The 57,671-nt window shown below is 45.1% G+C and carries 47 protein-coding genes (2 of these 47 cut by a window edge); 20 read left to right on the top strand and 27 right to left on the bottom strand.

The annotated features are described in order from the left end of the window. The 4 genes from EJ419_RS03775 to EJ419_RS03790 form a co-directional block, all read right to left on the bottom strand. On the bottom strand, positions 1-1,589 hold the 5' portion of the coding sequence (locus tag EJ419_RS03775) for an ABC transporter family substrate-binding protein (RefSeq protein ID WP_131283760.1). The gene continues 133 nt to the left of window position 1, outside the view; 1,589 of the gene's 1,722 nt are visible here — the first part of the coding sequence; the start codon lies at positions 1,587-1,589; its stop codon lies off the left edge, out of view. Between the two features lie 96 nt (positions 1,590-1,685). Beyond that, a complete protein-coding gene (locus tag EJ419_RS03780) occupies positions 1,686-3,776 on the bottom strand; it encodes a dipeptide ABC transporter ATP-binding protein (RefSeq protein ID WP_131283762.1) in 2,091 nt (696 codons plus the stop codon). A gap of 31 nt (positions 3,777-3,807) precedes the next feature. Then, a complete protein-coding gene (locus tag EJ419_RS03785; protein WP_131284197.1) occupies positions 3,808-4,719 on the bottom strand; it encodes an ABC transporter permease in 912 nt (303 codons plus the stop codon). A gap of 118 nt (positions 4,720-4,837) precedes the next feature. Beyond that, positions 4,838-5,821 carry an ABC transporter permease gene (locus EJ419_RS03790; RefSeq protein WP_131284199.1) on the bottom strand — a complete coding sequence of 328 codons (984 nt, stop codon included), beginning with the start codon at positions 5,819-5,821 and terminating at the stop codon, positions 4,838-4,840. Between the two features lie 307 nt (positions 5,822-6,128). Between EJ419_RS03790 and EJ419_RS03795 the strand changes: the two genes are divergently transcribed. Both EJ419_RS03795 and EJ419_RS03800 read left to right on the top strand, forming a co-directional pair. Next, positions 6,129-7,901: a hypothetical protein gene (locus tag EJ419_RS03795; RefSeq protein WP_131283764.1), complete on the top strand. Its 1,773-nt coding sequence runs from the start codon at positions 6,129-6,131 to the stop codon at positions 7,899-7,901. A 373-nt stretch (positions 7,902-8,274) separates the two neighbouring features. Next, positions 8,275-9,771, top strand: a complete 1,497-nt coding sequence (locus tag EJ419_RS03800) for an amino acid permease (RefSeq protein ID WP_131283766.1) — start codon at positions 8,275-8,277, stop codon at positions 9,769-9,771. A 412-nt stretch (positions 9,772-10,183) separates the two neighbouring features. Here EJ419_RS03800 and EJ419_RS03805 read toward each other — a convergent pair whose 3' ends face one another. From EJ419_RS03805 to EJ419_RS03835, 7 genes are all read right to left on the bottom strand, one after another. Then, positions 10,184-10,729 carry an FMN-binding protein gene (locus EJ419_RS03805; protein ID WP_131283768.1) on the bottom strand — a complete coding sequence of 182 codons (546 nt, stop codon included), beginning with the start codon at positions 10,727-10,729 and terminating at the stop codon, positions 10,184-10,186. Positions 10,730-10,823: 94 nt separating this feature from the next. Further along, positions 10,824-11,630: an ABC transporter ATP-binding protein gene (locus EJ419_RS03810; protein ID WP_165496226.1), complete on the bottom strand. Its 807-nt coding sequence runs from the start codon at positions 11,628-11,630 to the stop codon at positions 10,824-10,826. 259 nt (positions 11,631-11,889) lie between these two features. Further along, a complete protein-coding gene (locus EJ419_RS03815) occupies positions 11,890-13,041 on the bottom strand; it encodes an ABC transporter permease (RefSeq protein ID WP_131284204.1) in 1,152 nt (383 codons plus the stop codon). A gap of 175 nt (positions 13,042-13,216) precedes the next feature. Next, a complete protein-coding gene (locus EJ419_RS03820) occupies positions 13,217-14,530 on the bottom strand; it encodes an ABC transporter permease (protein ID WP_131283770.1) in 1,314 nt (437 codons plus the stop codon). After that, a complete protein-coding gene (locus tag EJ419_RS03825) occupies positions 14,531-15,829 on the bottom strand; it encodes a DUF2318 domain-containing protein (protein WP_131283772.1) in 1,299 nt (432 codons plus the stop codon). It abuts the gene before it with no gap. A 6-nt stretch (positions 15,830-15,835) separates the two neighbouring features. Beyond that, positions 15,836-16,471, bottom strand: coding sequence for an iron transporter (locus tag EJ419_RS03830; protein ID WP_131283774.1), 636 nt, complete (start codon positions 16,469-16,471; stop codon positions 15,836-15,838). A gap of 59 nt (positions 16,472-16,530) precedes the next feature. Continuing rightward, a complete protein-coding gene (locus EJ419_RS03835; protein ID WP_131283775.1) occupies positions 16,531-18,372 on the bottom strand; it encodes an FTR1 family iron permease in 1,842 nt (613 codons plus the stop codon). 281 nt (positions 18,373-18,653) lie between these two features. Between EJ419_RS03835 and EJ419_RS03840 the strand changes: the two genes are divergently transcribed. Continuing rightward, positions 18,654-19,817: an FAD:protein FMN transferase gene (locus EJ419_RS03840; RefSeq protein ID WP_131283777.1), complete on the top strand. Its 1,164-nt coding sequence runs from the start codon at positions 18,654-18,656 to the stop codon at positions 19,815-19,817. Positions 19,818-19,853: 36 nt separating this feature from the next. Here the strand turns inward: EJ419_RS03840 and EJ419_RS03845 are convergent, their stop codons facing one another. Continuing rightward, the gene (locus EJ419_RS03845) at positions 19,854-21,386 is read right to left on the bottom strand and encodes an amino acid permease (RefSeq protein WP_131283779.1); all 1,533 of its coding nucleotides are present in this window, start codon (positions 21,384-21,386) and stop codon (positions 19,854-19,856) included. Positions 21,387-21,564: 178 nt separating this feature from the next. Continuing rightward, a complete protein-coding gene (locus EJ419_RS03850) occupies positions 21,565-22,047 on the bottom strand; it encodes an HIT family protein (RefSeq protein ID WP_131283781.1) in 483 nt (160 codons plus the stop codon). A gap of 238 nt (positions 22,048-22,285) precedes the next feature. Here EJ419_RS03850 and EJ419_RS03855 point away from each other — a divergent pair, with 238 nt between their 5' ends. Then, entirely contained in the window at positions 22,286-22,774 is a 489-nt protein-coding gene (locus tag EJ419_RS03855; RefSeq protein ID WP_131283784.1) for a GNAT family N-acetyltransferase, read from the top strand. A 313-nt stretch (positions 22,775-23,087) separates the two neighbouring features. Here EJ419_RS03855 and ilvC read toward each other — a convergent pair whose 3' ends face one another. Then, positions 23,088-24,173 carry a ketol-acid reductoisomerase gene (ilvC, locus tag EJ419_RS03860; protein WP_338068221.1) on the bottom strand — a complete coding sequence of 362 codons (1,086 nt, stop codon included), beginning with the start codon at positions 24,171-24,173 and terminating at the stop codon, positions 23,088-23,090. 484 nt (positions 24,174-24,657) lie between these two features. On the opposite strand from ilvC, the gene EJ419_RS03865 reads away from it, so the two are divergent. Further along, a complete protein-coding gene (locus EJ419_RS03865; RefSeq protein WP_131283788.1) occupies positions 24,658-24,885 on the top strand; it encodes a hypothetical protein in 228 nt (75 codons plus the stop codon). 79 nt (positions 24,886-24,964) lie between these two features. Here EJ419_RS03865 and EJ419_RS03870 read toward each other — a convergent pair whose 3' ends face one another. From EJ419_RS03870 to EJ419_RS03910, 9 genes are all read right to left on the bottom strand, one after another. Continuing rightward, positions 24,965-26,497: an MFS transporter gene (locus tag EJ419_RS03870; RefSeq protein WP_131283790.1), complete on the bottom strand. Its 1,533-nt coding sequence runs from the start codon at positions 26,495-26,497 to the stop codon at positions 24,965-24,967. A gap of 531 nt (positions 26,498-27,028) precedes the next feature. Continuing rightward, the gene (locus EJ419_RS03875) at positions 27,029-27,916 is read right to left on the bottom strand and encodes a carbohydrate ABC transporter permease (RefSeq protein ID WP_131283792.1); all 888 of its coding nucleotides are present in this window, start codon (positions 27,914-27,916) and stop codon (positions 27,029-27,031) included. Next, positions 27,916-28,794, bottom strand: coding sequence for a carbohydrate ABC transporter permease (locus EJ419_RS03880; RefSeq protein WP_205668819.1), 879 nt, complete (start codon positions 28,792-28,794; stop codon positions 27,916-27,918). The genes EJ419_RS03875 and EJ419_RS03880 overlap by 1 nt, the downstream gene beginning before the upstream one ends. 252 nt (positions 28,795-29,046) lie before the next feature. Beyond that, positions 29,047-30,330 carry an ABC transporter substrate-binding protein gene (locus tag EJ419_RS03885; RefSeq protein WP_131283796.1) on the bottom strand — a complete coding sequence of 428 codons (1,284 nt, stop codon included), beginning with the start codon at positions 30,328-30,330 and terminating at the stop codon, positions 29,047-29,049. Positions 30,331-30,543: 213 nt separating this feature from the next. Further along, on the bottom strand, positions 30,544-31,206 hold the full coding sequence (locus tag EJ419_RS03890; protein ID WP_131283798.1) for a YesL family protein: 663 nt from the start codon (positions 31,204-31,206) through the stop codon (positions 30,544-30,546). A gap of 247 nt (positions 31,207-31,453) precedes the next feature. After that, complete coding sequence (gene gtfA / locus EJ419_RS03895; RefSeq protein WP_131283801.1) at positions 31,454-32,956, bottom strand: sucrose phosphorylase; 1,503 nt, start codon at positions 32,954-32,956, stop codon at positions 31,454-31,456. 157 nt (positions 32,957-33,113) lie between these two features. Beyond that, the gene (locus EJ419_RS03900; RefSeq protein WP_131283803.1) at positions 33,114-34,277 is read right to left on the bottom strand and encodes a LacI family DNA-binding transcriptional regulator; all 1,164 of its coding nucleotides are present in this window, start codon (positions 34,275-34,277) and stop codon (positions 33,114-33,116) included. 138 nt (positions 34,278-34,415) lie between these two features. Then, on the bottom strand, positions 34,416-36,800 hold the full coding sequence (locus EJ419_RS03905; RefSeq protein ID WP_131283805.1) for an alpha-galactosidase: 2,385 nt from the start codon (positions 36,798-36,800) through the stop codon (positions 34,416-34,418). A 284-nt stretch (positions 36,801-37,084) separates the two neighbouring features. Continuing rightward, positions 37,085-37,540, bottom strand: a complete 456-nt coding sequence (locus EJ419_RS03910) for a nucleoside deaminase (protein ID WP_131283807.1) — start codon at positions 37,538-37,540, stop codon at positions 37,085-37,087. A 29-nt stretch (positions 37,541-37,569) separates the two neighbouring features. Between EJ419_RS03910 and upp the strand changes: the two genes are divergently transcribed. Beyond that, positions 37,570-38,208 carry a uracil phosphoribosyltransferase gene (upp, locus tag EJ419_RS03915; protein ID WP_131284206.1) on the top strand — a complete coding sequence of 213 codons (639 nt, stop codon included), beginning with the start codon at positions 37,570-37,572 and terminating at the stop codon, positions 38,206-38,208. Positions 38,209-38,345: 137 nt separating this feature from the next. Next, positions 38,346-39,770 carry an L-serine ammonia-lyase gene (locus tag EJ419_RS03920; protein ID WP_131283809.1) on the top strand — a complete coding sequence of 475 codons (1,425 nt, stop codon included), beginning with the start codon at positions 38,346-38,348 and terminating at the stop codon, positions 39,768-39,770. 149 nt (positions 39,771-39,919) lie between these two features. Here EJ419_RS03920 and EJ419_RS03925 read toward each other — a convergent pair whose 3' ends face one another. Together EJ419_RS03925 and EJ419_RS03930 are read right to left on the bottom strand one after the other, a co-directional pair. After that, positions 39,920-41,083 (bottom strand): MFS transporter, encoded by a 1,164-nt coding sequence (locus EJ419_RS03925; RefSeq protein ID WP_131283811.1) that lies wholly within the window; start codon positions 41,081-41,083, stop codon positions 39,920-39,922. Positions 41,084-41,246: 163 nt separating this feature from the next. Beyond that, on the bottom strand, positions 41,247-42,005 hold the full coding sequence (locus EJ419_RS03930) for an HD domain-containing protein (RefSeq protein ID WP_131283813.1): 759 nt from the start codon (positions 42,003-42,005) through the stop codon (positions 41,247-41,249). Between the two features lie 183 nt (positions 42,006-42,188). On the opposite strand from EJ419_RS03930, the gene EJ419_RS03935 reads away from it, so the two are divergent. The 10 genes from EJ419_RS03935 (at position 42,189) to EJ419_RS03980 (ending at position 53,497) form a co-directional block, all read left to right on the top strand. Then, on the top strand, positions 42,189-42,935 hold the full coding sequence (locus tag EJ419_RS03935; RefSeq protein WP_131283815.1) for a metal-dependent transcriptional regulator: 747 nt from the start codon (positions 42,189-42,191) through the stop codon (positions 42,933-42,935). A gap of 71 nt (positions 42,936-43,006) precedes the next feature. Further along, positions 43,007-44,569 carry a glucose-6-phosphate dehydrogenase gene (gene zwf / locus EJ419_RS03940; RefSeq protein ID WP_131283817.1) on the top strand — a complete coding sequence of 521 codons (1,563 nt, stop codon included), beginning with the start codon at positions 43,007-43,009 and terminating at the stop codon, positions 44,567-44,569. A gap of 52 nt (positions 44,570-44,621) precedes the next feature. Continuing rightward, on the top strand, positions 44,622-45,599 hold the full coding sequence (locus tag EJ419_RS03945; protein ID WP_131283819.1) for a glucose-6-phosphate dehydrogenase assembly protein OpcA: 978 nt from the start codon (positions 44,622-44,624) through the stop codon (positions 45,597-45,599). Positions 45,600-45,611: 12 nt separating this feature from the next. Continuing rightward, positions 45,612-46,436: a 6-phosphogluconolactonase gene (gene pgl, locus EJ419_RS03950; protein ID WP_131283821.1), complete on the top strand. Its 825-nt coding sequence runs from the start codon at positions 45,612-45,614 to the stop codon at positions 46,434-46,436. A 343-nt stretch (positions 46,437-46,779) separates the two neighbouring features. After that, positions 46,780-48,018: an extracellular solute-binding protein gene (locus tag EJ419_RS03955; protein WP_131283823.1), complete on the top strand. Its 1,239-nt coding sequence runs from the start codon at positions 46,780-46,782 to the stop codon at positions 48,016-48,018. A 21-nt stretch (positions 48,019-48,039) separates the two neighbouring features. Beyond that, positions 48,040-49,431 (top strand): carbohydrate ABC transporter permease, encoded by a 1,392-nt coding sequence (locus tag EJ419_RS03960; RefSeq protein WP_131283825.1) that lies wholly within the window; start codon positions 48,040-48,042, stop codon positions 49,429-49,431. A 29-nt stretch (positions 49,432-49,460) separates the two neighbouring features. Next, complete coding sequence (locus EJ419_RS03965; protein WP_240680340.1) at positions 49,461-50,357, top strand: sugar ABC transporter permease; 897 nt, start codon at positions 49,461-49,463, stop codon at positions 50,355-50,357. 159 nt (positions 50,358-50,516) lie between these two features. Further along, positions 50,517-51,266, top strand: a complete 750-nt coding sequence (locus tag EJ419_RS03970; RefSeq protein ID WP_131283829.1) for a TraX family protein — start codon at positions 50,517-50,519, stop codon at positions 51,264-51,266. 102 nt (positions 51,267-51,368) lie between these two features. Next, positions 51,369-51,848, top strand: a complete 480-nt coding sequence (locus tag EJ419_RS03975) for a hypothetical protein (protein WP_131283831.1) — start codon at positions 51,369-51,371, stop codon at positions 51,846-51,848. A gap of 38 nt (positions 51,849-51,886) precedes the next feature. After that, on the top strand, positions 51,887-53,497 hold the full coding sequence (locus EJ419_RS03980; RefSeq protein ID WP_131283833.1) for an ATP-binding cassette domain-containing protein: 1,611 nt from the start codon (positions 51,887-51,889) through the stop codon (positions 53,495-53,497). A 23-nt stretch (positions 53,498-53,520) separates the two neighbouring features. Here EJ419_RS03980 and EJ419_RS03985 read toward each other — a convergent pair whose 3' ends face one another. Further along, the gene (locus EJ419_RS03985) at positions 53,521-54,240 is read right to left on the bottom strand and encodes a Pr6Pr family membrane protein (RefSeq protein WP_131283835.1); all 720 of its coding nucleotides are present in this window, start codon (positions 54,238-54,240) and stop codon (positions 53,521-53,523) included. A 627-nt stretch (positions 54,241-54,867) separates the two neighbouring features. Between EJ419_RS03985 and EJ419_RS03990 the strand changes: the two genes are divergently transcribed. The 3 genes from EJ419_RS03990 to EJ419_RS04000 all read left to right on the top strand — a co-directional run bounded on the left by EJ419_RS03990 (position 54,868) and on the right by EJ419_RS04000 (position 57,388). Then, complete coding sequence (locus EJ419_RS03990; protein ID WP_131283837.1) at positions 54,868-55,716, top strand: MetQ/NlpA family ABC transporter substrate-binding protein; 849 nt, start codon at positions 54,868-54,870, stop codon at positions 55,714-55,716. A gap of 156 nt (positions 55,717-55,872) precedes the next feature. Next, on the top strand, positions 55,873-56,706 hold the full coding sequence (locus EJ419_RS03995; protein WP_131283839.1) for a methionine ABC transporter ATP-binding protein: 834 nt from the start codon (positions 55,873-55,875) through the stop codon (positions 56,704-56,706). 1 nt (position 56,707) lies between these two features. Next, on the top strand, positions 56,708-57,388 hold the full coding sequence (locus tag EJ419_RS04000; protein WP_131283841.1) for a methionine ABC transporter permease: 681 nt from the start codon (positions 56,708-56,710) through the stop codon (positions 57,386-57,388). 20 nt (positions 57,389-57,408) lie between these two features. On the opposite strand, the gene EJ419_RS04005 is transcribed toward EJ419_RS04000, so the two are convergent. Further along, positions 57,409-57,671, bottom strand: partial view of a lipase family protein gene (locus EJ419_RS04005; protein WP_131283843.1) — the final stretch only. It continues 1,084 nt past the right edge of the window; the window shows 263 of its 1,347 coding nt (coding positions 1,085-1,347); its start codon lies beyond the right edge, outside the window; its stop codon occupies positions 57,409-57,411.

The raw sequence follows: 57,671 nt of genomic DNA on the forward strand, positions 1-57,671 counted from the left end.
GCCTTTTCAGCCTTATTAGCTGCCTTCACAGCTTCAAGCTGATCTTCGATAGTTCCTGGTACGTGAGTTAGCTCATCAATCTCAGAATTTCCAACGAAGGTGTAGTTAGACTCTGAATCGGAACCATAAAGCTGATACATATTGTTCTGACCATATGGCGAGGTTTGAGACCAAGCCATTGGCAGAATCTCATAATCGTGACTATTTACAGTGTCAGCGAACTTGGAGGAGTCGCGGTTATCGAGGTTGATCTTGATACCAGCATCCTTCCACATCTGTGCAAGAGCCTTTGCCATATTGGTGCTGATAGAAGCATCACCGAAGTATGTGTAGCGAACTTCGAGAGTCTTTCCATCCTTTGCATAGTAGCCATCAGAGCCCATCTTGTAGCCAGCATCTTCAAGGGTCTTCTTTGCTCCATCAACATCAAGCTTGTTGCCCTCTTCTGGAAGATTGTTCTCATAACCTTCCTGGTATACAGGGAATACTTCGGAGCCTGGTGTTTCTGGCTTCCAATTGAGACCCTGGAAGTGAACCTTCATGAAGGTATCGCGATCGAATGCCTGTACGAGAGCCTTACGTACAGCTTCATCCTTCAATGCATCGCTCTGGCCGTTGAAGGTAAGAACGTTGGTCTGAGAGCCATAGCCAAGACGAATTTGGATATCCTTACGGGACTTGATTGTCTGCAAAGAATTATTGGAAGCAAACTTCACCTGATCAAGTTCACCGTTCTTAAAAGCATTGAGCTCAGCTGTTGGCTCCATGTACTTGTATACAATCTTGTCGAGCTTCGCTGTGTCGCCCCACCAGTTTTCGTTGCGTACGAAGGTTACAGAATCCTTATCTGCCGACTGTACCTTGAATGGACCTGCACCCCACTCAGAGTGAGGATTATCAGTCCAGCCGGAGGTATAAACGTCGTGATCAAGAGCCTGAGGAGGATAGAAACCAGTGAAGACGCTCTGCCATGGATAGAATGGCTTAGAATATGTCACCACTGCTTGCTTAGCATTGGCACCCTGAGTTACAGATGCTACAGAATCATAACCTTCAGTGCTTGCAGGAGTATATGCGGAGTCCTGTCCGTTCATAACCTTCCATGTAGACTCGAAAGCGGTCCAGTCGATATCAGTACCGTCGTTCCACTTTGCCTTGTCATTAATGGTGTAGGTAACAGTCAGTGGGTCTTGGTTGGTTACTTCAGCATTTGTGATGTAATCCTTGTTCCACGTCAAGTTGCCCTTGAGGTCGAAGGATACGAGGCTTGGCATATACCAGCCCCACAATTCGCCCATGTAACCGGTGTTACCATCTACAGACATGTAGTTCCAGTTTGGGGTGTACGTGGTAGCGAGTGTGAAGGTACCGCCATCCTTGATATTGTCACGGGACTGCTCATTGTCATATGCCTTTGCCTTGCTTGGCATTGGATAAGCACCCTGGTAATCAGATTCGAAACCTGATGCTGGTTCTTCGCTACCTACAGCTTGATTAGCGCTATTAGCGCCGCAACCTGCGAGAGCGAGAGCCAAAGCAGCAACTGCAGCGGTTGCAGAAGCGAGCTTCTTCATTCCCTGAATTTTCATTTCTCTCCTTATGAATTGAGATAAATCCATAATAACCAACGGACGCAACAGTTTCGCTATTGCGTCCATCATTGGATAAAAGTAAAGATTACTCTATTAAGCCATAGTAGCCCAATGGCATGCCACAGTGTGGTCAGTGTTCCGCTTTTCGGACACTGGGCGAACAGTTTCACATTTCTTTTGCTGTTCTGGACTCAATTGCTTATACAGAGGACACCTTGACACGAATGCGCATCCCTTAATCTCTTCAGTTGGGCTAGGCAAGTCGCCATCAAGGATAATGCGTTCGCGTCCACGCTCATACTGTGGATCCGGTACAGGAACAGCACTGAGAAGCGCCTTCGTATACGGGTGCATTGGGTTGTCGAAAACCTCGCTAATTTCACCAGATTCGACGATATGACCCAAATACATAACTGCTACACGTGATGCCAAATGACGTACAACCGACAGATTGTGAGCGACAAAGAGGTACGCGACGCCCAAATTGTTCTGCAAGTCCTCAAGCAGATTCAAAACACCCGCCTGAATAGACACGTCGAGAGCAGACACTGGCTCATCTAGCAAAATCAAACGTGGGTTCACTGCAAGCGCACGCGCAATAGCAATACGCTGACGCTGTCCACCAGAGAACTGGTTAGGGAATCGGTCCACTTGGTCAGGCTTGAGACCAACGAGTTCCATCAGTTCAGCAATACGCTTGTTAATTTGCTCGCGATTCATGCCGATAACCTTCAACGGTTCAGCAAGAATGTCGTAAATAGGTAAACGCGGATCAAGCGAGCTCATAGGATCTTGGAATACGTACTGTACCTTCTCATGAAGGAGTTGACGCTCCTTGCGACTGAGTTTTCCAGCTACATCCTCTCCAAAAAGCTCAATCTTTCCAGTTTCTGGAGCTTGCAAATTCATAATCTGCAGCAAAGTCGTGGACTTTCCAGAACCGGACTCACCTACCAAAGCAATGGTCTCTCCTTCGCGAATGTGAATCGTCACATCGTTAACTGCATAAACCTTACCGATATTTCGACGGAAGAATCCACCACCATTTACTGTGAAGGTCTTAGTAATATTTTCAGCAGACAAGACCATTTGACGATCTTCACGTGCAATACCTTCAAAGATGGATGGGACTGACTCTTCAACACCATAGACTTCACGGAAAGTCAGGTTCTGAGCAATGATTTCATCGCTTCTATGGCATGCTACTCGCTGATCCGTACGACCTGCCAGATCAAGCAAGTCTGGTTCAGTTTCACGACAAATATCAGTAGCAATCGGGCATCTTTCAGCAAACGAACATCCCTTTGGTAGATTCACCAAATTTGTTGGAGAACCTGGAATCGGTACCAAGCGTGATGACTTTGCCTGATCTGGTCGAGGCACTGCGCCAAGAAGACCCATAGTATATGGCATCACTGGACGATAGAAGATATCATCAACATGTGCCTGCTCTACAGGACGTCCAGCATACATAACGATGATGTCATCAGCGATGGAAGCTACTACACCCAAATCGTGGGTAATAAAGATAAGTGCAGCACCAGTTTCTTTCTGAGCTTTACGCAATACATCCAAAATTTGCGCCTGAATTGTTACATCAAGTGCTGTTGTAGGCTCATCAGCAATGATGACGTCTGGATCATTAGCAATTGCCATAGCAATGACCACTCGCTGACGCATACCACCTGAGAAGTGATGAGGGAATGACTGCAAACGCTGCTCAGCATTAGGGATGCCAACCATTTCAAGCAATTCGATCGAACGCTTGTGGACTTGCTCATTCGTCATATCTGGGTTATGAGTAACCAAAGCCTCGCGAATCTGATCACCAATGGTGTACACAGGAGTTAACGCCGATAATGGATCTTGGAAAATCATCGCAATGCGCTTACCACGTAACTTACTCATCTGCGCATCGCTCTTCTCGAGCAGATTCTCGCCATCAAATTCGATAGTACCTTCGACCGCAGCATTCTTATCAAGAAGCCCCATAATTGCCATTGAGGTTACTGATTTACCCGAACCAGACTCGCCTACAATGCCAAGAATTTTACCCTTCTTGAGATCGAAGTTAATGCCTCGTACTGCGTGTACAGTTCCAGCTTCCGATGCAAAGTTTACGGTTAAATCGCGAACCTTGAGCACGGTTTCATTGGTATCAACTGTTTTTCTAAAGCCGTCCATGTTTATATTTCCTTTATCAGATTCGCTCTAGTTAAGCGGCCTTACCGCCGGAACGTGAATATGGATCAATTGCATCACGCAAGCCATCGCCGATGAGCTGTACAGAGAATGCAAGAATAATTAAGACAAGAGCTGGGATTGCGAGAACCCAAGGCTGTGTCACGATAACGCTTTGGCCTTCGTTCAAAATAGTACCCAAGGAAACATCTGGTGCCTTAATACCAAGTCCGAGGAAGGACAACGTAGTCTCAGAAGACACAGTGGATACCACACCAAGAACGGTATTAATTACCAATACAGATCCTAAGTTCGGAATAAGGTGACGCACGATAACAGTTAAAGGCTTTACGCCCATGAACTTAGCAGCACGAACGTAGTCACGTTCGCGAATACTCATCGTTACTGTGCGCAATACACGGGCCAAACCAACCCATCCAAAAATGGTCAAGCCGAAGACAAGCCACGCCCATCCAGACGTACCGCCTGCAGAACGCACCAAAATTGCAATAAGCAATGTAGAAGGAACAACCAAAAGCATGTCAAGAAGCCACATACCTGCCTTCTCAACGAATCCTTCAAAGTAAGCAATTCCCACACCATAGATTGCGGCGATAATAGTACTCAGAATCGAGCTAATAAAAGCGATTGTCAAAGAACGACCCAGACCATGAACTACCATGGCGTAAACATCGCCACCGCCATCAGTTGTACCGAAATAATGTTCTGCATTAGGTGGTACGCCCAATGCTGCAAAGTCGAGATTAGAGTAATCGTATGGAGTCAAGAATCTTCCGAACATTGCCCACAAAATGAGCAATCCTAAAATGACCAAGCCGACAACCGCTGAAGGTCGACGCATAAAGCGTCGAATATACAACGTCATACGTCCAGTACGGTGAATTTCTGTCGACCCCGCACTCTTGCTCGTGTCATCGACGCTCATGTCATCTACATTTCCTAGGCGCTGCGCACGATTTTCATCGTCGGAAAGAGTCTTATCTGTAGCGAGTTCAAGCTCGTTTTCATTCAAAGTTTCTGCCATCGTAATACTTCTTCCGAGCTTAGTTCAAACGGATACGAGGATCGAGCCACGCTGCAAAGATATCAGCAAGAAGCGCGCCGACCAAAGTACATACACCGGAGAAAGCAGCAATTGCTACAGTTCCGTTAATGTCATTTTGACTTATGGTTGTCACAAAGTAACGACCCAAGCCATTAATTGCGAAGACGGATTCAGTAATCGTTGCGCCTGTGAAGACACCAGCTATAGAGAACGCAACTGACTGTGCCGTCGGGATAAGCGAATTACGAAGCGCATGACGGCGAATTGCTTTATTCAAAGTCAAGCCCTTAGCACGTGCTGTACGTACATAATCCGCATTCATTTCATCAAGCAAATACGTACGCTGAGTCAGATGATATCCAACTGTTCCACCCAAAGTCATAGAAATCGTAGGCAGGATGAGATGCTGCAAGAAGTCTACGAACCATTCTCCGAAATTATCGCCTTGGTACGCGTGTAATCCCGTTACGAAGAATAATCTCTCTCCAGCTACAGTGTTGATTTCAATCGCGAAGAATACGACACCCACTGCCAATACTGCAGCAGGAATAACGTACAGGAATGTCGCTATCGAATTAAGCACACGGTCTTGCCACTTGTACTGACGAATTGCTGTGTATACACCAATTGATACACCGATAACGATACTGAGAATCGTTGCCAAAGTAACCAGCTGTAACGATGCTCCCATTCGCGAAACGATTGCATCTGAAACAGAAGACTGATCTGGAGCCTTGCCCCAATCCCAGCGAGTTACGATACCTGTCAGCCAACGCCAGTACCGAATAAGTATAGGTGTCTGATCATTAATATTTGCATTGTCAAGGGCTCGATTAATCGATGCCATAGGTGGTCGCGGGTTGCGAGTCATATAGTTCGATCGTGGGTCCATAAACGCACTGGCAAGAAAATACGTTAAGGAGATAGCAACAAACAGCATAACGCAGTAGTTTGCTACTCGCTTCGCCAAGTACTTAACCATCACACCTCCCTTTGGCATGAGCTCTTTTCACACATATGTTTAATAAATATAGACCTATTCATGGAATTCAGGCGAAACATCGCTTGTTTTAAGCTCTCACCACGATTACTTTGTCTGTATTTATTATATCCTTTATGCGTTTCATGCAATTGCTCGTACATATATTAGTCGATTGTTGTAAATCCTGTGTTACATGCGATTTGGTAGACATGGCATACGTACGATACGCTAAACTATCTGACAGAATACATAATGAGAGTATCCGCGCATAAATACAGCGATACTAGAGGACAGGGAAGTTAGACTTATGACTGACGACAACTCAATTCCATCCTTAGGGAATTTTAACCCAAACTCGCATTCTGCAAGCCATGAAGATAGTGAGGACGTGCTTAATGAAAAGCGCTGGGATATTCCTAATCTCAATGGATTTGATTTCGAGCTCACCGATGAGCAAACCATCGCCAATACTCAATCTTTAACTCAATTATCAGAAAGTACGTCTACTGCTTTGCGTGCTATTAATGCTCGTGAACAGGAAGAGGCCGCTCGCGCGTTACAAGCGCGCAGAGAGTACAACGATAATCGCGATTCTCAAGATCCAGAGGCGACATCTTCTTTCGACCCACTTGCAGACGATGCAGATATGCTTCCTTCACACGAGGATTCACACAGTAACACTGATAACGCATCTGCGACAAACGACGATTCAGCTCAAACCATCATAATTTCTGGGAAACCAGTATTAAATCCTCAAACTAATACGCAAGATGCGAATGCACAGGTAGAAGCCCAATCAGCTGAATCTACACGCACAATCGATACCAGCGATGAAACATCGGTTGTTTTGCCAGACACTGCTGTCACACATTCAGAAGATGGTGAGGAAACATTAGTTTCTGGATTTGAAGGTCTTGATGATTTCACAGAAACGGATGATTCGGATAATAGCGCTGATACGCAATCACATGATTATTTAGGTGATCAACCAATTGCTCCATCAGCATCGCGAGCTGGCCACGGAACTCATGCGCACAAGGTTTCAGATGAGGAAGCCTCCGCACGTAACACCCGACGCATGCTCATCTGGGGAATCGCAGGCGTCCTCGTTATTGCACTCGTCGTGGGCCTCACTATTTTCTTCAGAAATATGGCAAACGCTCAAACTCATGAGCAACTTCTCGCAACATGCACTTCAAGTCGCGAATCTGCTCAGACGTCATCTGCGAATTTGCAAAAATTGGTCAATGATACAAATAGCGTGGCGTCTACTCAATCAGTCGATGTTGAAGATACATCCACACTGACACGTATAAAGAATGCTATTAATCAGGCAAATGCATCGATTAATAGTGAAAAAGATTTAGACGCATGCACCGCATCATTATCCGATATTCAGCTACGAAATATTGCTCAGCAAGCAGATACGATTGTTAATAATCAGACGGAATACACTACAGCAATTAATAAGGCAAAAACCGCTGTGGAAAATTCAAAGGCTACAAAGACCCAGTCGAACGCGAAAAATGATTTAACGTCGAAGCGTCAGGAAGCTCAAACTTTGTACGATCAATCAAATGGTAAAGTTACCGACGAGACAACTCGTACTAATTTAAAGAAGGCAATTGATGCCGCTGATCAGCTTATTGCGCAAAATATTAAAAATGTCACATCAAGCCAATATTCCTCGGCAATTGACACGCTCAATAACACGATGACTGCTGTGCAAAATTCCATGAAGGCTTATGATGATGCTCAAAAGGAAAAGGACGCGAATATCGCGGGGGTTTGCGCACCATTTGCTGGCACATATTCTAACGGCTCTACTCGTGTAACATTGCGCGGTGATTGCTCGGTGCGCTATAGCGATGATTCGGTAGGTAACCCATCAACATGTACCTTCCCTGATGGGTCTACCGGCTCATGTGCAACTGTCGATAATGCGGAAAATCCAAATGAAATTAATTGGTCGATGGAATGCTTACAAAATGGTTCATGCTCAAATGCGGACGTCAGCGTTTCTGGAAAGAACGGCCAGACGACACTGAATATCGGCGGGCAAACGTATAGAAAACAGTAGCGCTACTCACAGTGTTGAACTCGCTGTACTGAGTCACAGCACCTCTCACAAAGCTGCAACACGGCATGATTATGGCTCGATTTGGCATTTACGACCAAACCGAGCCATTTTTATGCAGCTATATATAACTCTACATTTGTGAACGCTCAAACTATTAGTTATAACCAAGATGAGCGCCACGCACACTGCGATAACACACCCAGCGTAATATATGAATACACATGTATCTGAGCAGAGTTTCTGTATCGCTCCGTATCCATACGAAATCGCGAATACCACGAGTACCGCGAAATACGGCAGTTACCGCGCACAATACATGTATACTAATCAAACACATTAACGAATCACGATATGAGAGATAAGTGAGACCTCTATGACTGAGAACTCTACAGAGCCAGCAGAAGTATCTGCCGCAGCGCAGTCTGCCGCGGATACCCAAGCTCCACAAGAGAAACTCACCAAAGGTCTGCAAAACCGACATATTCAGCTGATTGCTCTTGGTGGAGCAATTGGTACTGGACTTTTCTATGGTTCTGCTGAATCTATTAAGCTCGCGGGTCCGTCTATTTTATTGACGTATCTTTTGGGCGGCGCGATTATCTTTTTGATTGTCCGCGCACTTGGTGAGATGAGTACATATGATCCTAAGGCTGGCGCATTTAGCTATTATGCAAGCCATTATTGGAGCAAGCGTGCTGGCTTTGTAAGCGGATGGAATTACTGGGCAAATTACGTATTGGTATCCATGGTTGAGCTAGCCGTGGTAGGCCAGTTTGTACAGTATTGGTTCCCAACGATTCCTGCTTGGTTGAGCGCTATTGTATTTATGGTTCTTATTACTGCAGCGAATATGCTAGGTGTTAAAGCATTTGGTGAGTTTGAATTCTGGTTCGCAATTATCAAGATTGTGGCAGTGATAGCTATGATCGTGCTTGGTCTAGTTGTTATCGTTATGGCAATTCCTGGAGCTGATGGCATCGTCCCTGGAATTCATAATCTCGCTAATTTCGCACCTCACGGTTTCTTCTCATCAACCGCTCAATCGGATGCAACGGCTTCTGCAGGAGTCACCGGAGGCGTTACATACTCTGGGATCCTCATGGCTCTTGTCGTAGTTATGTTTAGCTTTGGCGGTACTGAACTCATCGGTATCACCGCTGGAGAAGCTGAAGACCCGAAGACGTCGATTCCAAAGGCAACGAATGAAGTAGTATGGCGTATCTTAATCTTCTACGTTGCTGCTCTGGCTGTAATCATGTGCGTTGTCCCATGGGATAAGATTGGTGTGCCAAATGCTCAAGGCGTAGTCGTTAGCCCATTCGTTCAGATATTCGATTCTGTAGGCATTCATTTTGCTGCAGGTCTTCTTAACTTCGTTTGCCTAACAGCAGTGATTAGCGTCTATAATTCAGCACTGTATTCAAATTCACGAATGCTGTATTCCTTGTCAATTCAAGGTAATGCTCCACGATATTTGAGCAAAACAAATAAACGTGGTGTTCCTGCTTGGGGTGTGCTCACATCAGCAGCCATTACGGTGATTGCTGTCGTCGTTGTCTTCCTCTGGCCAGAATTCGCATTCAATTATTTGATGTCTATTGCTACCTTCTCAGGAATCTTCAATTGGTCGATGATCGCTATTACTCAAATGAAATTCCGTAAAAATATCGGAGCTGAAGGCGAAAAGGAGTTAACTTTTAAGTTACCGTTCGCCAAGATTACTCCATGGATAATTTTGGCGGCAATGCTTCTCATCTATGCCCTCATGTGGCTATCGCCAAGCTATCGAATCGCTACATGGCTTGGACCTTTGTGGGTAGTTGTGCTTGTAGCCGCGTATGAGATTACTCAACGGGTAAAGAAGAAGTAGCCACCTATAATACAGTTAATCGGTGAGATTACTATTTTAGTGGTGCTAGCCTGAGATAATCATTAAGGTGTCTCACACCGCCAGATGGCTTATCTCAGGCATAATACTGTCCAGATTCCAAGTTAACGTATAAATAACAGTAGCCCCCTAAGCCTCTTAACAATGCTCAACCCTGGGGGTTCTTTCATATGCTGCATCGCTATTCACTCTGGCGCATATGGTTGATTGTATTGAAGGTAATAACCAGCACTCACAAAAAATAATCACATTTTTAACGTCTCATAACGAGTATGCACAGGGAATTATTAAGTCAGAGCATTGGATCTAACATGTTCAGGCAAGTAGAGTAAGAATTTTCGCGTTCGACGTCTCCAAGCTGACACTATGCCCCACTTTACAGTGCTCCTACTTTTTATTGCGCACTTTCACTCGCAACGGCCTGAGAAGCTTCACCTCGCACATTGGTCAACGCAGTATTGAAAGCTTCGGTCGTCCAGCTTGCTCCAGCAACGATGTCAACCTTCAGATCTTTCAAATCTTTACCTACGACCTGACCATCAATACTCTTGACAAAGGCACCGGCATATTTCTTGGAGATAGCATTTGATGTCGTTGGTTTTACAGAAATTGCAGCAATCTTTCCTTGCTGTACATCAACTGACAGAGACAACTTACTTGCCCCATGTTCCCCGTACGAGCCTTCAGTAGTATATGTTCCATCAGCATAATTACCCGTATCGGTTTGTGCTTGAGGAAAACTCATCTCGTTACGCAAATTATCTTGCTGATCAGAATCGGTTTTGGTATTCGTAGACTGGCTTTGTGTATCAGCATTATCTCCTGCTGCTGGAGCATTAGAACCACAACCAGCGAGCGCGACAGACGTGGCGAGTACACCAAGAGCTGCAACTACTACTGTTTTCTGCGTGACTTCTTTTGCAGTAAATTCCTGTGCCATGTTTTAAGAATACCTCTTACCTATAATTCATTTATTTATTGATGCTGCGTATATTTTATCTCTCGGATACGTAGGAAATTTAAGATTACCCGTCTTACGCTTGCTCAAAGTTACTCGAGTCAATTGTATCTTTTGCAGATTTTGTAGGGTCTGCAAATTCAGCTTCATGAACTGGAGCAATACTATCATCCGATTGAACTAACTCTTCAAAACGTTCTCGCGCTTCCTGGTCATTCCACTTTTCCCCCACGAGCTTGCCATGGTTGAGCATGATCTCGCGCTGAGCCTGTCCTGCCACAGTCGAATCGTGAGTCACCACGATGATGGTCGTTCCTTGCTCATGCAAATTCTTGAACAAATCAAGCACTATTTGCTCATTCGCTTCATCAAGGTTGCCGGTCGGCTCATCAGCCAATATGATTTCTGGGCAGTTAATAAGTGCGCGAGCAATGCATACGCGCTGCTGCTCTCCACCAGAGAGCTGACTTGGCAAGTGATGTGCTCTATCTTCAAGACCTACCTGACGCAGCGCTTCCATCGCCTGTTTCTCATCAACGACCGAATGGTAATACTGTGCGGCCATTACATTCTCTACAGCCGTCAAGTGCTGCACGAGATAAAACTTCTGGAACACCAGACCTACCACATTTTTACGCACATCAGCGAGTTCACGTTCACGCAAATGCTCTACGTTTCTACCTTGAAGTGCTACCTCACCTTGACTTGGCGAATCCAAGCACCCGATGATGTTCATCAAAGTGGTCTTACCCGAACCTGATGATCCCACAATAGAAAGCCACTGACCACGTGGCACGCTCAAACTCACATCGTCTAGTGCGTGCAAATCTCCATAAATTTTCGATACATGATCGAGATGCAAAAGAATTTCGTTCGTTGCCATCTCAGCTCACCTTACTTTCATTATTAAAATCATTCGTTCATGTATTGCTATTGCTGTCGTTGAAAGTGTTGCTGCAATATATGTCCTCGCAGTTATCACTCAGCCATCAGTCAGCACTCAACCATCGCTCAGCACCCATCACTCATATCCATCGCTCAACATCCCCAGTCGCTGTATAAGCTGTATAAACTAGCAACTTGATTTCTCGCAACGCCTGTTATCACTAAAATTTACTGAGTTCTCGAAGGACATCACGTTCCTACTCCTCTCTCAGTACCACAGCAGGATTAATCTGCGATGCTTTATGTACTGGGATAATGGAAGCCACTACCGCGATAAGCGAGGCAGCTGCGACGCATACAAGCATAATCCAAACGTTTAGTTCTACTGCCCTATCGAAGACTGTGGTAATCAGTATTTCCGATACCCCTACGCCTGCAAGAACACCTAGGATACCTCCAACGACACCATAAAGAGCCGATTCCACATAGAATTCAACCGCAATTGATCTATTAGACGCACCCAGGGCTTTGCGAAGACCAATTTCATTACGGCGCTGAGAGACAATGGATGTCATTGTGGTTGATACTCCTACAAGCGTCAAAGCAACGATAACGATTGAAATAATCCAGAAGAGTGTGGTAAGCATTGTGATAATGCTGGCGTTAGCGGTAGAAATCTTGCTGACTGCTTGAGCGGTCACGTTCATGGAACGCATATCGTTGATATTGTTAACCAGTTTTGTTAAGTCATCACCGGTTGCCTGCGACGAATACTCAATAGCATCCACGCCACGTTCTTTGCCTGTAAGTTTATTCAGCGTATCGGTGGTCACGTACAGCATCGAATCTTCATTTCCGCCCGTGCTGACGGTTCCAACGATTTGCATACGGGTACCATCTGTGTCGAGAATTGTCCCTGTAGAGTTATCGTCAACATAACCGACAGTTATACTCTGACCAATTTTTACGCTTAACCGCTCAGCAACATCTGTGCCAATAAGTACTTGGTTCGTCTTTGTAGGCCATTGACCCGTAACGTCCCAGAATTGATTCATGGATTTAACTTCTGAAGAATCAATTCCAGCCATCTGATATGAAGCAGAATTCACGCGAACTGTTTCATAACGATAGGTAGCATGAGTTTGACTAAAACCAGTCGCAGTCATCATTTCAGTCGTATGCTCAACCATATCCTTTTGGATACCATTTTCCGTTACACCTGTTTGATTACTAGTAACCACAAGATTTGCACCATAAGCGCGCATTTCTTCAGTCATTTGTGCTGGAACGACTAGGCATACCATAATCAAAACGAATAATGTTGCTGCACCTACCAGCGATGCAATAATTGCCATGGCTGCACGAGAACGCCTACGAATTACTGCACCACGAATCATTGTCCAGAACATTGCTCGATTAGCACGCTCTTGCTTTTTAATATCCTCAAGCGTAAACACTCGCTTCTCGCTATTAGTGTTTACGCCATCAGTATTTGTACTATGAGTATTCTCGCTATAGCCGTTTCCGCCTGCAGCGCTCACCGAAGATAGTGAATCATCTGGTACGTATTGAGTAGTTTCCTGTTTATCTGCCATGAAGTACCTCTGCTGGTTTCAAATTCAAAATTGCACGCAAAGCTGAGATAGATGCAACAAGAACTGTAAGAGCAAGTAACACTGCGACAAGAACGAAGACCATTGGTCGCATGACGATTCCTGCATTAAATACAATCTGCCCGATTCCTTGTGCAACCGCCGTACCAAGAGCAGCACCGATGATAGCTCCGACTGCACAAATAGAAGCTGTTTCAGCTAATACGAAGCGCATAACCTCACTATTCTTTGCACCGATAGCCTTGCGCAAAGCTATTTCACTAGAACGTTCTGCCGTAGCTGCAGCCATGAGATTAGCAACTGCAATAGCTGCCGCTATCAATGTAAGCACAGTCATCACAATCATTACAGCCTGAGTCTTACGCAGTACGTTCCCCTGCAAAGCCGCAACCTGTCGAACTTGCTTAGCTACAGCGCCCGGGATTACTTCCTCAATCTGATAAGCAATTGAGCTCACGTAGGCTGTACAGTACCATGTCTCCCATTCGGTTTGGGACACCGCTTCTGGGGATTTCTCAACTTTGCGAGCCAAGTCATTCTCAGGAGTTGTCAAAGCACGAACCTCTACATAATTTACAGAATCCGGAAGTTGTGTGACGTCTTGTACAGTCTGTGTCGATGTGAAAATAGCTTTATCATCATCGTCGCTGGAAGTAAAAATTGCCGAGACAGTAACGATATGATTTCTGCCGTCCCGACTAAGCGTTAGCGTATCGCCTACTGAGACATTATGTTCCGAAGCGAAAGTAGACCCGACCATAGCTTCGTTACCATCATCTTTTGCCCACTTACCATCAATTTTCCACCATGAACGCATCGTTTGAAGTCCCACGATGGTTTCTTCTCCTGTGCTTATCTTCAGCGTCTTGTTGAACCACGTACCAACTACTGGAACGTTATCAACCTTTTTGTCGCTCGCTGTAGCGACCTCAAGATGCTCGTTCAATTGTGGCGCAAAATTGAGGATGTTATATGCCCAGAAGATTGTTTTCATTTTTTGCAGATCCGACTCTTTAATAAACTGAGTTGGATCTGTACGCGATGAGCTCGGAGTGGATGTCGAGCTTGATGAATATAAATCTGAAATCACTGCATCAGACTTTGGACGCACGGTAATATTTGCACCGTATGCTGATAACTCATCGGTTAATTTATCACCTACATCGAAAACAACGCCTAGCATCGCTGTTGACACAGTAGCAGCAAGGAGCACCGTGAGCCCCATAAGCAAACGCTTACGGAACTCATGTGTTAGAGACCGCCTAATCATGCGAATAAAGAACATTTACACGCCTGCCGATCGTCTGAAATAATGTGCATTTGCATCAAGAACTGACGTTTGCACTGTGATAGTAGTACCGTCGTTATCGAATTCAATAGGTATAGGATTACAGCCGCCCTTGAAACCGATGGTTGCGATATTCATCGCTACATCGCATTTCTTGCAGATGACTTTGCCGTCTTTTTCATAATAGCCAGCGTCACCACAGTTTTCGCACGCATCGAGTACGACTACGACAGTGCCGCCGCCCTTCTTAATTGCGAGGAATCGCATCACTGTGCCGTCCGTAGCCGTGTATTCGAAGCGATGCAAATGACCATCATCAACCTGGGAAACTTTAATTTGTGCGACAGAATCCTTTAACGAATATTTTTCCGGATCGCTAAGCTTAATCTCTACATGCATAGCAGCATCGCCATAAGTGAGGCTTGCTCCTACCGCGAAAACTGCCAGAAGACTAAATGCGACGGCTGCAAATGCATGTCGTTTAATCTTGCGTTGAGATCTCACTACAGCAATTGTTTCACCTTCAATACGCGTATTCCAGCCCACAACGATAGTTGCAATGATAGGGATAACGAAAATTACTGCTTGGGATATGACGATAGATAACCCATTGTTGAGTCCCCATGCGAGAACCGTGAAAAGAGTTCGATTCAATCTAATTGCACGCGTGCTGAACAAAATTTGCAATAAATCGATACTATGCTGAGCTGCTATAAGTACGACAAGGATAATACCTGTCACAGCGAAAATTCGTGAAGAGATACTGCTCTTCATCGATGAGAATATAGCAGCAACGACAATGCTTGCAGTAATTCCTAACACAAAGCCAAGGGCTCGTAGAAGCATATCTGATGTGAAGAATGATTCGCCCGTTTCAACGAAATTCGTAACACGTAAGATAACATCTGGGAACGCACGGAAATATGTTAATGCAAGCGCGAATGCGAAAACGATATTAATAACATCTACCTGAAGAATTTGACTTCGTGAAGAATTCTGGGTAGAAGCCTTTCGAATTACGCATACAATCAACGCGATAATTGCGAGCGCGTCGGCAATAACGCATGCTATCAATGTCGGAAAATTAACGATTGTGCGCTGAGTAATAGTTCCCGTACCGCGTAAAGTAGCAAAAATTATCGCAGCGATAATTCCTACGACGATACCGCCAAGGCGAGCAAAACGACTCCCTCGACGATATTGCGCGTCCATAGGTTTGCACACAGCACCGATAACCATAGTGAGCAGTATCGGTGCTAGTGAGCCTAGTAACGAATTGACAAATTGTTCAAGCATAAAAAATTACCACTGCATTGGAGTGTAGTCCCAGTCAAAGTTTGCTTCGAGTGGGGTGGTCCAGAACTTACCCTTAACGCCAGTTTCCTTATCGACGTGAAGCGCCCAACCACGTTCAGCTGGAGAAGCAATGGTGAGCTTAACTGTATAAGAACCAGCCTGGTCAAGCTTTACATTTCCACCGTAGTGAGGACCATCGTCTGCATTCATCTGCATGAATGTACCGGAGGCAGCAGTTTCTCCAGTGGACTTATTGATGATTTCGTAAGTTACAGTCAAATCAGGAACGAATTCACCCTTTGAATAACCAAGGTTGTTATCTTTCAATGCGTGAATATCAGCTTCAAGGTGGAAGCTTGACTCTGCAGCCGAAAGACCCATGCCCTGTGGCTCCATATCAACTGGCTGGAAGTGTACCATTCCTACGTTGAGAGGACCTACTTCCTGATCATCGCCAATAGGGAACTCTTCAAAGCCGTTGCCGTCGCTCGTGGATTCTGACTTATTATCAGACTTCTTGTCAGTCTGTGAAGTCGAGCTATCCTTCGTAGCTGAGCTGGAAGAGTTATTTCCGCACGCAGCAAGAGTCAAAGAACCTGCGAGGACTACTGCGAGAGCAGCTGCAAGAGTTGTTTTCTTCATAATTGTCCTTTACTGTTTGTGAATTATTTTTTATAAAAATTCTTGATTTTGACTCCATTTCAGACTTCAGTTGAAGCTGACGTGTGAGTTTCATCTGTTATTTCGTTGGTAAAAGTGTCCTCTACGCCGTCACGAGCAGCCGTGGTAGCTTTATCGTTCACCGTATTGCGCGCACTAAGTTGCTTACGACGAACTGCTGATACCACATACAGGGCAACAACGATAATCGCCATAATAATTTGGAACACGATGGTTTGGACGTATGGATATATTCCTAAGAAGTCATTAGTCGGCCATCCTGATAGATAAATTCCATCAAAGACATCCGCTTCGATCAGCTCATGCAAGCCAGAACCTGCGAAGATAACGACCATAATCGACAAGATAACTGACATAACAGCGAAGAATTGCTTATATGGAATCTTAACAGAGGTGAATCTAAAGAGCAGGAAGATAGCGACAAGAGCAACCGCTGCAGCTACTGCGCCCCACGCGATTGGAGAATAATCCCCATCGGAGTTCATAGCCATCAACGCTTGGTAGAAGATAACCGTTTCAGCACCTTCTCTAAAGACTGCAAGGAAGGCCAACAAAGCCAGAGAGAAAACGCTTCCATTGGAAATGCTCTTTCGAGTTTTCTCATCGACAAATGCACTCCACGATTCATTCGAAGATTTGCTGAGCATCCAGTTGCTCGTATAGAGCAACATAACCATAGCGATAAGAGCTGTCACGCCTTCAAATACCTCTTGATGCGATCCAGCGGCCTGGAATACCAAGATAAGCAGTGCAGCCATGATTGCTGATGCAACGATGCCAAGCGCAGAGCCTACATAAATAAACTTAATTGATTTACGCTGTCCTGCTTTGACAAGATAAGCGATAATTGCTGCGATAACGAGAATTGCTTCTAAGCCCTCACGGAGAAGAATAACAAATGCTTGACCAAATGACGATGTTACAAATGATACGAATGGATTGATTTTTGCAGCAGCGCCATCATCCAACTTTTTTGCATCGTCGACAAGCATTTTCTTCAAGACTGCAACATTTTGCTCAACGACGGCATCAGACTTGCCGCCAATCATGGATTTACGAGTCTCTTTAAATTGGTTCTCAACTTCCGATACTCGAGCACCAGAAATTGCACTCATCACAGTCTTTTCAAAACCGAGCTTTTCGTAATACTGATAATAAGCGTTATTTACTAAGTCCGATCCTTCGCGATCATTATTACCAGTTGTTGCTGCGGTTTGAGCACGGTCAAGGATTCCTGACATTTCGAGCGCCACATCAGACCATGTGCGATTTCCACGTCCTTCGTTCTTACGAACTTTCGCAGCATCAAGTTTTTTACGTTCCTGAGCGGTTTTCTCAGCTCGAGCCTGAGCAAAGTCACGAGGATTTTGGATACTCGATGAGTTATCGAGTTGTGTTGCTACATCGTTTAACGCTGGTTCTATTGATTCAACACGACTTGGAATAGTAGAGACCTTGGAACTTACAAATACATCCGTAGTAAATGCTTGAAGTTCTGCTTGAACCGTACGCACTTGCTCGCCTGCTTGTGCAGAGGTCTGTGCATATTGTCCAGCTACGACGATCATATTTGAGGCAACATACTCGACATTGTACGCGCGCTGGAAATATGATGATGCAGACGTGGTATCAGAATTATTCAAAGCATTGACACCATTTTGCAAATCTTCCACGATATTCGATGCCACAACTGACCAAGAGTCAACATCTGCCGATTGCGCAATAGAAGAGGAAGAAGTGGCTGCATTATCTGAGCCATTCGTATCAGCGATACTCAGAGGAGCAAATTGAGAGAATAGGGCAATTACTACTACCGCTAAAAGCATAAAGCTCATAACAAGTTTTGATACCCATGAACGCATGACATGTCGTGAAGACGCACAGTATGAGATCACGATTTACCTCAATCTATTCTTTCTGATTACTACCCTCAAGACTCAAGATTAAAGGAATTTCCCTAAAAGTAAAGAGTTTTGCATAAATATCTTGAGAAATTCTTATTATTGTGTATTAATGCATGCCATTTAAACGACGATGTTTCACGTGTAACACTATAAACACAAGCTCTTTTTGTATATTCGCCCAAACCCCACTCGGAGGCATAAACCGCACATAAGTTGCCTTGCCCATGTACTCTTGAATCATGACGCTTCTGTTCGAATTTCCGAAAGCCCTCGGGACAGGGATAATAATTTCAAGCTCGAGCGAATCTGATGAAGCCAATCCCTCTAGAGCAACCGAGCTGCGTACTCGATTAAAACATATTATCGACGATTTTGATACATCTTTCTCACGTTTTCGCGCTGACAGTCTCATATCACGCATTGCTCGTGGCGATTTCGATGGATTCAGTGAAAACGAGGAATGTGGCGAATACGATACTGCACGACATGAGAAGCATTTGGCTCACACTTCTCATGCCTTTTTTGTTGATTTCCCTCCATACGCTTCCCATCTTTTCGATATTTATGATGCTTTATTCTCGATAACCAATGGGCGCTTCACACCAGCAGTCGCTGATGACCTTATTCGTTTAGGATATGGAATCGACTGGGCGGACTGCGCCAGTTTCAGCAATACCGATAATGCTCATGTGGATGCGGAGCGCACACGTTTAGCGCCAGCGCCTTTCGAACATGCACCCTCATTAAGAGCGCCCTCATTGAGAGCACAGTGGGGAAAGGCACAGTGGGGAAGAACACAGTGGGGAACAAACGTTTTTCGTTTGCAGGATTGCGCAAATCGTCTCTATTTTTTGCAACCTGTACATCTTGATTTTGGCGCGGCTGGCAAAGGCTTCCTAATTGACTTACTTGCTCAGGAGCTTTCTGCGTCCAATCTGCAAAAATTTACGATAAATGCCGGCGGAGATCTCTACACAACGGAACATCTTCATGTAGCTATGGAAAATCCTTGGAATCTCAATCAAGCGGTTGGAGTAATTGATCTTCCAGCGCATAGCTCTTTATGCGCTTCGGCACCCTCTCGCAGACATTGGACAGTTATGAATACTGCTCAAGAGGTTCATCATCTCATTGATGCTACAACGGGACGACCTACACAAAATGTGAAGGCAACGTGGGTAAGCGTTGCTAATTCTTCTGCGCATATACAATTTCCGACAGCATGGGCAGATGCATTATCCACTGCTCTTTTCCTGTGTGAACCACAAGACTTAATTAACGTCGACATTGCCTCAACGCCTCATCAAGCACACTTTGGCTCTGTCTGGCAATACGCACGACTTATGAGCAATAAAGAAGCCCAGCAATCAATCGATTGGCCAGGCAACTTTTTCATACAGTGAAAATGTAATACTATCAGCGTGCAGTATTAGATACCATTAGATACCATTAGGTACACCGTCACCAGCTGACATCCGCTTCTCCTTAATATGGCAGTAGATTCCAAAACCTATCAGCCAGCAGATACCTGCAATTGCTGGGATAACTCGCGTTGGCGATGCAAATAATGAGGCATAAATAACGATAAAGAACACGATACCGATGACGTCAAAGAACTGATAACCGCGTAGGAGGAATCCATCACGCGTAAAGTTCGGACTCTTACGGTAGTTGTAATGCGCGATAATCGTAAGAACGTAAATGAAGATAATAACTGCGCTCGAAGCCGAGGAGAACAGTGTAAATGCTGATTGAACCGCAGGAATTAAGCTTACGATTGGCGATAAGATGATAAGTACAGCTGATGCAATAATTGCTCGAGCAGGGACTTTATTCTTAGAGATTTCGTCAAGCTTAAGCTTTGACAGTACACTGGAATCCGATGAATCCTGAGCCAACTGGTACAAGTGACGTCCTGCTGAATATAGTAACGAATTGAGCGCAGAGCTTGCTGCCGTGATAACAACGAAGAATACAAGACCTGCTGCCCAATCAATACCCGCATACCTAAACACCATGATGAATGGGGATGCGATATTTCCCTGAGCATCTGGTATGAAACTTCTCCATGGGACGATGCACATGATAGCGATGAGCGCACCAACGTAGAAAATAAGTATTCGGTAAATCAATTGATTAACTGCTTTTGGCAAAATTGCGCGAGGATTTTCTGTCTCGGAAACGGTTACGCCTACGAATTCAATCAATTCATACGCAAAGAACACCATAGGGAACGCCATAAAGAAATTCAGCCACCCGTTTGGCGCTAACTGGAAATTGTCAGTGATATTGCTGATGGCTGTTTGCCCAGCAGGCACTTGAGTACCGCTAATATTTTGCGCTGGATAGTGGAAATGAATGATAACCATCACTGCGGCAGTAAGAATTAACCCGATAATAAGTGCAATTTTAATCATCGAGAACCAGAATTCGGCTTCGCCAAAAACTTTGACAGCAATGAGATTAACAGTGGTCAAAATTACCAAAAAGACTAATTCTATAATCCATTTGTATGCAGAGATATCAATGCCGAAAGTGCCGAAGAAGCTCACACAATACGTGGAAACTGCAGTGATTTCGGTCATTCCGATGAGAATAAGCACGATCCAATAAGACCAGCCGGCAAATCTTCCCCACGCAGGGCTGACGTATTTACCGATGAAATTGATGAATGTATGCTGGCTTGGATCGCGATACATGAGTTCGCCAATTGCACGCATAAGAATGAACATAAACAAACCGACAGCAATGTACACGAAAATAATCGAAGGTCCGGTAAGAGCAATCGATTCTCCTGATCCAAGGAATAATCCCGTACCGATGGTTCCACCGATGGCAATGAATTGGATATGTCGGTTTTTTAAACCGCGTTCCATCTGATTATTCTTATCGAGGTGATCCACCGTTTTCAATGTACTGTGAAATGATGCGCTCGAAGATTGCGAATTCGTGGTATCAGTATTGTCAGTCATAAACTCTTCTTATCTTAATTCTCAGTCGAGCTTTATTCTAACTCAGCCATATAACCAATGCGTGATGTATTAATCGATTTTCTTAGTTTTCAGTATGTTCTGTGTGCTCTTTGCACTCTTTGTATACTCTATGATGTCAGTTTCAGCTCCCCCGCATACGCGTCTTCTATTAGCCAACTCACTTTTGCAAAGCGTTATTTTCTAACACGCGTCCAATCCATTTATCGAGACGAGCTTTAGCTTCTTTTAACTCAGCATCACTGAGAGAATTACTCTCATCATTCATTTCTTCCCAAGGAACCCACCATACTGGGCCTCGCCCACGATATCCGTGACCATGAAGATCGCCGTGACGACGCGGGAATATATGCCAATGCATATGCACATCGCCGTTGCCTAACATTTCGATATTCATTTTTTCTGAATGGAATGCAAAAGCCACGGCTTCTTGTACTAAACTCATTTCCTCAAGAAACTTCAGCTTAGTCTCACGATCGAATTGGTGTAATTCTTGGATATGCTCTTTCGCCAAGAAAAGCGTATACCCATAGAAGTATTGGCTATCACCCAGCACTACATACCCAGTTTCAAGTTCTCGGACGAAAAATGGGTTGTTTGACTGCTTAATAAGCTCAATACGCTTGCAAATATTGCACGTCATGAAAATTCCCCTGCTTCTCTTCATAGTATTTTATGGCGCGTAATGCTCAGGATTGTAATTTATCCATAATTCTGAATATTTATCAATTCAAATTGCTCAATCAATAGTTACATAACTCGTCGATTTTAAGCGACACGACATGCGGCACTATCTCTATATGTGGGATAGCAATGCAATATTGCGCAAAAATTACACTTCACCGTAATCATCTTGACGTTTCTGCGTTATGGTGGAGTATATGAATACAGTAAAATTCCGTCGCGCGCGTCACAGCGATATACCCGCTCTTCTTGAACTTTTACGCCAAGTTAATCTCGTCCATTATGAAGGGCGCCCTGATTTATTTAACAAGGTCACTAAATACAGTGAAAGCGAATTATTCGAACGCATCGATAATGTAGATAACCCTGTTTTCGTTGCCGTCTCATCTGAGGATGATACGAAAATTTATGGGCACTGCTTCTGCATAAGCCAGGATCACAGAGTGCCAGCTGATAGGCTGTTTACTGATATTAAAACGCTTTATATTGAGGATTTATGCGTGGATGAAAATGCGCGAGGTCTCGGCGTAGGGCGCAAGTTGCTGGAATTCGTACGAAACTGGGCTCGCGAGCGCGAATACTACAACCTCACGCTCGGTGTATGGGAATGCAATCCTAATGCGCGCGCATTTTATGAGGCAATGGGTATGAAGCCACAAGAAACCGTTATGGAAACGATTTTGTAGGTCGAGTCGTTTCCTCTTTCTCGGGGCCTCAGCTTCTTGTCGATCATCAACTTGCGCAATATCTCGTGATGCAACGCCATACGACGTGCATGCACGAGATATTTTTTGCAGGTTGTACTTCAGTGAACGCATTTAATTCTGATGCATCACCATGCATTACCGTATTATGCCGTCAAACGTGCAAAAAATTGTTTCGAATTCCCTATCCGAAAGAATTGATCTTGATAAATAATTGTGGCGGTAAAGTTCTAGACTCTACCGCCACAATTCGCTAATTGCGTAGTTACCGTTTAAACGCTATAAGCGCGAAAGCTTACTCCTGTACCTGAGTACGAGCAATCTTACCGTTGAAGGACTGACCTTCATCAGCGTCTGCTACGCCGTCATTGTTCCAAGAGAACATTGCGCGAAGCTTTGGACCAACGGTTTCGATACGTACGTTAGAGTACTTCTCCTGAAGTTCCTTGAAGTGTGGAGCGCCAGCGTCCTGATCGTCGATGAACTCCTTAGCGAAGGAACCATCCTGGATGCGCTTCAAGTGGTACTGCATGCGTTCGCGGCAGGACTCGTCTACTACAGTGTTGGTGTAATCACCGTACTGTGCAGTATCGGAGCAAGACCAACGAGCCTTGTTCAAGCCGCCTTCGTTCATGAGGTCTACGAGCATCTTGAGCTCGTGGCATACCTCGAAGTAAGCGATTTCTGGCTGGTAGCCAGCGTCGGTAAGTACTTCAAAGCCCATTTCTACGAGCTTGTTTACACCACCCATGAGAACGTTCTGCTCACCGAAGAGATCGGTTTCAGTCTCTTCCTTGAAGGTAGTCTTGATAGCGCCAGCGCGAAGAGCACCGATACCCTTTGCATAAGCAAGAGCGATATCCCATGCGTCACCGCGAGGATCCTGCTCAACTGCTACTACAACTGGTACGCCACGGCCTTCGGTGTACTGACGACGTACGATGTGGCCTGGGCCCTTTGGAGCAACCATGAATACAGGATGATCCTCAGATGGCTTGATGTAACCATAATGAATGTTGAAACCGTGTGCGAAAGCGATTGCTGCGCCTGGCTTCAAGTTTGGCTCGATATCATTTGCCCAGATAGTGCGCTGATACTGATCTGGAGCCAAAATCATAACGATATCTGCTTCAGCAGTTGCTTCGCCAACGGACTTTACTTCAAGACCCTGTTCCTTAGCGAATTCTACAGACTTAGAAGTTGGGCGAAGACCTACAACTACGTCTACACCAGAATCACGCAAGTTCAATGCGTGTGCGTGGCCCTGAGAACCGTAACCAATGATTGCAACCTTCTTGCCGTCGAGTACAGCGAGATCTGCATCATTTTCATACCAAATTTGTGCTGCCATGTGGCGCTCCTTAGATTTATCGCGTTGTATAACGCGGAAAAATTTCGATATGTAGTGCAGGATTTTGTCCTTAACTCTAATGCTCTATAGTACTGAGGGCACTTGATTTTCGTGTGAGGTATACCACTATTTGAAAAGGCCTAGGTAAAAATTTTTATTATTCGAAAATTCGTAGCGAACGTATGGATCATTGACTAACGAATATTTGACAAGTGAAGAGAGAGAGTGTTGCTGTCATACTAAAATCACCAAGGAGCCCCCAAAGATGGTATCCTGTGAATCTTTAGAGGATGTATTACACATGCACAATCTATCTAATAGGAAAAAGTCAAGCTAACCATGAATTATCTTGATCCTCACTCTCACAAACTGCGCGTCCTATGCAGGAATATTTAAAAGACCGATCTATAATGCATGATTGGCTTTTATGGCAACCTAAAAACCAAGACTCTCAAGTTGGAGATTAGTTATCGGATTATTACGTATTTCCCCAAGTAATCGCGATTATTGGCTCTTGACTTCAGTTGAGGAGATAACTGAATTAGGTGACGGGTACGGTCACTTTTATAAGTCAAAATCTCTCACTAATTATGATAAGTTTTTAGGAAAAATAATTATCGATTATCATAATTCAGGTTCTCAGATTCGTCGTAACTATGATGGGTTAGCTCCTGAATTGCTAGCCCATGAAAAACTAGACCATTGCTTCAACATCGAAGACTATCAGAAATATAATAATTAATTGGATTAGTTATGGTGTTGGGGTGAGCCTACACGGATGCAGACTCACCACAACGCCATCTAAGCATGATAATCGTCGCTTACTCCACGCCCTTAATCTGCATAATAATAAATGCAGCCAGAAGCACGACGACGATGCACACTGGGAACACGAGCGCGTAGCTGTGGAAGATCATGAAGATTCCTGCAGTAAAGACAGAGCCGAGAACCGTACAAATAGTATTTGCAAGGTTCAAAATGCCCAAGTCCTTACCAGCCTCATCTGGATTTGGCAAGATAGCAACGTTCAGCGCCTGATCAATTGCGTTATATACACCGTATCCAAAGCCCGCAATGACCGAGAACGCATACATACCCCATTGATTTGGGAAAATCCATGGCATCGCTGCACCCGCAGCGAAGAGGCAGCTTGCTAACGCCACTGGAAGCTTACGTTTACCGATATAGTCAGCAATCGGACCAGATACAAATGCAGCCACGAGGGAGACAACCAAGGTAATCGTTGACATTACAGCAATTACGCGGCGAGCGGAGGAATTCGAACCTTCGCTACCTCCGAAGATGTAATACTGCACGATGTACAACTGATAGCTTGAAATCATGAAGTATCCAGCCATCATCAATGTGCGACCGACAAGCGCGAGATAGAAATCTGGCGCATTACGTGGAGGGCGGAAAGCCTTAGCAATCATGGATGGGCTGAACTCTTCACGAGGCTGATTCTTATTATCCTTCTCACGAGGCCAGATTGCGATAGTAATGAAACCAAGTAATGCGAATACTGCGCCGCCAAGGGCAAAACCGAGCGAAGTGTTTGTAATAACAGATCCGACCAAAGTACCCATAGTCTGACCGGTGGTAATTCCCGCACCGTAGAAAGCAGAAACTGTTCCTCGATACTTGTCTGGCACACGATCTGACATAGTTGCCACAAATGGAGCAAGCATCATGTTATAGCCGAGCTGTGCAAGACACATCAGAATTACTACAGCCCAAGCATTGGTAGCCAGAGAAATTAATGCTACCGAAGCACCTGCGATGAGACCACCAGAAATAATCCACGGTGTACGGCGACCGAATCGAGAACGCGTTAGATCGGAGAACGTTCCGAAGATAACGTTCGAGAGCAATGCCACAATAGCGCCAGCTGAGCTAATCAAAGAAATCATGGCATCTTTACTTGAAAAGTCAATGCGCTGCAACAAATCTGGCAGGAGCACAGAATTCATCGCAAGCCATGGAATAGCTCCAAGGAAAGCTGTTAAAGTGAATCCGATTCCTAATCGAATCACTTCCATCTTCGAGGGGCGATGTCCGTCAGGGCTGACCATTGGGTCACGCAAATCTAAGAACGCAGAATCAGTTCCCGGAACTTCAGTTGCAACCGCTGCGACCGCAGCTGTGCCTGATTCAGCACTCATGCGAGCCACCTGCAAATCAGCATTCTCGATAGTATGCTCTTCTTCAATATGCTCGGTTTTCATCGGCATAGCCAAACGATTGATAGCGTTCATCTGATCATCGTCAAATGCCTCATCAAGATCTGGACGGTCGTCGATGCCTGGTCGCTGGAACTTACCCGATCCGGGAAGGGGGAAATTATTCTGTGCCATGTTTGCCCTCGATATATACCCTCGATATAAAAAGAGGCGCCAATATGTGGCGCCTATTACCTCGAACAATTATAAACAATGAAAAGGACTGCAATAGCATTATTTTTAGCAGATTGAGATATCTCACATTTTCCGTCTTACATCGGCTTGTTATATACCAAGACTGAACTACTGAAAACGTTAGCATTCGTTCAGTTCGTTTCCCATTCTTCTCGGTCCTCGCTGAGCGAGCCCCCGCCCATATCTCATTCGGACCAATATACAAAAAACTCCTGAATTTAGGTCTTACTTCAGCAATCTATGATCTGAATACTCATCCACAGATTCTTCAGTAATTCCCACCTTCAGGAGGTTGTGAGAGAAACTTCGCTGAGTATCGTCTCAGCGAGTTATGTAAGTATGGAACATTATGCAAAAACTATCAAAGCTTTTGCCGCTATTCCAAACTTACATAACGATTTATTTTTTACCCTCTTTGATTGTGCGCTGATGATATCAACGCGTAAGCTAAATTAAGCTTTTTACTTCTACTTAGCCCTTTACAGCACCAGCGGTTACACCTGCCACGATGAAGCGCTGCAATGCCAAGTACAGGATCAAGATTGGAAGCATTGCAAGCAAGAGCGCTGCCATGACCAAGCCGATATCTGTGGAGTAGGTTCCGTAGAATACCTGGGTTGCAATAGGGATGGTGTAAATCTTCTTGTCTGTAAGTACAAGGGATGGCAAGAGGTAGTCATTCCAGAATGCCATTGCATCAATAATTGCTACAGTTGCAGCAGTTGGCTTAAGCAACGGGAATACAACTGTCCAGAATGTACGCCACTTCGATGCGCCGTCAATCTCTGCCGCTTCTTCGAGCTCGATTGGCACATTAGTCTTGATTGCGCCATGGAACATAAATACTGCCAAAGAAACTGAGAAGCCCACGTGCATGAGAATCAAAGTAAGGCGGGAGTTCAATACTCCAAGGTAGCCGCCATATACAGATACCAATGGAACCATGATGACCTGGAATGGAATAACCATGGAAGCAACCATTGCTGCGAAAGTAAGCTTTGATGCAGTCCAACGAGGATTACGAACAATCACATAAGCTGCCATTGCGGATACAAGCACGGTCAAAACTGTTGCAGAAACGGTAATCAATGCAGAATTACCGAATACACGCCAGAAGTGCATCTTTCGCATAGCAGAAGTGAAGTTATTTAGAGTAAAGCCATGCGAACCGACGATGCTTAATGGCTCACCGGTGATGTCACTCATGGACTTGAATGCGTTGGTCAAAACCATGAAGAATGGCCAAATGAAGATGACCAAAAGAATGGCCAATACAGCGATCATAAGACCGTGACCGATACGTTGACGAATAATTGCCTTATCGTTATCAGATTTACGAGTTGTAGACTGAGTAGCCATTATGCTTCCACCTCACCCTTCTTACCGACATAAACCTGAATCATGCCGATGACAGCGCAGATAATGAAGAGGATCAATGCTTCTGCCTGACCTACGCCATAGTTCTTATAAACGAATGCTTTATTGTACACGTGCATAGCCGCCATAACTGAGGTATTGAATGGTTCACCCTTAGTCAAGGACAGGTTCAAATCGTAAACCATAAAGCAGCGAGTTGTAGAAAGGAAGATGCACTGTACGAAAGAAGAACGCATCAATGGGATAACAACATTACGCATTGCCTGACCGTTGGTGCAGCCATCAATCAATGCTGCTTCTTTGAGGGAATCATCTACACCCATGAAGCCAGCGACGTAAATCAACATCATGTAGCCTGCGTATTGCCAGACAGATACAAGAATCAATGCGAAGAGCGCACCATTAGTTGTACCTAGCAGCGATGCTCCTTCATGACCGGTAAGAGCAGTTCCGATTGCGACGAATGCACGGTTGAAAACGAACTTCCATACATAACCGAGAACGATACCACCGATAAGATTTGGGATGAAGAATCCCGCGCGGAAGAAGTTCTGGCCCTTAATACCGGAAGTTACCAAGTAAGCAAGGAAGAATGCTACGACGTTCACGAGAACGACGGAAATTACGGAATAAATAGCTGTACGACCAAGAGCAGACCAGTAAGCGGTATCTGCAAAAGCATCGCGATAATTTTGCAAGCCTACGAATGGCTTATTGTTGGCGATACCATCCCAGCTAGTGAGGGTCAAATACAGACCGTAGATGAATGGCACAACGACTACTGCGCAAAAGAGAATCGTTGCTGGGCCAGCGAACATCATGAACTGGCCAATCTTGTACGATAATTTGTTTTGTTTCATTTCTCTCACCATTAGATATGTGTAATGGGTTGTGCTAATGCACGTGACTTGTCATCAAGTCGAGGTTTTGTTTCGCACGAATGCTTTCATTCTGAAGTTTCATACGATAACTTCTCGAATAAAAACTTTTATACGAAACATAAGAGGTGACTCACTCGTTTTATGAATGCGCCACCTCTCATGTAGTTATATATTTTATGATTTCAGCGCTTCAATAATTTCGCTCAATTGAACACAGGGATTAAGCGATAACTACTGAATCGTCTTCATATCATTGCTCTTCCAGTAGTCAACTACCTGACCTGCGAGAGCAGCACGATCTTCTTGACCTGCGAGGTACTTCTGGAAGTTTGCGCCGAGTACAGAGTAGTGATCATCTGGGAGGTAGTTGTAGTTGTTGATGAGCATGTTCTTGTCAGCGAATTCCTTGACAGACTTACCCAAAGGATCTGCAACTTCAAGAGTGTTGTTCTTGAATGGGGATACGAGGTGAGCAGTGTTTACAATCCACTCCTGACCTTCCTTATCCATTGAAAGCCAGTTGAGGAAGTCCTTAGCAGCCTTCTGCTGTGCTTCGGAAGTGTTCTTCGAATTGTCAATGAAGAAGTACTTAGAACCGCCACCTACGAGCTTGTTCTGTACATCCATATCGTTGTCATTCTGTGGAACAGGCATCATACCCATGTTCTTAGTTGGCTCATACTGGTTGAGTACTGCCCAATCCCAGTTACCACCGAACATGAAAGCAATTTCGCCCTTTGCAAGCTTCTGCTCTGTAACTTCACGCTCTGCAGAGATTGCCTTGTCGCCCTTTGCGTAGTTGTTCTCTACGAGTACATCGAAGGTATCCATCAAAGAAGTCCAACGAGCATTAGAGTTGAGGTCTGCACCATCGTGAAGAGACTTGATGAATGCTGCTGGATCTTCCTGCTCTTCGTATACCTGTGGGAGGTAGTGAGCTGCGAGAGACCAGTCTTCCTTCATAACGCCGACTGGACTTTCCATGCCGCCAGCCTTCAAATCAGAAATGAGGTTCTTGAAGTCATCTGTTGTCTTGATGGATTCTGGCTTGAAGTCCTTACCAGTTGCCTTCTTAATTGCATCTGCATTGTAGATGAGACCACGAGCTTCTACAGAAACTGGGAAGCCGAGTACCTTGCCATCGACAGAGATAGCCTGATCGGTTTCGCTTACCCACTTTTCACCGCTCAAATCGATTGCATGCTCAGCACCGAGGCTGTAAACATCCTTTGCATCAACCATGGAAATGGTGTATGGCTGATTTGCTGCATACTTTGTAGCCATGTGAGCTGCAACAGTATCGCTTGAGTAATAAACCTCTACATCAACACCGTGGCTTTCACCGTAGCTCTCAGCAAGCTCTTCAAGTTGCTGCTGAATTTCTGACTTTGAATTGAAGATAGTGATCTTGGTGCCATCACCAGAACCAGAGTTTGAACCACATGCCCCGAGCATGCCGACTGCCAAAACGGTAGCTGCAGCTGCTGCAGTCCAACGCTTCCAATCTTTCAACATTTTCTCTCCTTAGCGAGCCTTTTACCTTTAAAAAGCAAGCATGTCAACTGCTTCTTTGCGGGTTGTCTCTATTTATCCAACCGGTTCGATATTACACCATTATGAAACACGTGTCAAACGGGTTCGATAAGTGTTTTGAGAAATGTTTTTCTTTTAAATTGCTCGTACAGTGAAACCTTTTATTCCCCTTGAAATTACAAGCATTTTACTCTGTTATTTCTTCGACCCGGCGCTGCTTTCTTCTCCATCAAGCTTCTTAAAAACAGGTTCATAGACGAGAGCACAGCAATATTGCGGTAAAGAAATTCCCAAAATCAACACAAATGGCACGGCATACCCATAAAAAATAACGCATCCAATTGCTGTACCCAATACGAGGATGAGCATGGTTAGCGTTCTAGGGAAGAATCCAAGTGAAGCGAGTGCGGCGTTCTTTAAATGGATAGCATTAGAATTCTTATACCGCGAAACCAACACTGTATACCATTGAACGAGTGCAGTAATTACGACGGCCATGATACTAAAAGCAACAATGAGGACCATTCGTCCAGAATTGCCAAGGCCTGGAGCTAACTGCTGAATATGCGCAATGAAGTACACATCAGCAGCACCTATCAGCGCACATACAAGCACCACTAACCACACTGGCGTTACTTGTTTGAAATTCTCTCGAAAGACCGTGAAATACATTTTGAGAATAGAGCCTTCTTCGTTTCTTACCATTCGCCACAAGCAATAATGTAACGCAGTGAGCGCCGACCCCGCAGTAAAAAGTGGAATGCTAACGACAAGCGTAATAACATTGAGTATTACCAAATCAAAGAGCAAACCCATAAGTTTGTAGAACCAATTATTTTGATTAAAGAAGCCTTCCATACGTTTAAGAGTACATGATGCGGTTACTTTTTATACTCTCAGATCGCATCAAGTATTCACTCTTCACGAATCCGCACTCTCATAAAGCTTTATATTACTGCAACTCTAAAGTTTTTAACCGCATTATGCAGAAGCTTCCAGGTCTCAGCCAACGCTATGAACCAAAATATACAGGGGAGCTAGCCATTTTTAGGCTAGCTCCCCTTATCACCCGATTTTCACTAAACGAATGTGTTATGCACCCGGATTATGCAACTGTCGGTGGATTTGCAATCAAATCATTAGTTTCATGCTCACCTGCTGCATCTTTCCATGCGAGCTTCGCAACGGGAACGCCTGTCACACCAGCTTGTGGTGCAAATGTCAATGTTGCATTTGTTTCGCCATCATCCCATGTCATGGTCAGAACACCATCAGCGTCGTGATAACTAAACTCACCATCGAATGCAGACAAGGTATTGCGGAAACGACCAAGAGCATTGAGCGCCTTCACGACAGGACGTTCAACTTCCTGAGCAACTTCTGCAGCGCTATAGTAATGACGATTAATATCGCGACCTACATTTGTACGCTTGAGAAGCTCCATATCGTTGGCACCAGCAAGAGCGCCGACATAGTATACCTGTGGCACACCTGGCATGAAGAACTGTACTGCACGTGCTGCAATATACTTCTGATCATCAGAGCCCAAAGCTGCAAAGTATGTGCAGTTTACTTGATACAAATCAAGATTCGATGCTGCAGCACCTGTTGCTTCCTGAGATTCGCCATGAGAATTACGATGAATAGACTCTACAAGAGCATCAACTTCTTCATCTGGTACAAGACCAATCAAAGAGCGATCCATCTGATCGGAACCAATATCGATGACACCAATTCCATCGTGAGTATCAAGAACGTTCACTGCATTATTTGGACGTACATCAATCCATTTTGCCAATGAATCAGTCTTTCCAAATTCAAGAGCATGCAAAAGCAACCCTGGGATAGCGAAGTCATATACGCGGTCTACCTTAGAAGCAATTTCGACCTGCTTCTTGTAGTAAGAATGAACCTCGATAAGAGTTTCCAGACCACGCTTTTCGCCTTCAGCCTTGATACGTTCGATAAGCTTAAATGTCTTTGGGGTCATGAAGCATGAAGAATTCTTTTCCTTGGCTCCATAACCTACAGCATCCAAACGAATCTGGGATACGTGAGACTTAGCAAGCTGGTCCAAAATAGTAAGCAGATAGTTCCACCCCATTTCAGAGTCTGTATCAATATCTACCTGCTGCGGGGTAAATGTAGTCCATACGAGACGAGTCTTTCCACCCCAGTTGTAATGGGTAAATGGCAGACCTGGACGTGGACGGTAAATAGCAGTCAAGTCCTCTTCAGTAACACCATCAGGGAAGATAGAAGACATCGTAAGGAACATTGGGTAATACTCAGAGTCTTCACCCTTAGCCATAACATCCTGGAACTGCTCAGATTCCCAGGACATGTGATTAACAATGGTATCTACCATAATGTCGTGAGTTGTAGAGAGCTCAGCAACGTCATCCCATGTGCCCAAACGAGGATCAACCTTAGTATGATCTACCGGATCAAAACCAGCATCTGCTCCATCAAACGGAGTGAAGAATGGAAGTATATGAACACCTTCATACACTCCATCAAAATATTCACGCAAAGTCTTTGTCATAGACTGCAAAGTGCCGTCACCTAGACGGTCTGCATAAGTAATCAACTGTACTTTATTCTTCATCAGGCCTCCATGACTGATACCTATCAGGCTGATATCTAATTCGTAACTCTTCCATTATATCGAACCCGTTTGATAAATTCAACACTCTTATAAAGTCCGCTTCATCCCGAGTGATATCGCAAGCAACGCTAAGGGCACTGTTATCGCCAATATTTTCCTAATATCCGTTACCTTTTCGCGTCGTTTCGCGAGCAATATACTGCACCTTTACCGCATCAAATCGATATGGCACGCCTTCAACACTGTCTTGCACGGAAACATAACGCTTATGCTCACTAGAAATCATCGATTCAGCCTTGCCTGAGGAAACTTGCTCACCGGCTTGCTCAGCACGCGCATATCTTTCGATTTCTTGCATAGCATGCACGACAAGGCGTCTAGCGGTTTCATCAACATTTTGCGTAATGGACGATATTTGCTTTCCTGCAAAAAGGTTGACGTACGTACCATCATAAGCAATTACCTGCAAATCATCAGGAATACTAATTCCACGCGACTGAGCTTCTTGAACAACAGCTGCAGCAGCCAGATCAGGAGCCACAATAGCATCAACATCTTCAAAATCATCTAAAGCATGCTCGGCCGCTTTTAGGAACAAAGACAAATCTGACAGGTCTTCCACAGACACATATTCGGTCGTAATTCCAGAGGCATTAAGCTCATCTTCCAACACTAATTGATAACGAACCGTCGGGAAGGAACTATCTGGTCTCGAACTCATTTCACGCGCATTTAGCAGCTCCACACCACGATCTCTATCATGAAATCGTGTACGAGGACCACCAATATTTACCACATGCTGAGCGCCCGAGGCAATAAGTTCTTGAGCAACCATACGTCCACCAGCGATATGATCAGCACCAACTGTCGGAATTGAATCACACAAATACCGGTCGAATGCTACGACAGGACGATTAATCGTTTCCCAATACTCCTGGCTGAGCTGTGAGTGAGACCCCATAATAAGCGCATCAAGCGTGTGTCGCTGAAGCATATCGACATATTGCGTTTCTGTTGCCTGCTGATCAGCTGTCGAACACAGCAGTGCGCGCATACCTTGCACATCAAGATAATGCTGAATTCGAGCGACTAAAGATGCAAAGAACGGATGCTGAATCGTAGGCATGATAACTCCCACGGTATCAGTACGCCCCTTGTATAAATTCTTTGCTAAATCATTCGGAATATAGTTAAGCTCAGCCATCGCCGCAGATACGCGTTCACGCATTTTTTGCGACACATATCCGCTGTTATTAATAACGAGCGAGACCGTACTCGTTGATACCCCTGCCTTTTTTGCAACGTCTCTAATTCCTACCATTTTCTGTCTTCTTTACTATCTTTAAGCTACCGTGCACTATCATTGACTTTTTACGATAGCGAGCGCTCGGTGCGAATTATCTCTCATTCTTCACACCGAGCGTTTTGTTTTATGAATCTATATTCAGCTCGAACTTATTTACAGCGCTTCTACTGAGAAGACAACTGCCTGCTGAGGATTCAGTTGAGGCATGCGCAAACCGAAGTTCACAAGCGCAGCACCTGAAATAACAATCCCCTCATTGTTCCACCACAACAGCTCAGACTGACCATTGGTTTCTTCGTGCGTGAGTTCTTTCTGAACTTCTACCGGGCGAACGCGATACATAGTATCCGAGGAAACTCCTGGTAACCGGACCGGAAGAGTTGGATAATGAACAGAGGTGCGAACCTGCGCAAATCGGTACAACGCGCGTGTGCGATCTGCAGAAATTACTCCATCCAAACGCACGGACTCATCTGTCACATCGCCATGAACAGTAAGCCCACTTCCCGCCCATGGACGAGATTTCTTATACAAATCCACCCAATGAGAAAGCGCGTCTAGCTCTTCTTGCGGCTGGATGTTGAGGTTCCACTCAATACCCAAATGTCCAAAGAGCGCAGTCGCAGCGCGCATGGATAGCGATGTCGCGCGAAGTGTGGAATGCGCCGGAGAAGCTCCCACATGCTCGCCCATCATAATTTCTGGCACGAGCAAGGACGTGTAGCGCTGAATATCAGCACGCTCTACAGGGTCGACACAATCTGATGTCCATACACGATCTGCGCGTTCAAGTATGCCAAGGTCAATGCGTCCACCGCCAGAAGAGCAGGACTCAATTTCAAGACCATTATGCTTTATCTTTAGCGCATCAAAAATAGCATAGACCGCTTCAACTTGCTTTCGTTGCGTTGCCGCATAACCATGAACAGCTGAGCCTGGCTCAGTTACAAGCTTGTTGTGATCCCACTTGATGTAATCAATGCCGATTTCGCCAACAAGTGCATCCATCGAATTGAAAATGTACGCCAGCGCATCTGGATTTGATAAATCAACTACTTGCTGTGACCGCCCTTGCATAGGCAAACGCTCTGCTGATGGCGCAAGAATCCATTCTGGATGCTTTTCATTCAGTTCGGATACGATATTCGCCATTTCTGGTTCGAACCACAAACCGAATTCCATACCCAGACCATGAACATATTCTGCCAAAGCCTTCAAACTACGTGAACCGTCCGGCCATACATCTTGAGAGATGTACCAGTCGCCAAGTCCTGATGTATCATCACGACGACTTCCAAACCATCCGTCATCCACTACGAAACGTTCTACACCGCAACGAGCTGCATTATCAGCAAGCTGCTTAAGCGTTTCGATATTGTGCTCAAAGTAGACCGCTTCCCATGTATTCAAAATGACCGGACGAGGCTTAGTAGCAAAGTTTGGATGCATCTGACGAACAAATGCATGGAAACGCTGCGCCACTTCATTAAGCCCTACTCCATAAGAGCCATAAACCCACGGAGATGCATATTCTTCATCCGTTCCTGCAGTAAGCTGCACTTCACCTGCGTAGAGATGCTCACCGCCACCAATAAGAGGAAGTGTATACACAGTTTGTTCTACCGAGGTAATCGAGTTTCCAGACCAGCCTACATGTGTCGAGAAAACCTCACCTTGCTCAAAATCAAATCCACGAGTACCGACGTTCAGAAGAAGCGTTGCATCAAAATCTGGTCGTCCAATTTCTACCACGCGTTCAAAACGCCCAATGGTTACATCTTGACGTTGTGGATGGCGTTCACGTAAATGATGACCAGCAGTCGTCAAAATTTCTCGAGCATTTGCTGGAACTGGATATGAAAGCTCAAGAGTATTGACAGCTAATACGGAATTTTCTGGAGCAGATTCAGTATTAGACACAGTTGCACGTTGACGAACTAGACCATCATCCAAAATTTGCATGGTCCATACCAAACGTACGCCTTGAACTGCATCTTCTGCTTCAACTGTCACCTGTGGAACAGCTGACACATACGTTGGATATGTCGTACTTTCTTCCTGTGCTTGTTCAAGTTCCTCGTCGCTCATTCCTGATAACGAACGGGCAAGATCCGAAAACTTTTCTACAACGCGACCTTCTTCATTTGCTTCCACACTTGTAACCGAGAAGTGGCAGAAAATTTCTCGCCCGTCACGTGTAACTACAAAACGTGGAGCGCCCGTCCAGCCTTCTGCTTGAACAGGAAGAATTGTTGGGAAATTAGTATCATCAAGACCACCAGAGACACGTTGTGGCTTTAGCGCCTCATATGCGTGGCTAACACCCGCATTACCATCAACACTAAGATTTTCATATGCACGCCCCCAGTAGACAATACGAGGAAGTTCATTATCTACTACAGATAGCGTGACTGCTATACCACCGTTTTCCAATGTGTATACTTCATGTGTTTTACCGTCACGTACTTCACCGTTATACGCATAGACATGTGCTTGCACATCACTAGCACGAGTAGGCTCGCAAGTAGAAACTACCATCTTTGGTCCTTATCTCCCGTAGTTGCTTTCTCTTTGAGATCTTTGTTTGGCTGTTTTGTGTGATTGCTTTGATGTCCTGCACGCCTTCGTATATGCAAAACATCAATCTTTTTCGTTTTTATTTATCCTATGAAAAGTATATCGAACGCGTTTTATAAAACGCCCATATGTTCGCAAAAATGTGTGAAAATGTGCGTTAATGTGCAAAAACTTTACAGATGCGGTATAGAACGAATGTTCTTATATCCAGCACGCTCTCGATTAAACTGCCGATTCTGCTTGTTCTAACGCTTCTTAGCAAAAAATCTACTCAGAATCTCAGCACATTCCTCAGCTCGAACACCACCGAACACTTCAGGATGGAAACCCACGTGAGGATCTCTCGCAATATCCCATACAGATCCAAGCGCCCCCATCTTCTCATCCCACGCCCCGAAAACAACGCGCCCCATATGCGCACTTACTAGTGCGCCTGCGCACATCGGGCATGGCTCAAGCGTTACAACGAGAGTACATTTCTCAAAATTCCACTGCCCGCGAGCCTGTGCAGCTTCACGCATGGCTTCAATTTCCGCATGCGAAAAAGGATCTGCCTTTTCCTCTCTGCGATTTCTTGCGACACAAACGAGAGCACCATTCTCATCAAGAATGAGCGCCCCCACTGGAATGTCGCCATCGAGGGCAGCCTCATGTGCGGCTTTCAATGCCACGCCCATAGCATCATCTAATGGCGAGTTCATACCCTTAAGACTATGCTGAAAGTATGACTATGCATTTGACTGTTTTGGATCACCCATTGGTTGATCACAAGCTCACCGTTTTGCGTGACAAGAACACACCTTCAAACACTTTCCGCGAACTCGTTTCTGAGCTCGTCATGCTTGAAGCATACGAGGCTACGCGCGATATCGCTGTGGAGGATGCTCCTATTGAAACTCCTATCGCCCCAATGGTTGGTAAGAAGCTTTCAAAGCCACGTCCAATGGTTGTACCAATTTTGCGCGCAGGTCTTGGCATGCTCGACGGCATGACCCGCCTTATCCCAACAGCAGAAGTTGGATTCCTCGGCATGAAGCGCGATGAGAACACGCTTGACATCGTCACTTACGCAAATCGTCTTCCAGATGATTTGACTGGTCGTCAGGTATTCGTTATTGATCCAATGCTTGCCACTGGTGGCACTCTTGTAGCTGCGATTGAGTACCTCAAGGAATTGGGTGCTAAGGATGTTACCGCTATTTGTATCCTTGCAGCTCCAGAAGGACTTGAGCGTCTTGAGAAGGAAGTAGATCCTTCTATTGACTTCAAGCTCGTAGTATGCGCTCAGGACGAAAAACTTAACGAAAAGGCATATATCGTTCCTGGTTTGGGCGATGCAGGTGACCGTTTGTACGGCCTTGTTGACTAATCGTTCAATAATTGCATAATTTAATAGCTCTAGGTCAGTATGCGCTACGGAATGATTCGTTCGCACACTGACCTTTCTCTTGCTTTATTTTGTACCGGTATATCTTTCTATAGCACGCTTAGATTCACGAGGTTGTTATGCTTAGCGTTTTTGATATGTTCTCCATCGGCATCGGGCCATCTTCATCTCACACGGTCGGACCTATGCGCGCTGCCCACGACTTTATTTCACAACTTCGTGACCTCAATGTACTCGATAAGGTGGCACGCATACATGTCACACTCTATGGGTCTTTATCCCAAACAGGTTTGGGGCATGGCACAGACCGCGCTGTTGCAGCTGGATTATTAGGATACGAACCAGAAACTGTTGACCCCTCATTCGTTTTACATGCCCTGGATGATTGCGCTCGTGCCGGAAATATGATGCTGGCGGGTGAGAAAGAAATTTTCTTTGCGCGAGAAGATATCGAATTTGAACGTTGGGAAACGTTAGACTATCACCCTAACGGTATGCGTTTTTGGGCATTTGATGCCAATGATGATGAACTTGCTAGCGATACTTCATACTCTGTAGGAGGAGGTTTTGTCGTCCACGAGGATGAGATTGATTTTATAGAAGCGCCAACTCCTTCTGATCCTAGCGAGAGCAGTGATATCCCTTATCCTTTTACCACCGGCAAAGAGCTTGTCGCTATGTGCGAGGCTAATAATTTAAGCGTTTCTGAACTCATGTGGGCAAATGAAACAGCGATGCATTCCGAAGAAGAACTTCGTACATATCTGCTTCAAATTTGGCATACCATGCGACGTTGCATTTTTGCCGGTTGCACATCTACCGAGATGATTCTTCCTGGTGGTCTTAACGTTCGACGTCGTGCACCAAAGCTTTATAGTGAATTCGCACGTTCCGATTTTGATATCTTTGCCAAGAATGCCGATAGCAAGCGACCTCTTACAAACCCATTCCATGATAAGAGTTCGTGGGTTGATTTATTCGCACTAGCTGTCAATGAAGAGAATGCCGGAGGCGGCCGTATAGTAACCGCACCTACAAATGGCGCTGCAGGAATCGTCCCAGCCGTTCTCAATTACTACTGGTGGTTCATTGATGGCGCAGATGAAGAAGGCGTTATGAAATTCCTTCTTGCAGCCAGCGCTATCGGTTATCTCTTCAAACGAAACGGTTCGATTTCTGGCGCTGAAGTTGGTTGCCAAGGCGAAGTTGGTTCAGCAAGTTCCATGGCATCAGCTGGTTTATGTGAAGTTCTAGGCGGGACGCCTGCACAGGTCGAAAATGCTGCCGAAATTGGCATTGAACATCATTTAGGTCTGACGTGCGATCCTATTGGCGGTCTTGTGCAGATACCATGTATTGAACGCAACGCTCTAGCTTCAAATACAGCTATCAATGCAGCGCGCATGGCAATGCTCTCAGACGGTTCACACATCGTTTCTCTCGATAGTGCAATTCGCACAATGAAAGAAACAGGCAACGATATGATGAGCAAATATAAAGAAACGTCCCAAGGGGGTCTAGCTGTCAACGTTGTGGAGTGTTAGCTGTTTAGGCAACGAAAATTATCTGTACTTGTTCGAGCAAGCAACAGCGAAGATCGTTTAAATGCACAATTGTTAATGTTGCTTTTCATACAAACTAGACTCTACGAGAATGTGTATATATCCGCATTCTCGTGGAAATTGAGATCTCTTTAACGCTTGATATGCTTCCTCTCATACAATGCATAGAACGCAAAGAGTAAAGCAGCCGCTACGAGCGTGAAAGGCACACCTGCAAGCGACGATAAATGATAATTCATCCCAGTTCCATCGAGAACGGCGCCACCCACTATTGAGCCGACAGAATTACCCGCGTTGAACGCGATTTGTACGAGAGCTCCTGCCAGCATTTCTCCACCGCCTTCCCCAAGCTGAACCATGAGAAGCTGCTGCGGAGACGAGATAAAGAACATTCCGACAGCGCAGATAAACGTGAGCATCGCCGACGTCGGACGTGAACCAGGATCAAGGAAGATAGCAATCATCGCGATTACCGAGATGAGCTGTCCAAAGCCTGCTACAGCGCCCGGCACGTACTTGTCCGTAAATCGTCCGCCCACGAGACCACCGATAACCATGCCAAGCCCAGCAAGTACCATCAAAATTGGAACAGCTTTTTCGCTCCATCCGCCAACTTTTTGCAACCATGGAGACACATAACTCCACCAGCAGAAAATTCCCGAATTGCCCAAAAAGACAGCAAAAATAACAAACCATGGCTTAGGATTTTTCAAGAAAGTAAATTGACCTGCCATTCCTGCATCTTTAATCGCATCAATTTGCGGAACGAATGCGAGTACAAGAACGATAGTCATCGCTGCCCACAAACTCAAAAAGACAAAAGCAAATCGCCAAGTCAATGCGCTGCCAAGCCACGTGCCAAATGGCACACCTACCATGTTCGCGACTGTTTGCCCCACGACCATTTGAGATACAGCGGTTCCCTCTTGACCCTCATCAGCCAGAGCTTTCGCCATAATCGTCGCAGTACCGAAGAAAGCCCCATGCGGTAGCCCAGAAATAAATCGAGCTGTAAGAAGCATGGCAAAGTTTGGCGAAATAGCAGCAAGGAAATTACCAATAATGGTGATTATCATAAACGCGATAATAAGGTTACGTGGTTTAATTTTCCTACCAAAGATGAGGATAAGCGCTCCGAAGCACACTCCAATCGCATACGCTGATACATAGTGGCCAGCTGTAGGGATACTTACATTCGTATCAGCAGCCGAATTTGGGAGTACTCCCATCATGACGAATTCTGATGCGCCAAGTGCAAATGCGCCCGATGCGAGCGCGAGAATGCTTCTCTTCATATATTTCTCTTATCTTTTCTACTCTCGTCTTTTCTTCAATTCTGACTAGTTTGTTTATCGCGCAAACTTACCGTCCGCACTATCTACACGGTATTCAATCGTAGTTATCATGGCCTATCCGTATGAGTCGCGCACAACTTCACAATTTCACAGTTTCACAATGCTAGATAACGCTCATTTCGTATTCTTGAGCAAGTTCTTCCAAAACATCATGTGAAGGCAAAACAAAACGAGATTCTAGTTTATCCCAACGGGCTCGATTTTCAGCACCGAATTTTTCGCAACGACGTGCGGCTGTAGAGGCGCTGACAAACTTCGCAGGGAGCGACTTGGTATGGAATTTATCCGCAAGCATCACAATTTCTTGCAAAACTGTTTGCGCTACATAATCGTCAACGGGAAGATTGAGATTTTGCTTGATACAATCATCACGAGTAATCCCCACTCCTGTATGGTTACGAGCAAAATACGCAATATCCGTTTTAAAGCCATTGTCGATTAAGATATCGTATCCACGCAGACCATGCTGGATATAGTCCTTTTTGCAAAAAATTGGTTCTTTCTCTCTCGAAAGATTCGCGGGGTCGAGGACACTATACGTCCCAATGTCATGAGCAAGAGCACCCTCGATAAGAAGATTTCTATTGCTATCGCTATCACTTGGGGCGTTTATATCGTTGACGTTACGGGATGGGGGTGCAATTGGTATGAGGTCTGCCAAATCGACTGTGGATGAACTGTCCACTGCATTCATACGAGCGGTTGCTACTGCAATCTTTAAAGCTATACGCGCTACGATTTCGCAATGCGTAGCAATAAGATTAAAAGCCTGTTCAGGATTGCCCGTTTCCGTCGCAAGCTTTACATGAAGCTCACGCAGTCTGCGCGTGTTATCTGTTAATTCCCAACCATCCCACATCATACGTTTTATTGTAATAAGTATGCTACTCAATTATTAATTACACAATGGCATTAATTACACAATGGCTTATTTTTATCGTTTTTTGTTTCACTTCTTTAACGACGCATAGCTTAAGCAGTGAAACCATAATAATACTTTTATTTCGCGCTACGCCTTGTGAATAAACTTGTAAAATAAATTATTATGACAGCATCAGCAAGCACAGAAGATTACGTCAAAGCCATCTGGAAACTTCACGAATGGCACACGAGCGAGAATTCTGGATCGCAAAGCACTAGCAACGAGGGTTCTAGCTCTACCGATGAGGTAAATTCGTATCGCCCACGTTCAGAGCAATTCGTTATCTCACCAACGGCTCTCGCTCGAGAAACCGGTATGCGAGCTTCAACAGTTTCAGGCGCTCTTGCCCGCATGAATGAGCAGGGATTCGTTATGCACGCCCCTTATGGGGGAATTCAACTGACTGAAAAAGGCGAAGCTCTTGCCATCCGCATGCTTCGCCGTCATCGAATTATCGAGACGTATCTTGTGCGCGCATTGGGCTACACATGGGATCAGGTACATGAGGAAGCAGAGTCATTAGAGCATGCTGCCAGCGACATGATGATAGAACGAATGGAAGAGAGACTCGGATTCCCCGATAGAGATCCTCATGGCGACCCCATTCCAGATCGCTCAGGCATTATCCCCAATTTTGATACTGTCAATCTTAATCTCGTCCCGATAGGTATCCCTGTGAGCATCAGCCGCGTTAATGATGATGACGTTGATTTACTACAAACCTTGCAGAAACACCTTGTTTTTGTTGACAGCGTTATCACCGTTCAATCGACTCAGGAGAAAAATATTACTATCTTGACCGATAGCGGGGATACTTTTTCTATGGAGAAATCACACGCGGACTATGTACGAGTTTCACGCATCGCGTAGTTTGAACTACTTAGATTTTTACGCTACCTCTCAGTCTAGAATAGATATAGATCAATTATGAGGAGATTTCTATGACCAATCTTTCCGCTACTTCAACGTCTTCTTCAGACGAAAAATGGACAAACCCATTACGCGACCCACGCGATTTACGACTTCCTCGTATCGCCGGCCCGTGCTCGCTGGTAATTTTTGGCGTTACCGGTGATTTGAGCAAGAAAAAACTTATTCCTGCTGTATATGACTTAGCCAATCGTGGCCTTCTTCCTGCAGGCTTCGGTCTTGTCGGCTTTGGACGACGTGGGTGGAGCAACGAAGAGTTTGCTGAATTCATTAAGCAAAATATTATCGATCATGCTCGTACCCCATTCAACGAGTCAACGTGGGAATACCTCAAGGGAGGAATTCGTTTCGTTCAAGGTACCTTCGATGACGCCGACTCGTTCAAGCGTTTATCCGATACAGTTTCTGAACTCGACGAAGTTCGCGGGACGCAAGGAAATCATGCTTTCTACATGTCCATTCCTCCACGCGACTTCCCTACGGTTTCGCGCCAGCTCGCTGATTCTGGTTTAGCTAAATCAACAGAAGGCGCATGGCGTCGAGTCATTATTGAAAAACCGTTTGGACATGATTTAGAAAGCGCTCAAGAACTCGATCGCGTTGTGTCCGAAGTATTTGATCCAGAATCTGTCTTCCGTATCGACCACTATCTTGGCAAGGAAACAGTACAGAACCTGCTCGCTTTGCGCTTTGCAAATATGATGTTCGAGCCAGTATGGAATTCGAATTACGTCGATCACGTACAAATTACCATGGCGGAAGACATCGGCATTGGTACACGTGCTGGTTATTTCTCAGGCATCGGAATCGCTCGCGATGTCATCCAAAACCACTTACTCCAACTAATGGCTCTCACTGCTATGGAAGAACCAGTAAGCTTCTCAGCAAAAGACTTGGTTGCAGAAAAGATTAAGGTTCTCTCCGCGGTACGTTTGCCTGAGGATTTGGGAGCACACACTGCTCGCGGCCAGTATGCAGAAGGATGGCAAGGAGCCGAGAAAGTTAATGGCTTCCTTGATGAGCAGGGCATCGAAAAGGACGATAAGACTGAAACGTATGCGGCTGTTCGTCTTGATATCGATACACGTCGCTGGGCAGGCGTTCCATTCTACCTACGCTCTGGAAAGCGTTTAGGAAAGCGCGTTACTGAGATTGCAGTCGTATTCAAGCATGCACCACATCTGCCATTCGAAGACACTGCTACTTCGGAGCTAGGAAATAACGCTATCGTTATTCGCGTACAGCCAGATGAGGGAATCACCATGCGTTTCGGTTCTAAGGTGCCAGGAACTGCAATGGAAGTACGCGACGTAAACATGGACTTCAACTACGGAAATGCTTTTACAGAACAATCTCCAGAAGCATACGAACGCCTTATCTTAGACGTGCTACTCGGCGAACCGCCTCTGTTCCCGACAACTCGTGAAGTGGAGCTTAGCTGGAAGATTTTGGATCCAATTGAGAAGTTCTGGGCAACTCAGCCTCAACCTCAGCCATACCGATCTGGCACCTGGGGTCCTCAAGAAGCTGACGATATGCTGGCTCGTGATGGTCGAGTCTGGCGATTGCCATAACGCAAGAATTAATCACTGAATACACGTCACTGTCTTTAAGAAAGAACATATCATGATTAAAACTCTCCCATCGAGTACGACATCACAGATCTCATCTGAGCTCGCCAAGGCGCACACCGAACGTGGCGAAGCATCGCAAGGGCGTGTCTTGACGTTACTTGTCAAGACAACTGAAAAAGAACTCGAAGAGGTGCTCGCCAACGCCATCTACGCCAGCCAGGAACACCCAAGCCGCATTATCGCAATAGTCACTGATCGAGCCGAAGCTCCAGATATGGAGACTCTGCCTTCTGTAGCGGTCGGAACTGTGGCTCCACTTGACGCCGAAATCCGCCTTGGCTCCGACGGCGGGGCTGGCGAAGTCATCGTCTTGCGACCTTCCGAGGGGTTGTTGAGGCATTTGGATACGTTGGTTATTCCTCTGCTTGTGCCTGATGCGCCTGTAGTCGCATGGTGGAGCAACCTCGTACCTGCTTCCCCATCGACATCGCTATTAGGCCGTATGGCTCGAAGCCGCATCACCGATGCACAGAATACCGATAGCCCAATGGATACTTTCTTAGCATTGCGCGAGCATCATACTATCGAAGAAACCGATTTGTCATGGACACGTTTGACCGTATGGCGCGGACTGCTCGCAGCTCTTATCGACGAGCCACCACACAGTGCTATTAAGTCAGTTACTGTACGAGGAAGCAATCACGCTTTGTCCGTAGATTTGCTCGCCGCATGGCTTGCCTGGGCATTGAACGTACCAGTTGAAATTGAAATTGATGAAAACGTATCTGCTGTACGCGGAGTGGTTTTCCATCGTGAAGATGGCGATTCAATTATTGAGCGCCCAAGTGATGCATCTTCTGACTTATTCATCACTAAGCCAGGTCAGCACAAGCAGACAATTTCCGTCCCTCACCGCACATTGGGCGATTGCATGACTGAAGAATTGCGCCGTTTGGATCCTGATGAGATCTATAATGCAGTTCTTACTGAAGGTTGGGATATGATTAGCCACAACCATTGGAATAAGTAACGAGGTTTTACGATGACTACTCAGTTTGATGACCCACGTACAGTTCTTCTCTATCCTGATGAGAAGATGCTCGTCAATGTTGTGGCTACACGAATGCTTCTTCGCATTTCCGATTTACTACAGTTGCAAGATCGCGTTGATATCGCGCTCACGGGCGGCACCGATGGCATCGCCGTTCTTGAAGCCGCATCGCATAATCCGCTACAGGACGCAATTGATTTCTCACGCGTGCATTTCTGGTGGGGCGATGAACGATTCGTTCAAGCAGATGATGCCGATCGAAATGCGCTTCAAGCTCGTCAGGCATGGCTTGATACTTTAGTGAAAAATGGCAAACTGCCAGAAAGCAATATTCACGAAATGCCAGCTGATACACGCACTCGTGATGATGCCGATAATGCTAGCGATGCTACAAATGATGATATTCTCGCTGAAGCTGCTCGCAGCTATCAAAGTGAATTAGAGTACGAAATCGGCACTGAGGGTTCTCTTGATATCGCGCTTTTCGGTGTGGGCCCTGATGGTCATTTCGCTTCGCTCTTCCCAGGCCGCGATGAAGTGCTTATCTCTGATGACTCCATTAAAGCTGTTGGCGTTTCTCATTCGCCGAAGATGCCACCATTGCGTGTCAGCTTGACTGTTCCATTTATTCAGCAGAGCGAATCCGTATGGGTATTTGCTGCAGGAGAGCGAAAAGCCGATGCTGTTTCTCGCGCTCTTGGCTCAGCAGATAACCACCATGTACCAAGCTCATATGCACGAGGCACTCAAGAATCATTATGGATGATTGATGAAGCTGCAGCTAGCAATATTGATGATACTGAAGAAGCTGCATAGCGGAAATTAGTATTTCGTTCACGACATTCATACATCGCATAAGTCGCTTTCTCAATACTCGTACCACCACAAGTACGAAGTTGAGGAAGCGACTTTTGTATATACCATCAAACTTGTTATCTTCTCATAAGAGAAATATACAAACTTTAGTACAATGCAATCGTTCGCAATAACATATATCCATTGATTTCAGTAATTATTTCGCCATATCCTGAAATTATACATTAGTAATTGCAAACGCTAGCATAAAGTGGTATTGTAAATACGTTAAGCGAGAGAACTCGTGTAAGTCTCCTACCTAAGTCTTAAAATTGAGAGTGAGACGGAGAGAAAGGAATCAACGATGATTGCTCAGTGGAAAAAAGCCACTGCAACCATTTCGGCATGCGTTATGCTCGTTGCCGGCCTTGCCGCATGCGGGTCAAGTAACGCAAATTCCGAAAATATGACGTTGACAGTATGGGCATCTCAGGAAGACCAAGCAAATAGTGATTCCTGGTTGCAAAAAATGGAACAGGAATTCCAGAAAAAGCATCCTGAATATAATATTACGTGGAATAATCAGGTCGTTGCATCAGCAGATGCAGCAACCATCGCTAAACAGGATCCAACAGTTGCTGCGGATGTATACACATTCGCGAGCGATCAGCTTGGCACACTTGTTCAAGCCGATGCAGTAGGTCAGTTGAGCGATGATGCAATGGCTCAGCTCGATAAGCAAACTGCCGGGAATAAAACGATGAAGGATAGCGTTACCGCTACTGACGGCAATGTTTATGGCATGCCACTGGCTGGTAACACATGGTTCATGTACTACCGTAAGAGCAAGTTCACCGAGCAAGATCTCACATCACTCGACGCTATGCTTGCTAAAGGCAAAGTATCCTTCCCTATGACCAATTCATGGTATCTTGCATCCTTCTACCTCGGCGCTGGTGGAACACTCTTTGGGCCTAACGGCACTGACGCGAAGTCTGGCGTACAGTTTGGCGGAGAAACCGGTGCTGCAGTTACCAATTATCTTGTCGATTTGCGTGCAAATAAGAACTTCGTTAATGATGTCAATGGTTCTGGTCTAGCCGGTTTGAAGTCTGGCAAGACGGACGTCGTCTTTACCGGAAACTGGGATGCGGCAACAGTTCGCGAGAATCTCGGAGATGACTGGGGAGTTGCACAACTTCCAAGCTTTAATCTCAATGGAAAGCAAGTTCAGATGCGTGCTTTTGCAGGTTCTACCGTCTACGGATGGAATCCATACACTAAGCATCCAGTCGCAGCTGACCAATTTGCTGCATTCTTAACGAGCACATATTCCCAGCGACAGCATTACATCATGCGTTCAGTTATCCCATCTGATGTAGAACTCGCTACAGATAAAGAAGTCAGCAAGGATCCTGTAGCTCAAGCTCAGATGGACACCATCGCTCAAACTTCTGTAGTTCAGCCATCAATCCCAGAAATGAATAACTTCTGGTCGCCATGCGAGAACTTCGGTAAGTCTATCTACAACAAAGAAGTCAATCATTCCAATGCAGCTGATCTTACCGAGCGTTGGATGGCCACATACAAGAGCTTAATGTAGGAAGGGTGAGGAGAATTTAATATGGAAGCTAAAGTTTCTCGCCGTTCACGCGGCATCCGCCGTAAAGCGGATTATATTCCACCATCTCGCTACACATTACGTGCGGCAGCAGCTCAAGGCGATATCTTTACTCGTCTGTCATTCCTTATCCTCGGATTAGGGAACATGGCTCGCAAACAAATCGTTAAGGGTCTAATTTTCCTTGCGGTTGAGATTGCATATATCGTATATATGGTTCTAGCTGGCGGCCCGGCTTTGAACATGCTGATGTTACTTGGTTGGCGTACACAAACACGTCAAAAGATTGACGGGTATTGGCATTATGATGCGGGCGATAATTCTGTGCTTCTGATGGTTGCTGGGATTAGCGCAGTGTTCCTCACTATCATATTCATTATCTTCTGGTCTTATGCCGTACGCAGTGCGTACAAGGCTCAAGTTCTAGAGCAGGAGGAAGGACGCGCACCGCACTTTGCTCAAGACGTGCGCATGCTGACAAACGATAATGCTCAGGTAGCTCTTATGGCTTTGCCAGTAGCAGGTATTCTAGCATTTACCGTTTTGCCAACGGTTATCATGATGTGCATCGCATTTACGAATTACGATTCTGATCATGTCCTTCTGTTTGACTGGGTTGGTTTCCAAAATTTCGGACAGCTTTTTGCTGATACAGGCGCTGTAACTGCGAACCAATTCGTTAGCGTTCTTATCTGGACATTGGTCTGGGCATTCTTTGCTACATTCCTGAACTTCTTCTTCGGTATGTTCATTGCAATGGTTATCAACCGCCGCACGACTCGCCTGAAGAACTTCTGGCGTGCAGTATTCTCTTTGTCTATTGCAGTTCCACAGTTCGTATCATTGCTAGTAATTAATCAGATGCTTCAGCCAGATGGAGCGGTCAATCGTCTCTTGGAATCATGGGGTTGGATTAGCGGACCGCTGCCATTCTTCACTGATGCCACATGGGCTCGCGTAACCGTTATTATCGTCAATTTGTGGGTCGGTATTCCATTTACGATTATGCAAATTACTGGTATCTTGCAAAATCTTCCGGCTGAACAGTACGAAGCTGCACGCCTCGACGGCGCAAACTGGTGGCAGACATTTACGCAAATTACCATGCCATACCTCATCTTCGTATTAACGCCATATCTCATTACAACCTTCACAGGAAACGTTAATAACTTCAACGTTATCTACCTCTTGTCGGGCGGAAACCCAACTCCAGTAGGTGACACAGCAGGCCAGACTGATTTGCTCATTACCTGGCTCTATAAGTTCACTGTTGATCGTGGAGATTACAACCTCGGTGCTGTGATTGGTATTTTCACCTTTATCACACTCGCTATCGTGTCGTTAATCACTTACCGTAACAGTGCTTCATATAAGGACGAAGGAGGATTCAGATGAGCAACAATCAGACCACAACTGCAGAGGCAATGCAAGCTATGGAAATCGCTGAAGGCGGCCACATTCCATTTTGGCACAACCAGCGCGCTCGCCGTATACTCGGCGATGTATTGAGCTATGTACTCCTTGGCGTGCTTGCGATTATTTGGATTATTCCAATTGTGTGGGTATTCCTTGAAAGCTTTAATAAGAACACTGGTCCTTATAATGAGACTTTCTTCCCAACCGAATACACCTTCGATAATTATGTCAAGTTGTTTACGGATACCCATATCCTCAACTTCCCAAGCATGTTCATGCGTACATTGGTAATTTCCATTATCGTATGCATTATTAGTACTTTCTTCGTACTATGCGTAGCTTTCTGCATGAGCCGTTTACGCTTCCGCTTCCGTAAGTCCTTTATGAACATCGTTCTCGTGCTTGGTATGTTCCCTGGCATCATGTCCGTTGTCGTTATCTACTTCATTTTGAAGTCATTAGGACTTACTCAGGGCATCGGAGTGACAATCGCTTTGATCCTCGTCTACTCAGCAGGTGCGGGTGCAGGCTTCTACGTTATGAAGGGATACATGGATACAATCCCTCTCTCCCTTGATGAAGCTGCTTATCTCGATGGCTGCACACGTTGGCAAGTATTTACCAAGATCATAATCCCAATTTGTAAGCCAATGCTTGTATTCCAAGCTCTAACTTCCTTCCTGGGACCATGGCTCGACTTCGTCATGGCTCGTGCAATCGCTCGTACTCAAGATAATTACACCGTGGCATTGGGCTTGTACCAGATGCTCACTCGCGAATATCTCAACGATTGGTTCGCGCGATTTGCAGCAGCTGCTGTAATTATCTCGATTCCAATTGCTGTGCTGTTCATCGTTATGCAGCGCTTCTATCAGGAATCTATGTCAGGTGCTGTTAAGGGCTAACAGGATTCTTTTCCAAGAGATCTTCTAACCGCAAATTAGGGATATGCCGAATCATCATGATTAGGCATATCCCACTTTTATGCACTTTATGCGCTTCATGCGCTTTTATAATTCGTCTTCTATAATGTGATATATTCGTTTACTTTTAAAGGACATGACATGTCAACTTCACCTAGCCATCGTGTACGCGGTCTATCTCATTTACGCCTGAAAATTATCGCAACTGTACTATTCGCGTTCTCTCTTCTCAGTGGCGTAATTATCAACTCAGGGATTAACATTCAATCTTCCTCCGCCACAGATATGACAAATCTGACGACGGCAGTTCTTTTTGAAGCGATTTCATGGACTGCGATTCCTCTGTACGCGTGGCTACTGGTTGAAGGATATAAGCATACTCACAATCGATGGCTCTACGGCATACGTTTATTTATTCTTGCTCTTGTGTGCGAACTTCCGTATGACAAAGTTACGACCGGTCACTGGGTTGATTGGAATTCGCAAAATCCTGTTTTTGCTATGGTTATTGCTCTTGCTGCTCTCGCTCTCATCGATTATTACGCAGCTGAAGGTTCGCGCATGCGATGGCTCGTAATTACCATAATTGCACTCTTCGGCTTACTGTGGATGATTATCGGACATATTGGAGTGCGCCAACGCATTATGCAGAGCGGAATTTTACTGTTCCTTCTTGTCCTCATTTTCCATCTCCTCGATAAACGCGAAAATACTATGATGATGACCGCCGCAATTCTTGGTGCTTGCTTCTTCATTACACCGGCTCTCGGTGTCGCCGTACTCCATTATCACAATGACACCTTAGGATACGATGCTCACAAATCCCCATGGATACAATGGGCATTTTACGCGTTCTATCCTCTTCTCCTTCTCGTCTCTACTATAATTTAACTAAATAAGGATTTTTCAATTCAAGGGATGAATTGAAAAACTGGACTATGCAACGGACTATGCAACTGGACAATACGTAAACAGACTGAAAGCGAAGCTGCCATGAATACTTCTATGCCGCCTACGGATGAGGACTTTCCTCTCACACCTGTCCAACAATCCAAACGTAAACTGCAAAAAATTTACACAGGCTTTTGGCTAGTAGGTCTTGCATTAGAAACACCTCTTGTTTTCCCTATCTTAACTAGTCTCATCTTTATTTTTATTTCGAGACTAGCTCCCGGGATTGCACGACCAAAGATACTTGATACAATTTATCAGTTACTTTATAGCGAGTACACTCTTTTTATCCTCCCCATAGGTGGAATTCTTTGCACAATAATCAGCGCAATTCTATGGATGCATGCTTCTACGACTTATTCGCATGTTTCGTTACCACAGCCGCAAAATACGGACACAGCTATTCTCACTATGATGCGTGCTGTATTAGGAATTATATCTGTCGTATGGTTTGTTATTAGCTGCTTTGCCGTTGTTGTTATCATAATTATGTTGATAGTGATGTCCGGCACGCACGGTTAAACCCCATAATTTCTATACCGTATCAAGGATGATGCACAATGACTCAGTGGCAGATTGATTGGACGTTGAACAAGAAAAAATTCAGCATACTCGTTCTTCTTACCATTACCCTCGCTATCCTCATGACCGCGGATGCTTTACTACTCCAAGCAATTATCAGCGCGGTGCAGAACGCTCAGTGGAAAAACTTCTGGATACTCACATGCGTAATTATTATTTATCTTCCCGCACGGACGATTGTTTATTATGTACGCCAAGCGCGCGCTGAAGAATATTCGAATTTGCTGACACGGTCTCTACGTGAAAGACTTTTTGCTACGCTTAGTGACATCTCACTTTCCCAATTTTCTGCACAGAATCCTGATTCTTATCTCACAAACCTCACCGTTCACATTGATTCCATAAAAAGCAATATTATTGATGTCGTTTTACGCGGCTTTTATTTATGCTGCTTACTGATAAGTGCCGTAACTATTTCACTTTTTATTAATCCAATTCTTGGGATTGTAGCGATAGTATTATCAGTTCCGCTCGCTCTTTCGCCAATCATTTCCAAAAAGATCGTGGAATGTGCACGTGCAAAGCTCGTCCACAGCACAAACCGTCTATCAGTTTCTATTGCTGACTTACTTCATGGTCTTGTTGATTGGCGTAGTTATCACGCACAAGCATCCATCAATCGACAATTTTCATCTTTGAATGATGATTGGCTACAAGCAGCCAATCATGATGCTCGCGTACAAAAAAGTATAGAATCTATAAACAATATGCTCAGCCATACTCTCTATTTTGGCATTTGGATAGTCGGCGGCATATTAATCTTCCATTCGCAAATCTCTCTGGCGCAGATTGTAGCTTTTGCATCATTGTCGTGGAGCATATCTGAGCCACTATTCTACGCCTCAGGATTATTTGCACTCTATCACGCCGGGCAAGAAACCATAAGACAAGTCTCTTCTCTTTTTGCGTTTTCAGACGATACGCAGCATTCAACAACTAGCGAATCTTCTTCATCACACATTGTTATCGATCCTCATACCAAATATCTCATGATTGGTAAAAGCGGAGCAGGTAAATCAACGCTTGCCAAGGAACTCTTGGGCATCTCGAACCGGGGAAAGTATGACATCACGACTCTTTCTGATGGCTTACTTACTAATCAAGCTACTCATATCGGATACATCTCCCAATCGAGTCATATCTTCCACGCGTCAATTCGCGACAATATTACCTTATTCGATGATTCATTATCCGATGCAGATGTCCTTCGCGCATGTGAGAAAGCGCATATCCTTGAGTGGGTCAACGCTCGTGGAATTGACTATGAACTTGATAATGATTTAACAAAACTTTCCGGCGGGGAAAAGCAGCGCATCCTTCTCGCTCGTTTCTTCATCCACAACCCTCAATTTGGCATTCTCGACGAAATAACGGCAGGACTTGACATCGCAACCGTCACTCAAGTCGAAAGAACTCTATCCCAAGAATTAGAAGGATATATTTATATCTCTCATCGTCTCGATTCGGGAATTCTTCATTTCGTCGACCAGGTCATAGTCGTCGATAATTTACGAATTGTCGCTATCGATACGCCTGAGAAAGTTCGCCCGTATATCAGTGAGTTGAATGAGCAACAGATTTCTGCTTAACAATTATTACTTTTGCTTTTTGTTTATTGCTCTTTGCTACTTCTAGTAAGCTTCTTATCAATCCATCCCAATAGCAATTCAAGAAGCAATCCCAGTAGAACAACCACAGCTAAAGATATAAAAACTCTGCCATAGCCAAGCTCGTTGACATTAACAAATCCATATGGATAGTAGTGGGTAAAAGCTCCATAGATAAGCATCCACGCAGCCCATAAGGCCGGAATGATAAGAGTGCGTGCCATTGAGCGAGCGCGCCCATCTCCAGCATAGAACCCTCGCGGTCCCCACGCTCCCCAAATCGCCCACGTCGTCACAGGCACAACCACATGCTGCCACGGTGACGTCAGCAAAGCCAAGCCACTAAGCTGTATGTACGGCAAAATTGCAGTCAGAAATACGATGGACGTTACCGTTATCATCACCAGCGATGTATCTACCAGCGCTACACGCCATCGAGTTCTCACCAAAGAAAGCGCAAGCATGGTGAAAGCGAGGGCCACCATGATGTTAGAGATCATCGTAAAATAGCTTAATCCTTCGATAAAGCGCTGACCTGCTCCTGCCCAGCCGTGTATCGAATGCCCATATAATCCTGGCCACTTGCCCGATTCACGAGGGTAGATATCAAGCACGTTTCCGACATTTGTCACAATCACACCAAACCACGCGACTACTGCACCTATCCACATAGCATACTTCACTTCTGTATCTTGGCGGCGTGGCCCAAATTCGAAATGCTGCATTACTTCCCCCTCATTCTTGTTGTCTTTTTCTTGTTGTCTTTCTGACGACCATTCTTACTATCTCTTACTCTCGTTCTTGCTATCATTCTTTCTAGCTTTTCGTTATCCGCTCATTGCTTCGTGTCATACGATTAGCTAGCTTATCGTTTACCGTGCCTATTCCATATGAGAGTCTGCATATCTTCCGAGTCGCGCGCACATACCCTTTCACACGATTCAGGCTTTAACGCGCGCATTCGAACATGTCCTCGTATATTCAACTTTCCCGCGCATTCGTGCGTGACGTCGCAAGCTCATGCTTTACCGCGCACCCTTTGCGCATAACACCATATTTGCGTGTGCCCTCGTACATCCATACTTTCCCCATCACCCTCTTGCACATTCACCCTTTCGCTCATTCGCACATATCGTCGTACATCTGCATAGAAATCTCCGCGCATTCGCATATATCACCACCCGTAGCACCCCGTAAACTGCCTATGCCATTACACATATTCATACCGCTTATAACTAATACCTATAATGACCCTCCGTGTTTCGCGAGTAAACAGTTCTATATTGGTGTTCATTATCACACACGACGGTTCGTGGAGTACATCAGACGAAGAGACATATAAGGAGAAACTGATGGGGAATAAGAAATATGGAAGTAAGAAAATTGCTGGCGCGCTACTCGCGATAACGGCTTTAGTATCGCTTGCACTTGCAGGGTGTGGTCGTAGTTCAGCACAATCAAGTGACGATAAAACAATTACCGTGGCAGCAAGCCCGACTCCTCATGCTCAAATCTTAGAGAAAGCAGTCAAGCCATTACTCGAAAAGGAAGGCTATAAGCTTGTTGTCAAAGAGTTTACAGATTACGTACAGCCAAATACTGCTACTGAAGAAGGTGCAGTAGATGCTAATTACTTCCAGCACAAGCCATATCTCGACAACTTTAATAAGGAAAAAGGAACACATTTAGTTTCAGTAGAAGGTGTGCATTTCGAGCCTTTCGGTCTTTACCCTGGTAAGACGAAATCTCTGGATGCTTTACAGGACGGCGCTACCGTAGCAGTTCCTAATGATGCCACGAACGAAGCTCGTGCTCTTTTGCTTTTACAATCTGCAGGTCTTATCGAACTCAAGGATCCAACCGATATTAACGCTACACCAAAGGATATTACGTCCAATCCTAAGAATTTGCAATTCAAAGAGCTTGAGGCCGCAGCAGTACCACAAGCTGTTCCAGATGTTGATATTGCAGCCCTAAACGGTAACTACGCAATTCAGGCAAACTTCGACCCTACAAAAGATACTCTTGCAACTGAAAAGGCAGGAGACATCGTAGCTAAAACATATGAGAATATTCTCGTAGTTAAGGATGGCAATCAGAATTCCGCTAAAATCAAGGCTCTTGCCACCGCATTGAATTCATCTGAAGTTCGTGACTACATTAACAACAACTTCAAGGGTGCTGTAGTACCGGTATTCTAAGCTTCCAAGGCTAGCTTTGTACTGTTAAGGCTAGCCGGAGGAGATTCACACATTGCCATAGAGAAGTAGATATCTTCTCTATGGCTCGCCCTTTTATCCTTCTCCCTCCCCGTTCTCGTTCATTTTTATTCTTTTCCTTATTGAGGTTGACCATTCATGATTCAACTTGAAAATTTACACAAGAGCTATGGAACCGGCTCGACTGAGCATGAAGTGCTTCACGATATTAATTTGACTATTGAGTCAGGTGAAGTTTTTGGCATTTTGGGCTCATCCGGAGCTGGAAAATCGACACTCGTGCGATGTATTAATTTACTCGAACAACCTACATCTGGACGCGTACTTATCAATGGTTTCGATGTTACGAATGTTCAAGGTCGTCAGCTTGCCTCTCTTCGCTCTCAAGTGGGAATGATTTTCCAAAATTTTAGTCTATTCCAACAACGTACAGTACTTAAAAATGTTACTTTTGCTTTAGAAATCGCAGGAGTCGCAGCCCCCAAACGCATTGAACGCGCACGCTATCTCCTCAATCTTGTGGGACTGGAAGGATTTGAAAACCGTTATCCTTCTCAGTTATCTGGAGGACAGCAGCAGCGTGTAGCTATCGCCCGTGCTCTTGCTAATAACCCTTCCATACTGTTATGTGATGAGGCAACGAGTGCACTCGACTCCACAACAACTGCTTCAATACTTGATTTACTTCATCGTATTAATCAAGAGCTTGGCGTAACGCTCATTATCATTACGCATTCATTATCTGTAGCAAGAAATATTTGTGACCGTATCGCAATGATTGATAATGGTCGCATCGTCGAAATTGGCGATACTGAAGAACTTCTGAGCCATCCGCACAGTGATATTCTCAAAACTCTTGTGCATAATGCAACGATTGAGAATCATCGGCATAAGGATATTTCTTCCCACGATAGCGTGATTAGACAGGACAAATTGGCAATCGAGGATAGCTTGATAAGAGAGGCGCAGTAAAATGTTTGCTACATTGTCAGAATTTTTTGCAGAATACGGCGAACTGCTCTTTGATGGAACAATCGATACTCTCATCATGACTACTGTTTCTACCATTCTTGCTTATGTCATCGGTCTGCCTTTTGGCGTGCTACTCGTCATTTCTGCAAAAAATGGTATTCATCCTAACCCTGTTATCCATACAATTTTAGGCGGGATCGTCAATATCGTACGTTCTGTACCATTCATTATTCTTTTGGTTGCACTCATTCCGCTTACTCGTTTTATCGTCGGGACATCACTTGGCATTCCAGGCGCTATCGTTCCCCTTGTTATTACTGCTGCCCCGTTTGTTGCTCGTGTGGTTGAGCAGTCTCTATCGGAAGTTGACGGTAGCCTTATCGAAGCCGCCCAGAGTTTCGGCTCAAGTACTATCGATATCATTTTCAAAGTACTGCTCGTAGAAAGTTTGCCATCTCTTGTTCGTGGAGTCTCTTTAACGTTCATCACCCTATTTGGATTCTCAGCAATGGCTGGAACGGTTGCTGCAGGTGGACTTGGAGACATCGCAATTCGTTACGGCTATCAGCGTTATCAGTATGACGTTATGATCGCAGCTGTTATCTTATGCATTATCATCGTGCAAATTGCACAAGTGCTCGGGGATATAATCGCGAAAGCTATCGACCATCAAGAAAAGTAATATCATTATCTTTCGCGATTTTAGTATGCGGAAAATGGTGACAATCGCAGTAGTGGTGTGACGGTAGGACCATGTGGAGTAATGTTCGTGGTTGCGTTCAGGATTAGATATGCAGTAATACGATGCTGAGTTTGCTGTCGCATTATTTGCGGCTGTACCACATCACAATAATATTTATCCATTACCTTTTGAACACTGTCAGCAAGCTGCGTATCAGTATCCATAGCATGTTGGATGCCCTGTTGAATTTTCTCTTGGAGACGCTCACTTTTCTGGTTCACTG

This window comes from Alloscardovia theropitheci (genome assembly GCF_004332295.1).
Classification (GTDB): domain Bacteria; phylum Actinomycetota; class Actinomycetes; order Actinomycetales; family Bifidobacteriaceae; genus Alloscardovia; species Alloscardovia theropitheci.

Excerpts from the sequence above, each read along its gene's own strand:
- EJ419_RS03920 (WP_131283809.1), top strand. The coding sequence starts at position 38,346 with ATGCTTAGCGTTTTTGATATGTTCTCCATCGGCATCGGGCCATCTTCA.
- pgl (WP_131283821.1), top strand. The coding sequence starts at position 45,612 with ATGACTACTCAGTTTGATGACCCACGTACAGTTCTTCTCTATCCTGAT.
- EJ419_RS03995 (WP_131283839.1), top strand. The coding sequence starts at position 55,873 with ATGATTCAACTTGAAAATTTACACAAGAGCTATGGAACCGGCTCGACT.
- EJ419_RS03985 (WP_131283835.1), bottom strand. The coding sequence starts at position 54,240 with ATGCAGCATTTCGAATTTGGGCCACGCCGCCAAGATACAGAAGTGAAG.
- EJ419_RS04000 (WP_131283841.1), top strand. The coding sequence starts at position 56,708 with ATGTTTGCTACATTGTCAGAATTTTTTGCAGAATACGGCGAACTGCTC.
- EJ419_RS03910 (WP_131283807.1), bottom strand. The coding sequence starts at position 37,540 with ATGAACTCGCCATTAGATGATGCTATGGGCGTGGCATTGAAAGCCGCA.
- EJ419_RS03875 (WP_131283792.1), bottom strand. The coding sequence starts at position 27,916 with ATGGCTACTCAGTCTACAACTCGTAAATCTGATAACGATAAGGCAATT.
- EJ419_RS03945 (WP_131283819.1), top strand. The coding sequence starts at position 44,622 with ATGATTAAAACTCTCCCATCGAGTACGACATCACAGATCTCATCTGAG.
- EJ419_RS03835 (WP_131283775.1), bottom strand. The coding sequence starts at position 18,372 with ATGCGTTCATGGGTATCAAAACTTGTTATGAGCTTTATGCTTTTAGCG.
- EJ419_RS03880 (WP_205668819.1), bottom strand. The coding sequence starts at position 28,794 with ATGAAACAAAACAAATTATCGTACAAGATTGGCCAGTTCATGATGTTC.
- EJ419_RS03830 (WP_131283774.1), bottom strand. The coding sequence starts at position 16,471 with ATGAAGAAAACAACTCTTGCAGCTGCTCTCGCAGTAGTCCTCGCAGGT.
- EJ419_RS03805 (WP_131283768.1), bottom strand. The coding sequence starts at position 10,729 with ATGGCACAGGAATTTACTGCAAAAGAAGTCACGCAGAAAACAGTAGTA.
- EJ419_RS03930 (WP_131283813.1), bottom strand. The coding sequence starts at position 42,005 with ATGATGTGGGATGGTTGGGAATTAACAGATAACACGCGCAGACTGCGT.
- EJ419_RS03815 (WP_131284204.1), bottom strand. The coding sequence starts at position 13,041 with ATGTTCTGGACAATGATTCGTGGTGCAGTAATTCGTAGGCGTTCTCGT.
- EJ419_RS03780 (WP_131283762.1), bottom strand. The coding sequence starts at position 3,776 with ATGGACGGCTTTAGAAAAACAGTTGATACCAATGAAACCGTGCTCAAG.
- EJ419_RS03850 (WP_131283781.1), bottom strand. The coding sequence starts at position 22,047 with ATGACGTGCAATATTTGCAAGCGTATTGAGCTTATTAAGCAGTCAAAC.
- EJ419_RS03960 (WP_131283825.1), top strand. The coding sequence starts at position 48,040 with ATGGAAGCTAAAGTTTCTCGCCGTTCACGCGGCATCCGCCGTAAAGCG.
- EJ419_RS03820 (WP_131283770.1), bottom strand. The coding sequence starts at position 14,530 with ATGTTCTTTATTCGCATGATTAGGCGGTCTCTAACACATGAGTTCCGT.
- EJ419_RS03870 (WP_131283790.1), bottom strand. The coding sequence starts at position 26,497 with ATGGCACAGAATAATTTCCCCCTTCCCGGATCGGGTAAGTTCCAGCGA.
- EJ419_RS03935 (WP_131283815.1), top strand. The coding sequence starts at position 42,189 with ATGACAGCATCAGCAAGCACAGAAGATTACGTCAAAGCCATCTGGAAA.
- EJ419_RS03980 (WP_131283833.1), top strand. The coding sequence starts at position 51,887 with ATGACTCAGTGGCAGATTGATTGGACGTTGAACAAGAAAAAATTCAGC.
- zwf (WP_131283817.1), top strand. The coding sequence starts at position 43,007 with ATGACCAATCTTTCCGCTACTTCAACGTCTTCTTCAGACGAAAAATGG.
- EJ419_RS03845 (WP_131283779.1), bottom strand. The coding sequence starts at position 21,386 with ATGACTGACAATACTGATACCACGAATTCGCAATCTTCGAGCGCATCA.
- EJ419_RS03975 (WP_131283831.1), top strand. The coding sequence starts at position 51,369 with ATGAATACTTCTATGCCGCCTACGGATGAGGACTTTCCTCTCACACCT.
- EJ419_RS03925 (WP_131283811.1), bottom strand. The coding sequence starts at position 41,083 with ATGAAGAGAAGCATTCTCGCGCTCGCATCGGGCGCATTTGCACTTGGC.
- EJ419_RS03970 (WP_131283829.1), top strand. The coding sequence starts at position 50,517 with ATGTCAACTTCACCTAGCCATCGTGTACGCGGTCTATCTCATTTACGC.
- EJ419_RS03990 (WP_131283837.1), top strand. The coding sequence starts at position 54,868 with ATGGGGAATAAGAAATATGGAAGTAAGAAAATTGCTGGCGCGCTACTC.
- EJ419_RS03900 (WP_131283803.1), bottom strand. The coding sequence starts at position 34,277 with ATGGTAGGAATTAGAGACGTTGCAAAAAAGGCAGGGGTATCAACGAGT.
- EJ419_RS03810 (WP_165496226.1), bottom strand. The coding sequence starts at position 11,630 with ATGGCAACGAACGAAATTCTTTTGCATCTCGATCATGTATCGAAAATT.
- EJ419_RS03825 (WP_131283772.1), bottom strand. The coding sequence starts at position 15,829 with ATGCTTGAACAATTTGTCAATTCGTTACTAGGCTCACTAGCACCGATA.
- gtfA (WP_131283801.1), bottom strand. The coding sequence starts at position 32,956 with ATGAAGAATAAAGTACAGTTGATTACTTATGCAGACCGTCTAGGTGAC.
- EJ419_RS03790 (WP_131284199.1), bottom strand. The coding sequence starts at position 5,821 with ATGGTTAAGTACTTGGCGAAGCGAGTAGCAAACTACTGCGTTATGCTG.
- EJ419_RS03800 (WP_131283766.1), top strand. The coding sequence starts at position 8,275 with ATGACTGAGAACTCTACAGAGCCAGCAGAAGTATCTGCCGCAGCGCAG.
- EJ419_RS03890 (WP_131283798.1), bottom strand. The coding sequence starts at position 31,206 with ATGGAAGGCTTCTTTAATCAAAATAATTGGTTCTACAAACTTATGGGT.
- upp (WP_131284206.1), top strand. The coding sequence starts at position 37,570 with ATGCATTTGACTGTTTTGGATCACCCATTGGTTGATCACAAGCTCACC.
- EJ419_RS03840 (WP_131283777.1), top strand. The coding sequence starts at position 18,654 with ATGACGCTTCTGTTCGAATTTCCGAAAGCCCTCGGGACAGGGATAATA.
- EJ419_RS03795 (WP_131283764.1), top strand. The coding sequence starts at position 6,129 with ATGACTGACGACAACTCAATTCCATCCTTAGGGAATTTTAACCCAAAC.
- EJ419_RS03955 (WP_131283823.1), top strand. The coding sequence starts at position 46,780 with ATGATTGCTCAGTGGAAAAAAGCCACTGCAACCATTTCGGCATGCGTT.
- EJ419_RS03855 (WP_131283784.1), top strand. The coding sequence starts at position 22,286 with ATGAATACAGTAAAATTCCGTCGCGCGCGTCACAGCGATATACCCGCT.
- EJ419_RS03965 (WP_240680340.1), top strand. The coding sequence starts at position 49,461 with ATGCAAGCTATGGAAATCGCTGAAGGCGGCCACATTCCATTTTGGCAC.
- EJ419_RS03885 (WP_131283796.1), bottom strand. The coding sequence starts at position 30,330 with ATGTTGAAAGATTGGAAGCGTTGGACTGCAGCAGCTGCAGCTACCGTT.
- EJ419_RS03905 (WP_131283805.1), bottom strand. The coding sequence starts at position 36,800 with ATGGTAGTTTCTACTTGCGAGCCTACTCGTGCTAGTGATGTGCAAGCA.
- EJ419_RS03785 (WP_131284197.1), bottom strand. The coding sequence starts at position 4,719 with ATGAGCGTCGATGACACGAGCAAGAGTGCGGGGTCGACAGAAATTCAC.